Annotated in this window: 49 protein-coding genes and 3 pseudogenes (2 of these 52 cut by a window edge); 31 read left to right on the top strand and 21 right to left on the bottom strand. The window is 71.4% G+C overall.

Going from position 1 to position 57671, the window contains the following annotated elements; all coding sequences use genetic code 11:
- The 6 genes in view from ER308_RS02365 to ER308_RS02340 are tightly spaced (at most 55 nt apart) and all read left to right on the top strand, a layout consistent with a single transcriptional unit that may run on beyond the window.
- On the top strand, positions 1-357 hold the end of the coding sequence (locus ER308_RS02365; RefSeq protein WP_131153522.1) for an FAD binding domain-containing protein. Its footprint begins 510 nt before the window's first position; only the last 357 of its 867 coding nucleotides appear in the window; its start codon lies off the left edge, out of view; its stop codon occupies positions 355-357.
- The gene (locus ER308_RS02360; protein WP_131153521.1) at positions 354-866 is read left to right on the top strand and encodes a (2Fe-2S)-binding protein; all 513 of its coding nucleotides are present in this window, start codon (positions 354-356) and stop codon (positions 864-866) included. Before ER308_RS02365 ends, ER308_RS02360 begins: the two co-directional genes overlap by 4 nt.
- Positions 863-3301: a xanthine dehydrogenase family protein molybdopterin-binding subunit gene (locus ER308_RS02355; RefSeq protein WP_131153520.1), complete on the top strand. Its 2439-nt coding sequence runs from the start codon at positions 863-865 to the stop codon at positions 3299-3301. Before ER308_RS02360 ends, ER308_RS02355 begins: the two co-directional genes overlap by 4 nt.
- A gap of 55 nt (positions 3302-3356) precedes the next feature.
- Positions 3357-4220, top strand: coding sequence for an AAA family ATPase (locus ER308_RS02350; protein WP_205745851.1), 864 nt, complete (start codon positions 3357-3359; stop codon positions 4218-4220).
- 30 nt (positions 4221-4250) lie between these two features.
- Positions 4251-5405 (top strand): vWA domain-containing protein, encoded by a 1155-nt coding sequence (locus ER308_RS02345; RefSeq protein WP_131153519.1) that lies wholly within the window; start codon positions 4251-4253, stop codon positions 5403-5405.
- On the top strand, positions 5402-6280 hold the full coding sequence (locus ER308_RS02340; RefSeq protein WP_338029781.1) for a DMT family transporter: 879 nt from the start codon (positions 5402-5404) through the stop codon (positions 6278-6280). Before ER308_RS02345 ends, ER308_RS02340 begins: the two co-directional genes overlap by 4 nt.
- 48 nt (positions 6281-6328) lie before the next feature.
- Here the strand turns inward: ER308_RS02340 and ER308_RS02335 are convergent, their stop codons facing one another.
- Complete coding sequence (locus tag ER308_RS02335) at positions 6329-7198, bottom strand: 3-hydroxybutyryl-CoA dehydrogenase (RefSeq protein ID WP_131153518.1); 870 nt, start codon at positions 7196-7198, stop codon at positions 6329-6331.
- Positions 7199-7728: 530 nt separating this feature from the next.
- Here ER308_RS02335 and pglW point away from each other — a divergent pair.
- The 8 genes from pglW to ER308_RS02295 are packed head-to-tail and all read left to right on the top strand — an operon-like array spanning position 7729 to position 26400.
- Positions 7729-11955, top strand: coding sequence for a BREX system serine/threonine kinase PglW (gene pglW / locus ER308_RS02330; protein WP_165491756.1), 4227 nt, complete (start codon positions 7729-7731; stop codon positions 11953-11955).
- On the top strand, positions 11952-15566 hold the full coding sequence (gene pglX, locus ER308_RS02325) for a BREX-2 system adenine-specific DNA-methyltransferase PglX (protein ID WP_205745849.1): 3615 nt from the start codon (positions 11952-11954) through the stop codon (positions 15564-15566). The genes pglW and pglX overlap by 4 nt, the downstream gene beginning before the upstream one ends.
- Positions 15563-16009, top strand: a complete 447-nt coding sequence (locus tag ER308_RS02320; protein ID WP_165491755.1) for a HEPN domain-containing protein — start codon at positions 15563-15565, stop codon at positions 16007-16009. The genes pglX and ER308_RS02320 overlap by 4 nt, the downstream gene beginning before the upstream one ends.
- A 2-nt stretch (positions 16010-16011) precedes the next feature.
- Positions 16012-16413, top strand: coding sequence for a nucleotidyltransferase domain-containing protein (locus tag ER308_RS21290; protein ID WP_165491754.1), 402 nt, complete (start codon positions 16012-16014; stop codon positions 16411-16413).
- Entirely contained in the window at positions 16410-20192 is a 3783-nt protein-coding gene (locus ER308_RS02310; protein ID WP_131153514.1) for a BREX-2 system ATPase PglY family protein, read from the top strand. Before ER308_RS21290 ends, ER308_RS02310 begins: the two co-directional genes overlap by 4 nt.
- On the top strand, positions 20189-22942 hold the full coding sequence (gene pglZ / locus ER308_RS02305; RefSeq protein WP_165491753.1) for a BREX-2 system phosphatase PglZ: 2754 nt from the start codon (positions 20189-20191) through the stop codon (positions 22940-22942). The genes ER308_RS02310 and pglZ overlap by 4 nt, the downstream gene beginning before the upstream one ends.
- Before the next feature lie 10 nt (positions 22943-22952).
- Positions 22953-24275 carry a BREX system ATP-binding protein BrxD gene (brxD, locus tag ER308_RS02300; RefSeq protein ID WP_131153512.1) on the top strand — a complete coding sequence of 441 codons (1323 nt, stop codon included), beginning with the start codon at positions 22953-22955 and terminating at the stop codon, positions 24273-24275.
- A 10-nt stretch (positions 24276-24285) separates the two neighbouring features.
- Complete coding sequence (locus tag ER308_RS02295) at positions 24286-26400, top strand: DEAD/DEAH box helicase (RefSeq protein ID WP_131153511.1); 2115 nt, start codon at positions 24286-24288, stop codon at positions 26398-26400.
- A 59-nt stretch (positions 26401-26459) separates the two neighbouring features.
- On the opposite strand, the gene ER308_RS02290 is transcribed toward ER308_RS02295, so the two are convergent.
- Positions 26460-26798, bottom strand: a complete 339-nt coding sequence (locus tag ER308_RS02290; protein ID WP_131153510.1) for a type II toxin-antitoxin system PemK/MazF family toxin — start codon at positions 26796-26798, stop codon at positions 26460-26462.
- Complete coding sequence (locus ER308_RS02285; protein ID WP_131153509.1) at positions 26782-26979, bottom strand: hypothetical protein; 198 nt, start codon at positions 26977-26979, stop codon at positions 26782-26784. Before ER308_RS02285 ends, ER308_RS02290 begins: the two co-directional genes overlap by 17 nt.
- Positions 26980-27173: 194 nt before the next feature.
- On the opposite strand from ER308_RS02285, the pseudogene ER308_RS23025 reads away from it, so the two are divergent.
- A pseudogene (locus ER308_RS23025) lies at positions 27174-27230 on the top strand (hypothetical protein); the annotation flags it as partial.
- 20 nt (positions 27231-27250) lie between these two features.
- Here the strand turns inward: ER308_RS23025 and ER308_RS02280 are convergent.
- A pseudogene (locus tag ER308_RS02280) lies at positions 27251-27526 on the bottom strand (DDE-type integrase/transposase/recombinase); the annotation flags it as partial.
- Between the two features lie 71 nt (positions 27527-27597).
- Between ER308_RS02280 and ER308_RS23020 the strand changes: the two are divergent.
- The 3 genes and pseudogenes from ER308_RS23020 to ER308_RS02270 form a co-directional block, all read left to right on the top strand.
- Positions 27598-27813: pseudogene (locus tag ER308_RS23020) on the top strand (transposase); the annotation flags it as partial.
- 38 nt (positions 27814-27851) lie between these two features.
- Positions 27852-28136 (top strand): hypothetical protein, encoded by a 285-nt coding sequence (locus tag ER308_RS22205; protein WP_240731922.1) that lies wholly within the window; start codon positions 27852-27854, stop codon positions 28134-28136.
- A 259-nt stretch (positions 28137-28395) separates the two neighbouring features.
- A complete protein-coding gene (locus ER308_RS02270) occupies positions 28396-31392 on the top strand; it encodes an AfsR/SARP family transcriptional regulator (protein WP_165491752.1) in 2997 nt (998 codons plus the stop codon).
- A gap of 23 nt (positions 31393-31415) precedes the next feature.
- Here ER308_RS02270 and ER308_RS02265 read toward each other — a convergent pair whose 3' ends face one another.
- The 4 genes from ER308_RS02265 to ER308_RS02250 form a co-directional block, all read right to left on the bottom strand.
- On the bottom strand, positions 31416-31865 hold the full coding sequence (locus tag ER308_RS02265) for a cupin domain-containing protein (protein ID WP_131153505.1): 450 nt from the start codon (positions 31863-31865) through the stop codon (positions 31416-31418).
- Positions 31862-32929: a class I SAM-dependent methyltransferase gene (locus ER308_RS02260; protein WP_131153504.1), complete on the bottom strand. Its 1068-nt coding sequence runs from the start codon at positions 32927-32929 to the stop codon at positions 31862-31864. Before ER308_RS02260 ends, ER308_RS02265 begins: the two co-directional genes overlap by 4 nt.
- Positions 32930-33425: 496 nt before the next feature.
- Positions 33426-33632 (bottom strand): hypothetical protein, encoded by a 207-nt coding sequence (locus ER308_RS02255; RefSeq protein WP_131153503.1) that lies wholly within the window; start codon positions 33630-33632, stop codon positions 33426-33428.
- 618 nt (positions 33633-34250) lie between these two features.
- Positions 34251-37076: an AfsR/SARP family transcriptional regulator gene (locus ER308_RS02250; RefSeq protein ID WP_205745848.1), complete on the bottom strand. Its 2826-nt coding sequence runs from the start codon at positions 37074-37076 to the stop codon at positions 34251-34253.
- A 361-nt stretch (positions 37077-37437) separates the two neighbouring features.
- Here ER308_RS02250 and ER308_RS02245 point away from each other — a divergent pair, with 361 nt between their 5' ends.
- The 5 genes from ER308_RS02245 (at position 37438) to ER308_RS02225 (ending at position 40813) form a co-directional block, all read left to right on the top strand.
- Positions 37438-38145, top strand: coding sequence for a DUF4386 domain-containing protein (locus ER308_RS02245; RefSeq protein ID WP_131153501.1), 708 nt, complete (start codon positions 37438-37440; stop codon positions 38143-38145).
- Positions 38142-38879 carry a DUF4386 domain-containing protein gene (locus ER308_RS02240; RefSeq protein WP_131153500.1) on the top strand — a complete coding sequence of 246 codons (738 nt, stop codon included), beginning with the start codon at positions 38142-38144 and terminating at the stop codon, positions 38877-38879. Before ER308_RS02245 ends, ER308_RS02240 begins: the two co-directional genes overlap by 4 nt.
- Entirely contained in the window at positions 38876-39874 is a 999-nt protein-coding gene (locus tag ER308_RS02235) for an NAD(P)-dependent alcohol dehydrogenase (protein ID WP_131153499.1), read from the top strand. The genes ER308_RS02240 and ER308_RS02235 overlap by 4 nt, the downstream gene beginning before the upstream one ends.
- Positions 39875-40151: 277 nt before the next feature.
- Positions 40152-40406 (top strand): AbrB/MazE/SpoVT family DNA-binding domain-containing protein, encoded by a 255-nt coding sequence (locus ER308_RS21285; RefSeq protein WP_165491751.1) that lies wholly within the window; start codon positions 40152-40154, stop codon positions 40404-40406.
- Positions 40403-40813 (top strand): PIN domain-containing protein, encoded by a 411-nt coding sequence (locus tag ER308_RS02225; protein ID WP_131153497.1) that lies wholly within the window; start codon positions 40403-40405, stop codon positions 40811-40813. The genes ER308_RS21285 and ER308_RS02225 overlap by 4 nt, the downstream gene beginning before the upstream one ends.
- A gap of 7 nt (positions 40814-40820) precedes the next feature.
- Here the strand turns inward: ER308_RS02225 and ER308_RS02220 are convergent, their stop codons facing one another.
- From ER308_RS02220 to ER308_RS02205, 5 genes are all read right to left on the bottom strand, one after another.
- Complete coding sequence (locus ER308_RS02220) at positions 40821-41450, bottom strand: ABC transporter ATP-binding protein (RefSeq protein WP_165491750.1); 630 nt, start codon at positions 41448-41450, stop codon at positions 40821-40823.
- 57 nt (positions 41451-41507) lie between these two features.
- Positions 41508-42569 carry an alpha/beta fold hydrolase gene (locus tag ER308_RS02215; RefSeq protein ID WP_165491749.1) on the bottom strand — a complete coding sequence of 354 codons (1062 nt, stop codon included), beginning with the start codon at positions 42567-42569 and terminating at the stop codon, positions 41508-41510.
- A 154-nt stretch (positions 42570-42723) separates the two neighbouring features.
- A complete protein-coding gene (locus tag ER308_RS02210) occupies positions 42724-43143 on the bottom strand; it encodes an alpha/beta fold hydrolase (protein WP_165491748.1) in 420 nt (139 codons plus the stop codon).
- 41 nt (positions 43144-43184) lie between these two features.
- On the bottom strand, positions 43185-43937 hold the full coding sequence (locus tag ER308_RS21280) for a hypothetical protein (protein ID WP_165491747.1): 753 nt from the start codon (positions 43935-43937) through the stop codon (positions 43185-43187).
- Positions 43934-44974 carry an ABC transporter ATP-binding protein gene (locus ER308_RS02205; protein ID WP_131153493.1) on the bottom strand — a complete coding sequence of 347 codons (1041 nt, stop codon included), beginning with the start codon at positions 44972-44974 and terminating at the stop codon, positions 43934-43936. Before ER308_RS02205 ends, ER308_RS21280 begins: the two co-directional genes overlap by 4 nt.
- Here ER308_RS02205 and ER308_RS02200 point away from each other — a divergent pair.
- On the top strand, positions 44945-46402 hold the full coding sequence (locus ER308_RS02200) for a sensor histidine kinase (protein ID WP_131153492.1): 1458 nt from the start codon (positions 44945-44947) through the stop codon (positions 46400-46402). The two genes, ER308_RS02205 and ER308_RS02200, sit on opposite strands and share 30 nt — an antisense overlap.
- On the top strand, positions 46399-47001 hold the full coding sequence (locus ER308_RS02195; protein ID WP_131153491.1) for a response regulator transcription factor: 603 nt from the start codon (positions 46399-46401) through the stop codon (positions 46999-47001). Before ER308_RS02200 ends, ER308_RS02195 begins: the two co-directional genes overlap by 4 nt.
- Before the next feature lie 165 nt (positions 47002-47166).
- Here the strand turns inward: ER308_RS02195 and ER308_RS02190 are convergent, their stop codons facing one another.
- Positions 47167-47382 (bottom strand): hypothetical protein, encoded by a 216-nt coding sequence (locus tag ER308_RS02190; protein WP_131153490.1) that lies wholly within the window; start codon positions 47380-47382, stop codon positions 47167-47169.
- A gap of 225 nt (positions 47383-47607) precedes the next feature.
- Positions 47608-48198, bottom strand: a complete 591-nt coding sequence (locus ER308_RS02185) for a DinB family protein (RefSeq protein ID WP_131153489.1) — start codon at positions 48196-48198, stop codon at positions 47608-47610.
- A gap of 258 nt (positions 48199-48456) precedes the next feature.
- On the opposite strand from ER308_RS02185, the gene ER308_RS02180 reads away from it, so the two are divergent.
- The 3 genes from ER308_RS02180 (at position 48457) to ER308_RS02170 (ending at position 50118) form a co-directional block, all read left to right on the top strand.
- The gene (locus ER308_RS02180) at positions 48457-49080 is read left to right on the top strand and encodes a DUF3995 domain-containing protein (protein WP_131153488.1); all 624 of its coding nucleotides are present in this window, start codon (positions 48457-48459) and stop codon (positions 49078-49080) included.
- A gap of 121 nt (positions 49081-49201) precedes the next feature.
- Complete coding sequence (locus tag ER308_RS02175) at positions 49202-49666, top strand: DUF6069 family protein (protein ID WP_276319863.1); 465 nt, start codon at positions 49202-49204, stop codon at positions 49664-49666.
- A gap of 242 nt (positions 49667-49908) precedes the next feature.
- A complete protein-coding gene (locus tag ER308_RS02170; protein ID WP_131153486.1) occupies positions 49909-50118 on the top strand; it encodes a hypothetical protein in 210 nt (69 codons plus the stop codon).
- 94 nt (positions 50119-50212) lie between these two features.
- Here ER308_RS02170 and ER308_RS02165 read toward each other — a convergent pair whose 3' ends face one another.
- The 4 genes from ER308_RS02165 to ER308_RS02150 form a co-directional block, all read right to left on the bottom strand.
- Positions 50213-50482, bottom strand: a complete 270-nt coding sequence (locus ER308_RS02165) for a hypothetical protein (RefSeq protein WP_131153485.1) — start codon at positions 50480-50482, stop codon at positions 50213-50215.
- A gap of 139 nt (positions 50483-50621) precedes the next feature.
- A complete protein-coding gene (gene sigJ / locus ER308_RS02160) occupies positions 50622-51473 on the bottom strand; it encodes an RNA polymerase sigma factor SigJ (protein WP_131153484.1) in 852 nt (283 codons plus the stop codon).
- Complete coding sequence (locus tag ER308_RS02155) at positions 51470-52525, bottom strand: carboxymuconolactone decarboxylase family protein (RefSeq protein WP_131153483.1); 1056 nt, start codon at positions 52523-52525, stop codon at positions 51470-51472. Before ER308_RS02155 ends, sigJ begins: the two co-directional genes overlap by 4 nt.
- A 269-nt stretch (positions 52526-52794) precedes the next feature.
- Positions 52795-53163, bottom strand: coding sequence for a GNAT family N-acetyltransferase (locus tag ER308_RS02150; RefSeq protein ID WP_131153482.1), 369 nt, complete (start codon positions 53161-53163; stop codon positions 52795-52797).
- 93 nt (positions 53164-53256) lie between these two features.
- Here ER308_RS02150 and ER308_RS02145 point away from each other — a divergent pair, with 93 nt between their 5' ends.
- The 3 genes from ER308_RS02145 (at position 53257) to ER308_RS02135 (ending at position 54989) form a co-directional block, all read left to right on the top strand.
- Positions 53257-54267 carry a phosphotransferase family protein gene (locus ER308_RS02145; RefSeq protein WP_131153481.1) on the top strand — a complete coding sequence of 337 codons (1011 nt, stop codon included), beginning with the start codon at positions 53257-53259 and terminating at the stop codon, positions 54265-54267.
- A 150-nt stretch (positions 54268-54417) separates the two neighbouring features.
- Complete coding sequence (locus tag ER308_RS02140; protein ID WP_131156855.1) at positions 54418-54615, top strand: ribbon-helix-helix protein, CopG family; 198 nt, start codon at positions 54418-54420, stop codon at positions 54613-54615.
- A complete protein-coding gene (locus ER308_RS02135; RefSeq protein ID WP_131153480.1) occupies positions 54612-54989 on the top strand; it encodes a type II toxin-antitoxin system death-on-curing family toxin in 378 nt (125 codons plus the stop codon). The genes ER308_RS02140 and ER308_RS02135 overlap by 4 nt, the downstream gene beginning before the upstream one ends.
- Positions 54990-54996: 7 nt before the next feature.
- Here the strand turns inward: ER308_RS02135 and ER308_RS02130 are convergent, their stop codons facing one another.
- Positions 54997-56766, bottom strand: a complete 1770-nt coding sequence (locus ER308_RS02130; RefSeq protein WP_131153479.1) for an SWIM zinc finger family protein — start codon at positions 56764-56766, stop codon at positions 54997-54999.
- Positions 56763-57671: the 3' portion of a plasmid pRiA4b ORF-3 family protein gene (locus ER308_RS02125; protein WP_165491744.1), read on the bottom strand. 531 nt of this gene lie beyond the right edge of the window; 909 of the gene's 1440 nt are visible here — the last part of the coding sequence; the start codon falls outside the window, past its right edge; its stop codon occupies positions 56763-56765. Before ER308_RS02125 ends, ER308_RS02130 begins: the two co-directional genes overlap by 4 nt.

The raw sequence follows: 57671 nt of genomic DNA, 5'->3' as shown, positions 1-57671 counted from the left end.
GTCCCCGGGTGGGCTTCCATCAGCGCCTACCTAGAGATTGCCCGGCAGCCGCAGGGTCCGCCCATCGTGAACGTGGGGGTCGCCCTTGCCGGTGACCCCGTCGAGCGCGCGGGAGTCGCGGCCGGTGGCATCCACCAGACGCCCATCCGCCTTGATGACGTCGAGCGGTCCATCCTCGGCCGCGTCGTCGACGAGGGCTCCTGCCGCGAGGCGGCCGCCGCACTCGACGCGACCAGCCTCGAGCCTGTCAGCGACCTGCACGCCTCGGCGCAGTACCGCCTCAGCGTCGTGCGTGTCCTGATTCGACGGGCGTTGCTTGCCGAGGGAGGAACCGCCACCAGGAGGGTGCAGGCATGACGAGCATGGATACCGGGAGCGGCGCGGCTGTGGCCGTGACGGTGAACGGGCAACCGCATCAAATGCGCGTGGAACCCCGCAAGCTTCTCGCCGATTTCCTCCGGGAGGAGCTCGGGCTGACTGGTACGCACATCGGGTGCGAAGAGGGCATCTGCGGCGCCTGCACCGTCCGCGTCGACGGCCAGCTCGTGAAGAGTTGCATGATGCTGACCGTGGAGGCCCACGACTGCGAGGTCGAGACTGTCGAGGGGCTCTCCGGCGAACAGTCCATGCATCCCGTCCAGGAGGCATTCTGCGCCGAGTTCGCGCTGCAGTGCGGCTTCTGCACGCCAGGAATGGTGATGGCTGCGGTTGACCTGTTGGAACGACATCCGGACCCGGACGAGGAGACGGTGCGGCAGGGGTTGGTGGGCAACCTCTGTCGTTGCACTGGCTACCAGAACATTGTGCGCGCGGTGCAGCGGGCTGCTGACGGCAGTCAGGGGCGGACGGAAGGGCAGCAGGCATGACCGATGAGACGCACGCTTCAGTGGACCAGGCAAGGGTTGACGGCGCTGGCTCGGCATGGGTGGGGCGGGGCATTCCGCGCAAGGAGGATCGCAGACTCGTCACCGGCTACGGTCTGTTCGCGGGTGACGGCGAGGTGCCCCGACAAACGCACTGCGCGATCTTGCGCAGCCCACATGCTCATGCACGGATCCGCGGGGTGGACACCAGGCGGGCCAAGGAGCTGCCGGGAGTCGTGACGGTCCTGACGGGCGAGGATGCGCGGGCGCTGTGGAATCCGATCCCCCCGGTGATGGATCTGCTGGACATGCGGCTGCCCAGCGTCTACGGGCTGGCGGTCGACAAGGTCCACTACTGTGGCGAGCCCGTTGCCGCGGTGACCGCCGACGATCCCTACATCGCGCAGGACGCACTCGACCTCATCGAGGTCGATTACGAGGTACTTGAGCCGCTCACCACGATGGATCAAGCCCTCGGGCTCGACGGTGGGACCCCCCCGTTGCTGTATGAGGACTGGCCGGATAACCGTCAGTGCGTGTGGGAGGTCTCATACGGGGACGTCGACGAGGCTTTCGCGCAGGCCGACGACATCGTCGAGGTTGAGGTGGCCTCGCACCGCTACAGCGGCGTGCCCATGGAGGGCCGTGCGGTCGTCGCGGAGTACGATCCGCGGGCTAACCAACTCACGGTGCGCTTGTCGACTCAGTTCCCTCATCAATGCCGTACGCTGTTCGCCGCGACCTTCGACATACCCGAGCCAAACGTCAGGGTGCTTGCCAACGATGTTGGTGGCGGCTTCGGCAACAAGCTCCAGGTCGATGCCGAGATCATTCCGGTGATGATGGCAGTCGCCACGCGTCGCCCAGTGAAGTGGGTCGAGCGCCGGAGCGAGTGGATGACCAGCGGTCCCGCGTCGCGCGACTTCGACTATCACATCCAGGGGGCGTTCACGCGCGACGGGATGCTACTCGCCGTTCGCGACCATCTGCGCGGGGACATGGGCTGCGACGGTGCCGTGCGGACAGGCGGCCTCGGTGCTTTGCTCGTCGGCGGCACCTACGGCAGCGGACCGTACACCCCGAAAGCGTACTGGGCGAAGGTGGAGTGCGTCGTCACGAACAAGGCTCCGTACGGGGCGTACCGAGGCTACGGCAAGGACATCGCGAACCTCGGTATCGAACGGCTCATGGACGCGGCCGCGGAGCAGCTCGCGCTGGATCGTATCGACCTACGCAGGCGTAACCTCGTCACAGAGTACCCGTACGAGACCCCCGGTGGCCCCATCATCGAGAGCGGGAGCTTCACCGAGTGTCTCGACGAGCTGGTCAAGGCGATGGATCTCGACGAACTCGAGCGTCGGCGGAAAGAGGCTCAGGCCGGGGGCCGTTACCTGGGTCTGGGGATCGTCACCGTCTTGGAGCCCTCGTCGGCCTCCATTCCCATGTCGATGTTCAACGGGTACGAGTCGGCCTCGGTTCGCATCACCCCCGACGGTCAAGTGATGGCCTTGACCGGGATGCAGCACATCGGGCAAGGCGTCGAGACGGCGATCGCGCAGGTGACCGCGGACGTCCTCGGCTGTTCGCCCGACGACGTGCGCGTTGTGTTCGGCGACACCAACGCCGTGCCCTACGGGCTTGGATCGTTCTCCAGTCGCGGTGCGACCTACGGGGTTACAGCGGTCCACAGGGCCGCGGACGAGGTGCGCGGCAAGCTGCTGAAGGCCGCATCGAACCTGATGGAGGCCGACGTCGAGGACCTGGATCTCGGCGACGGCGCGGTGTCGGTTCGTGGGGCACCCTCGCAGCGTATGACGATCGGGGAGGTCGCGAAGGCCGTCTACCTGTTCCCCGGCCCTTACGCGGCCCTGCCCGGCGAGGACAAGCCGACCCTGGAAGGCAACTTCGTCTGGACAAACCCCCAGGTCAACTGGGTCCCCGACGAGAATGGACGGGTGCGGCTGTATCCGGCGCACGCCAGCGGAGCGGAGGGTGCCCTGGTCGAGGTCGATCCCGAGACGGGCCAGGTGGACGTGCAACGGCTATGGGTCGTCCACGACGTCGGTAAGATGATCAACCCCCGCATTGTGGAGGCCCAGGTCGTCGGGGGGATGATTCAGGGTTACGGCGGCATGATGCTGGAGCACCTCGCCTACGGCGATGACGGCAGCATGCTCGCCCCAACGTTGACCGACTATCAGTTGCCCAACTTCCTCTCCACTCCACCGGTGGAGATGCGCCACCTCGAGACGCCGTCGCCGATCACGCCGTTGGGCACCAAGGGTGTCGGCGAGGCGGGCTGCATCGGGACGCCGACGGTCTTGATGGCCGCGGTCGAGGACGCCTTGCGGCCCTGGGGTGTGCAGGTGAGCGACGGGCCTCTGAACCCGGAGCGCGTGCTCGAGATGATCCACGCGGCAAGCGAGGGTGCGGCCTGAGCCGGGGGATGCGCCGCCGCAGCGGACCGGCTCCGGCAGGTCGACGGGGCCGCGTGTGAGCCGCGGGGATCCACCACCGCGCGAGGCGATGCAAGCCCGCCTCGAGGACGCCGGATACCTGGCCGACCGGGGCCTTGTCACGGCCGCGCACCTGTCGCTCGCCCTCGGGCAGCCGCTGCTGCTCGAGGGCGAACCCGGGGTCGGCAAGACGGAGTTCGCCAAGGCCTTAGCCGCCGCCCTCGGACGGGATCTCATCCGGTTGCAGTGCTACGAGGGCATCGACGCGAGCCTGGCCCTGTACGAATGGGACTTCACGCGGCAGTTGCTGGCCGCCCGCCTCGCGATGGAGCGGGGCGAGGACCTCGAGCCCTTCGACCGACGGTTCCTTATCGAGCGCCCGCTCCTGAAGGCACTCAGCGGGGGTGCAGGGGCCCTCCTGTTGATCGACGAGATCGATCGAGCCGACGACGAGTTCGACGCCTTCCTGCTCGAGGTGCTCTCCGACTTCCAGGTTTCCATCCCCGAGGTCGGCACCGTTCGCGCCGAGACGCGCCCAGCGGTCGTCCTCACCTCCAACCGCACTCGCGAGCTGCACGACGCGTTGCGACGCCGCTGCGCGTACCACTGGATCGAGTTCCCCGCGCCCGAGCGCGAGCTGGAGATCGTATGCCGACGCGCCCCCCAGGTGCCGCTGACCCTGGCAGAGGCCGTCACGTACGCGGTGCGGCGCCTGCGGGACGCCGGGCTCGCCAAGCCTCCCGGCGTCGCCGAGACCATCGACTGGGCCCGGGTCCTCGGGCTGCTCGGGGTGACCGAGCTTGAGGCAGAGAGCGTCGAGGAGACGATCGGCTTCGTCGTGAAGGACCACGAAGATCTCGAGGCAGCCCGCGAGGCGCTCGTGGGCCTCGTATCGGACTAGCGGCGCCGGCGGGGGAAGGGCGCGTACAGGATGGCCGACGCTGAGCGCGAGGTCGCCTCCCTCGGGAGGGAGCTCGTGGACGCCCTCCTCGGGTTCGTACGACTGCTCCGAACCGCGGGTGTCCCCTGCACGCCGAGCCACGCGGAACGGTTCGTGCGCGGGGTCGCCGTGCTCGACCCCGTTGACCTCCGTGACGTCTACTGGGCTGGACGCAGTCTGCTGGTGTCACGTCGGGTCCACGTGCCCGTGTACGACCGGCTCTTCTCCTCCTACTTCCTGAGCGGGGGCGCCACCACGGACGTCGTGGACTCACGATCTCGTGAGGAGCCGGAGACCGAGCTCATCGACGCTGAGGTCACCACGCGCGACGAGGATCGGGTCGACGATCGTGAGCACGCGGTGGGCGCCGCGGCATCCGACGTCGAGCGCCTGCGCACCAAGGACTTCGCCCTGTGGAGCGCTGAGGAGCTGTCGCGGCTCGAGGAGGCGTTCGCTTCGTGGCACTTGGTCCCGCCGCAGCGGCGAACGCGCCGGATGCGGGCTGCGCCCCGCGGCCGGCGGGTCGATGTCCGTCGCTGGCTGCGAGAGGCTGCGGTGCGCCCGCACCGGGCGCATCTTAGGGCGCGTCGGCGGCGTACCGTGCGCACTAGGCGCGTGGTGTTGCTCCTCGACGTGTCCGGTTCCATGAGTTCCTATGCGCGAGCGCTGTTGCTGTTCGCGGCCTGGCTGCGGAGGCAGTGGGGGCCGGTCGAGGTTTTCTGCTTCTCGACGCGCCTGACCCGCGTGACGCCCAGTCTCGAGCACCGGGACCCCAGGAGGATCGTCTCGGACGCCGTGGGACGCGTGCCCGATTGGGGCGGGGGTACCCGTCTCGGTCCTGTGCTGCGCGACTTCACCCGCCGCTACGGTCGGCTCGGTAGCGTCCGGGGAAGCCTGGTCATTCTGGTGTCCGACGGCCTCGAGCGTGGTGACCCGGAGCTCCTAGGTCGGGAGGCCGCACGCGTGGGTCGTCTCGCGCACCAGCTCATCTGGGTAAACCCGCTCAAAGGCGATCCGCAGTTCCGCCCCGAGGCCCGTGGGATCGCTGCCGTGCTCCCGTCGGTGGACCACTTTCTCTCCGGACGTGACCTCGCGGGCCTGGAGGCGCTGCAAGACGTCCTCGGTAATCCCGAGCAGGCGGCGTGACGGGACTCGGCTGGGATCCTCGTGACCTTGCGAGCGGCGTGGGGGCGCCGGCGCTATGGGGGACCACTTACCTGGTGACGAGTGAGTTGCTCCCAGCAGGTCGGCCCCTCATGGCGGCGACGGTGCGGGCACTGCCCATTGGTGTGCTGTTCATCGCGATGCTCGGCCGCTGGCCGGCTTCCGGCCAGCGGCTCCGAACCTTGGTCGTGAGCGCGTGCAACATCTCCGTCTTCTTCCCGCTGCTGTTCGTGGCCGCCTATCGCCTGCCCGGGGGTCTCGCTGCGACTATCGTGGCCACCCAACCGCTCGTCGTCGGGGTCTTGTCGGCGATGCTTCTCGCCGAACCGTTACGAGCCCGCCAGGTGGTGGCGTCCCTCTCGGGCTTGGCAGGTGTCGCGATGCTAGTCGGGGGAGCGAGCGCCACACCCGACCCGGTCGGCGTGGTCGCAGCGGCGGGTGCAGCTCTCTCGATGGCCCTTGGCCTCGTCTTGACGCAGCGGTGGAGAGGGATCCTCTCGCTGCGATGCATGCCCGCCTGGCAGCTGTTCTTCGGGGGGATCCTGCTCATCCCACCGCTGCTGGTGCTCGACGCCGACCCGCTCGCCCTCGACGTGCCGGGAGCGTTCGGCTTGCTCCACCTCGCCGTTCTAGGCGGCGGTGTCGCCTACTGGCTATGGTTCCGAGCGCTGCGCACCCTCTCACCCAACGTCCTGTCGGTGCTGATGCTCCTCAGCCCGGTGACTGCGACGGTTCTGGGGGCAGTGCTCGCGGCACAGTTCCTGACCGTTGCGCAGCTCTTCGGTGTCACGCTCGTGCTCGCCAGTGTCGGCTGGATGACCTGGACGCAGGCTCCTACGACGCGAACGCGCGTTTGAGCTGTCGCTATCCAACGGCGAGGATCGCGGCTCCGGGTCACAGGCGGGTCAAGGTCCGGTGTCGTAGGTGTAGAACCCGCGTCCGGTCTTCTTGCCGAGCCTCCCGGCCTCTACCATCCGGCGAAGCAATGGTGGTGGCGCGCACGTCGGGTCGGCGAGTTCCCCGTGCAGCGCCTCAGCGACGGCGAGCACGGTGTCGAGGCCGACGAGGTCCGACAGTGCGATCGGGCCCATGGGGTGCGCGCAGCCGTTGACCATGCCGGTATCGACGTCCTCGGCGCTAGCAAGACCGGCCTCCACCATCCGGATCGCGTTCAGGAGGTAGGGCACGAGCAGCGCATTGACGACGAACCCGGCGCGGTCGGGGCAGGTGATCGGGGTCTTCCCGAGCACCTCGCGGGCGAGGCGATCCGTACGGACGTGGACCTCCTCGCTGGTCTGCAGCGAGGGTACGACTTCCACCAGCGGCTGCACCGGCGCGGGGTTGAAGAAGTGCAGGCCGATCACACGATCGGGATCACTGGTCGCGACCGCGATGCGCGCGATCGACAGTGATGACGTGTTGGTTGCGAGGATCGTCTCGGGGTTCACGAGGCGGTCCAACCGCTCGAAGATCTCGTGCTTGATGGCGAGGTCCTCTGGTGCCGCCTCGATGACGAGGTCGCAATCCGCGAGCGCGTCCACGTCGGTCCCAACGGTGACGCGCCCCAATGCCGCGTCACGTTCGGACGCCTCGAGCTTATTGCGCTCCACGGCTCGGTCGAGGGACCTGCGGATGCGCTCCTTCGCGCGCTGAGCGGCGGCGCCTTCGAGCTCGACGACGTTGACCGTGAGGCCCGCGCGAGCGCAGACCTCTGCGATCCCTGCGCCCATCTGACCCCCGCCGACGATGCCCGTGCGCTCCACGTCGTTGGCCATGTGGGACTCCTCGGTCCAGGGACGGTCGACGGGGGACGGGTCGCCGGCCCCGACTAGGGTCGGGACGCTAGGCGACCGAGCGGACCGTCCGCAACGCGGAGCGAGCGACCGAAGCGCCGCCAATGATCGTCCCCTGGTGCGGTGCGGTTGGTGGTCCCGCCGTTGGCCCAGCCGCCCTTCCCGCTCGAGCAGCTCACGAAGCTGCTGTGACCAGCGTCGACGGGTCGTCGTCGATGGCGGCCTGCCGACGACTCCGCGCCGGCGCCCGAGCGCTGCGTCGACAAGGAACGCTTTCGGATCGCACCGACCCTAGCGAGAAGCCGGCGGCGTCGAGCTTCGGGCTCGTCCCGCGGTGGCTGGATCACTCGCGAAGTCATGCGGGCCTCCCCGAAGCTCGAAGGCAGATCCAGGCGACGTGATCGCGCATGAGTGCGACATGTGGCAGCGTCGCCCCACTCGTCTGAGGGAAGAAGGCAGTCGCGTGGCGCATCACACCCGCGATCTACGGTGGCTACCATGCGGCCGGTGCCGTGTTTGCGGTGTATGCCTGCGGGGAGGGCGGATCCCGGGTGCTCAGCGATGCCAGGTGGACCGAGGTCACCCGGTCCGAGTATGACCACGAGCGCGTCGGCCTGGAGTTCATCCGTCGGGGTTTGGAGGACCGCGAGCCGTTTCGCGCCTGGTCGAACTTCACCTTCGTCGCCCAGGACGGCAAGCTTTACGAGGTCGATCTGCTGGTGGTCACTCCCAGCGCGGTGTATCTGGTTGAGTTGAAGCACTACACCGGCACGGTCGCCGGCGACACTGCGGAGTGGCAGGTCACCGGTCCGAGCGGTGGGCGGCCGCGCCTTGAGCGGCACCCGCGCTATCTCGCTGACCATAAGGCGAGGAAGCTCAAGAGCGTGCTTACCGCGCAGCCGGTGTTCCAGCGCGGGCACGTGCATCCCAAAGACCTCTACGTCGAGGCGGCGGTCTTTCTCTCCAGCGACCGCGCCACCGTTGAGCTCGACGACCGAGCGGCGGCGGGGGTGTATGGCCCTGATCCCCAGGAGGGGCAGAAGCGGCGACGCTCGCCGTTGCGCGGGATCCTCGAGCGGCTCACCCACGTCGACCCGCGCCACGGGCCCCACGTCGACCCGCCGATGTCGCACGCGGTCGCCCAGGCCATGAACCAGGCCGGCATCCGCCCGGTGACCACGCAGCGGCGCGTCGGCCCCTACGAGCTGGGGGAGGTCCTGGGGGAGGGCCCCACGTGGCAGGACTTCCTCGCCGAGCACGCCGACTCGTTTCGGGTGCAGCGCCGCCTGCGAGTGTTCCGCGTCCCGGATAGCGCCTCGCGGACCGAGTACACCGAGCTGGAGCGCGCGGCCCGCCGCGAGTTCGAGCTGCTCGCGGCGATCGACCATCCCGGCATCGAGCGGCCCCTGGAGTTCCAGACCGACGAGCGCGGGCCGGTGCAGGTCTTCAACTTCGACCCGGACGCGACCCGCTTGGACCACTGGCTCACCGAGCACGCCGACGACCCCGAGCTCGACGTGCTCGCCCGCGTCGAGTTGGTCCGCGAGCTCGCTGAGATCCTGCGCTACGCCCACGAGGAGGGCATCGCCCACCGGGCGCTCGCCCCGGAGCACGTCGTCGTCGCCCAGCGCGGTGACCGGCGCCAGCTGCGGGTGCGGGACTGGCAGACGGTCGGGCGCGCGCAGACCACGACGTCGACGCGCCACTCGACGGTGGCCGGCTCCGACTTCGAGGCGCTGCTGTCGCAGACCGCCGAGCGCTACCTCGCCCCCGAGCTCGCGCAGATCCCCGACGCCGACGCGCGTCTGGCCGACGTGTTCTCGCTCGGCGCGGTCGCGGTGCTGATCCTCACTGGCCAGCCGCCCGCAGCCGACCGCGAGACCCGCGACGCGCTGCTGGCCGAGCAGGGCCACCTGTCGCTCGCGGCGGTCAGCGACGACGCCGACGCGAGCCTCGACGTCGCGGTCGCCGAGGCGACCCGCAAGGCCCCGACCGAGCGGCCCGTCTCGGTCGACGAGTTCCTCGAGTGGCTTGACTTCGCGGTGGCCGACCTCACCCGCCCCGAGCAGGCCGATCCCGTGGACGCGCAGCCCGGCGACCGCATCGGCGAGTGGGCGGTGGTCCGGCGCTTCGGGGCGGGCAGCACCGGCACCGTGCTGCTCGCCGACCACGACACCGGCCGCCGCGAGGTGCTCAAGATCGCCCGCGACGCCGAGGCTGCCGACCGGCTGCGCGACGAGCACGCCGCTCTGGAGCGGCTGCGCGACGAACGCATCGTCGCGACCTACGGCCTCGTGGAGATCGCGGGCCGGCAGGTGCTGCGCCTCGAGGCGGCCGACGAGACGATCGCCGCGCGGCTGGAGCGCGACGGGCCGCTCTCACTGGATCTGCTGGAGCGGTTCGGCGCCGACCTCGTCGGCGCACTCACTCTGCTGGAGCGCCACGGCGTCGCCCACCGCGACCTGAAACCCGAGAACCTCGGCGTGCTGCCGCGCGGGGAGAATGACGAGCGCCACTTGCTGGTGTTCGACTTCTCGCTGGCTCGCAGCGACCCGTCGGACCTGCGGGCGGGCACGGTCGGCTATGTCGACCCGTTCCTCGCCGAGCGCGCCACGCCGCGCTGGGACCCCGACGCCGAGCGCTACTCCGCCGCGGTCACCCTGCACGAGATGGCGACCGGCACGCGCCCGCGCTGGGGCGACGGGACGACCGCGCCGGACCTCACCGACGAGACCGTGCCGACGGTCGCCAGCGACATGCTCGACCCGTTCGTGCGCGAGCGGCTGACCGCGTTCTTCGAGCCCGCCCTGCACCGAGACCCGGCCCAGCGGTTCGATACCGCCAGCGACATGCTCGACGCGTGGCAGCGGGCGTTCGCCGGCGCGGACGCGCCCGCGACCCGGACCGAGCACGGCGCCACCGACCTTCCCGCCGAGGAGGTTGAGTTGCAGGCGGTCACCACCGACACGCCGTTGCGCGAGCTCGGGCTCTCGGCGCGGCAGATCAGCCTGCTGGACCGCCTCGGCGCGGCGACGTGCGGCGACCTCGCGGTGATCCCCGCCGCCGAGCTCACCCGCCTTTCCGGCGCCAGCGGCGCGACCCGCCGCGAGCTCGCCCAGCTCGCCCAGCGGCTGCGCGAGCACCTCGGCGACGATGCCGAGCCGGTCGACCCCGAGGCGGCGAGCGTCGACCGTCTCGCGGCGATCGCGGTGCCCCGCAAGCCCGCCAGCGAGGAGCGCCGCGCGGTCGTCAGCGCCCTGCTCGGCGACGACGCCGACGGGCAGGCGTGGCCGACGGTGCGCCACGTCGCCGAGGCGCTTGAGCTTCCCGCCGAGGAGGTCATCGAGCATCTCAACGCGGTGCGGATGAACTGGCGCCGCAAGCCCGAGATCACCCAGGTGCGCGCCGACCTCGTCGGCTTCCTCGACGAGCGGGGCGGGATCGCCTCGGCCGACGAGCTGGCGGCGGTGCTGCTGGAGCGCCGAGGTTCGCAGGCGATGGGCGTCTACCGCCAGCAGAAGTCCCGCGCCGCGGTGCGCGCCGCGGTGGAGGCCGAGCAGAGCCTCGACCGCCCGCGGCTTCGCGCCCAGCGCTTGGGTTCGCGCCTGGTGGTCGCGCTCGACCACGAGACCGCCGGCGACGAGGGCCCGCGGCAGTGGGACGCGGGGCTGCTGATCGACTACGCCGCCGACCTCGGCCCGGTCGCCGACCGGCTCGCGGGCCAGCGCCCGCTCGCGTCCTACGCCGATGCGGTGGCGGAGCTGCGCGCGGTCGAGGCCCCGGAGGGCTGCCCGGCGCTGTCGGATGCCCGCGTGGTCCGCACCGCGACCGCGGCGTCCGAGGCCGCCGCGGTGTCTGCGCGCCTGGAGCTGTACCCGCGGGGCATGGCGGCCGAGCAGGCGCTGACCGAGGCGCGGGGCGCGCTCATCGACCGGCGCGGGTTGACCGTGGCTGAGGTGCAGCGCCGGGTCCGCGCGCGGTTCTCCGAGGCGCAGCCGTTGCCCGGGCGCCCGCAGCTCGACCAGCTGCTCGAGCAGGCGGAGGTCGGCCTGGTCTGGCACGAGGGCGAGGACGGCCGCGAGGGCCACTACCGCGTGCCTGAGCGCGGCGGGGCGCTGTCGACGCGCACCGGCTCGTCGACGACGGCCTCGTTCGACGACGGCGAGGAACGCGACGAGGCGGTGCGCACCCTCGACCACCGCCTGGACCAGCTCACCCGCCACGGCGGCTTCCTCGCCCTCACCGTCGAGGCGGGACGCCTGCGCGAGGCCACCGACGCGATGCGCGCTCGCCTCGGCGCGACGGTGGTCGACGTGGACGCCGAGCTGGTCGCTGCGATGCGCGCCGAGGCGGGGCGCGCGAACGCGGACTGGGACACGCTGGTCGCCGCGGACGCCGCCGCGCCGGACTCGCGCGCCTGGTCGCTGCTGCAACGCCTGGTCGGCCGTGCGGTGCCCCGCATCGAGGAACGCCTGCGCACCACCGACGAGGGGGTGGTCGCGGTCAGCCTCGGGCTGCTCGCCCGCTACGAGCGCCTCGACGTGCTCGAACGCCTCCGCGAGCAGGTCACCCGCGAGCCGACCGCCGACGCGGTGCGGGCGCTCCTGGTGCTCGTGCCCGGGCAGGACCCGCACGCGCGTCCGAGCGTGGACGGGCACGCGATCCCCGTGGTGACCGCCAACCAGCACGCCCACGTGCCCCGCGCGTGGCTCGCCGAGCACTCCGAGGTGGCGACGTGATCGACCGCGAACAGCTCATGGACGCCCTCGCGCCGCTGGTGACCCGGCTGGTCGACGACCTGCGCGGGCGCACCGACACCGTCGACGAGGTCGCGGCAGAGGTGCGCGGCTGGCACGCCCAGGCCCAGTCGGCGGGGCGCACCGACCGGGCCTACGAGGACTGGCGCGAGGACTGGCTGCACCAGGTCGCGGTCGCCTGGGTGCTCGGCTGTGTCTTCGTGCGCTTCTGCGAGGACAACGAGCTGGTCGAGGTGCCGCTCATCTCTGGGCCCGGCCGCCGCCGCGCGATCGCCGGCGACCACCGCGCGGAGTTCTTCGCCCAGCACCGCACCGCTGGCAATCGGGCGTGGCTGCTGGAGGTGTTCGGCCGCTACGCCGAGCTACCCGGCACCCGCGAGCTGTTCGCCGACACCAACCCGCTGTGGCTGCTGGGTCCGAGCGACGACGGCGCCCGGATGCTGCTCGACGAGTTCTGGCGCGTCGACGCAGCGTCCGGCGAGCTGGTTCACGACTTCACCGACGCCGAGTTGGACACCCGCTTCCTCGGCGACTGCTACCAGGAGCTCTCCGAGCACGCGAAGAAGCAGTTCGCGCTCTTGCAGACTCCAGAGTTCGTCGAGGAGTTCATCCTCGAGCGCACGCTCGACCCGGCGATCCGAGAGTTCGGCATCGAGCAGGCGGCCATGATCGACCCGACCTGCGGGTCCGGTCACTTCCTGCTCGGCGCCTTCGAGCGACTCCTGGAAGCGTGGCGACGCCACGAGCCGGCAACCCCGGTGCGCACCCTCGCCGAGCGGGCGCTGCAGCAGGTCAACGGCGTCGACGTCAACCCCTTCGCGGTGTCGGTGGCGCGCTTCCGGCTGCTCGTCGCCGCGCTGAAGGCCGCCGGTATCCGCAAGCTCCAGGACGCGCCGAACTTCCACCTCCGCGTGGCGACGGGCGACTCGCTTATCCACGGCACCCGCCCGGACGAGATGTTCGCAACGTCCGCCCAAACCACAGCGCTTGCGCAGCACCGCTACCCGTTCGAAGACGGCGACTTCGCCGACGAGCTTCTCACGGCCAACCAGTACCAAGCCGTCGTTGGCAACCCGCCCTACATCACCGTCAAGGATCCCGCGCTCAACCGGGCCTACCGAGAGCGGTACGACTCCTGCCGTGGGAAGTACGCCGCTTCCGTCCCGTTCACCGAACGATTCTTCGACCTCGCGACACGCGGCAACGGCCATGCTGGCTACGTCGGGACGATCACCGCGAACTCGTTCATGAAGCGCGAGTTCGGCAAGGACTTGATTGAGAAGCACCTCCCCCGCTACGACCTCACCCACGTGATCGACACCTCGGGTGCGTACATCCCCGGCCACGGTACGCCTACCGTGATTCTCCTCGGTCGAGATCAACAACCGGCGACCAGTACGGTGCGCGCGGTGCTAGGCATTCGAGGTGAACCCGGACGGCCCGACAGTCCGGCTCGTGGTGAAGTGTGGTCATCAATCGTCAACCTCGTCTCTCGGCCAGGGTCAGAGAACGATTATGTATCCGTTGTGGATCTTGAGCGTGAAAAGTTTGCACGGCACCCTTGGAGTCTTCGGGGTGGAGCGGCCCCGGAGTCGATGGCTCAAATCGAAGGAGTGGCGGGAAGTCGACTCCTGAGCGGGATCGAATCGATAGGTTTCGGTGCGATCACCGGAGAGGACGGCCTCTTCGGGGAATGGCCCCCCTCCGCTCCGCTTCGTAAAGGACTGCCTACGGAGCATATTCGTGGCTTCGTCACCGGGGATGTGGTACGCGATTGGAGCATCGGCGATGATATGGTGGCCTTGTTCCCCTACGATGGGTCGCTATATGTCGACGTGCCGGATGCGCATCTCCGCCTAGCTTGGCCTGTGCGCACTACACTCCGCGCCGGTCTGATGTTTGGTAAGACCAAGGAGCTCCGGGGACTCCATTGGGCTGAGTACACCTACGCTTCGGCAGACCGGTTATTGGCAGGACTGTCGTTCACGTTTGCGTTTGTGGCGACGCACAACCACTTCGTGCTTGATCGGGGTGGGAAGGTGTTCAAGCAGTCGGCGCCGGTGATCAAGCTGCCCGAGGACGCGACCGAGGACGAGCACCTGGAGCTGGTGGGGCTGCTGAACAGCTCGGCGGCGTGCTTCTGGATGAAGCAGGTCTTCCAGCCCAAAGGGGGTAGCGGGCTAGGGCGCGGTATTCAGGACGAGCCCTGGGAGGGGCGGTACGAGTTCGATGGTACGAAGCTGAAAGCGTTCCCGATCCCCGCCGAGACGCCGCTGCCGCGAGCCCGTCGGCTGGATGAGCTGGCGACGGAGCTGTCGGCCTCGTTGCCGGACGCGATCGCTGAGGAGGAGACGCCCCGTCCCGAGCGGCTCGACGCCGCCGCAGAGCAGGTCGACGAGCTCCGTGCGCGGATGGGGGCACTCCAAGAGGAGCTCGATTGGGAGTGCTATCAGCACTATGGCCTGCTCGAAGAGGACCTCACGCTGCCCGAGGAGCAGCTGCCGGCGCTCAACCGAGGGGAGCGCGCGTTCGAGATCGTGCTCGCGCGCCGGCAGGTGCGCGGCGAGGCGACGACGTCGTGGTTCGAGCGGCACGGCTCCACGCCGATCAGCGAGCTGCCTGCGCACTGGCCCGAGGCGTACCGCCTGTTGGTGGAGCGCCGCATCGAGCTGATCGAGGACGACCGCAAGCTCAACCTGCTTGAGCGGCCCGAGTACAAGCGGCGGTGGAACTGGGACGACTGGGGCGACCTCGAGCAGGACGCGCTGCGCGAGTGGCTGCTCGACCGGCTCGAAGCCCGCCACCTGTGGGCGTGGCCGAGCGTGCGGTCCACCGCGGCGCTCGCTGACCTGGTGCGCGGCGACGAGGACTTCGCGGTCGTGGCGCAGCGCTACGCGGGGCGCAGCGACGTCGACCTCACCAAGCTGGTGACCCGGCTCGTGGAGGACGACGCGGTGCCCTACCTCGCCGCGTACCGGTTCACCGACTCGGGTCTGCGCAAGCGGGCGGTGTGGGAGCGCGTGTGGGCGTTGCAGCGCGAGGAGGACGAGCTCGACCGGCGCGCGAGGCTGCCCGAGGACGATCCCGACCACCTCTCCAGCGAGCAGGCGGAGAAGGAGAAGGCCAAGCTCGAGATCCCGGTGCCTCCGAAGTACGCCAAGGGCGACTTCCGCTCGGCCACGTCCTGGTCGTTGCGGGGCAAGCTCGATGTGCCCAAGGAGCGGTTCATCGCTTACCCGGGTACGCAGGTCGGCGCGGACACTACGCCGGTGATCGGTTGGGCGGGGTGGGATCACCTGCAGCAGGCGCAGGCGCTGGCTGAGCACTACAACGCCGCGCGCGACAGCGGCGCCGAGCACGATCAGCTCGTGCCGCTGCTGGCGGGCCTGCACGAGCTCGTGCCGTGGCTGCGACAGTGGCACAACGAGTACGTGCCCGCCTACGGCCAGCGTCTCGACGACTTCTTCGCGAGCTTCGTCGACGACGAGGCGCGCGGCCTGGGGATCACCACCGACGAGCTGGCCGCCTGGCGACCGCCCCAGTCCACCCGCGGGCGTCGCCGAGGCTCCGGCCAGCGCGAGACGAGCCGATGAGCGAGCTCGACGACGCCGAGTTCCACCGGTGGCAGCGCCACGCCCACCGGGCGCTCGACACCGCTCGGCTGGCTGCTAACGGCGAGCGCTACGAGTGGGCCTGCTTCCTGGCCGAGCAGGCGGCGCAGCTATCGGTCAAGGGCCTGCTGCACGGCATCGGGGAGGAGGCTTGGGGCCACGATCTGACGGTGCTGGAGCATCGCGCTGCGAGCTTGCTGTCGCCGCATTGGCCCGACGCCCCCGACGCGGCCGACGCCGCCGCTCGGCTGACGCGCCACTACATCCCCACCCGCTATCCCGACGCCCACCCCGGCGCTCACGTGGATGCGCACTACCGTCGCAGCGACGCCGACGCGGCCATCGCCGACGCCGAGCGGCTGATCGACAACGCCGCGCGAGCCTGGGCCGCGCTTGGGGGAACCGTCGGGGGAGAGGAGGTGTGAGCGTGGCCCATCCCGTGGTTCGTCGCCGACGAGAGGAACGGTCCGCGCAGCTGGCGCGCGCCGAGCAGTGGGCGAGCGCGCTGGCCAGCCGGCTGTCGGTGCACGCCGTCGTCGTGGTGGGCTCGTACGCGCGTGGGGACTTCAACAAGTGGAGCGACGTGGACGTGCTCGTTGTCGCCGACGACCTGCCCGCCGACGGGCGGCGCCGGCTTGAGCTGCTGCACGCGGGGGCGCCGCCCGGGCTGCAGCCGGTGGGGTGGAGCCCCGGGGAATGGGGCGAGCGCCTGGCCCGCGGCGACCCGATGGCGCGCGAGGCCGCACGCGACGGCGTGGTCGTCCACGGGCGCCTGCCACAGGGGCCCGCGACGGCCCTCGACCCAGACGGTGCGGGAGACCTCTCATGAGTCAGCCGCTGCTGCGCGAACTGATCGACCTGCCCGAGCGGGTCAGCAAGTCCGACTACGTGATCGGCCTCGCCGACGGGGTCGCCGATCCCGAGCGGACGCTGCGCGAGTACGTGGTCACCGACCAGCTCGCCGAGTGCTTCGACGACGCGCTCGGGCTCGTCGCCTCCGCGGTCGAGGGGCACGCGTCCAAGGGCGCGTATCTGCACGGCTCGTTCGGCTCGGGCAAGAGCCACTTCATGGCCGTGCTGCACCTCATCCTCCAAGGCGAGCCGGCCGCGCGCGGCAAGCCCGAGCTGGCTGAGCCGATCGCCCGCCACGCGCCCAAGCTGGACGGGCGCCGGTTCATGCTCGTGCCGTACCACATGGTCGGCGCCGAGTCGATGGAGCAGGCGATCCTCGGCGGCTACGTCGACCACGTTCGCGCCCACCACCCCGGCGCGAAGCTGCCCGCGGTCTACGTTTCAGACGGGCTGCTCGCCGACGCCAAGCGCCTGCGCGGGCAGATGGGCGACGACGCGTTCTTTGGGCTGCTCGGCGAGGGTGGGGGCGACGAGGGCTTCGGCGACCTCGCGGGAGGCTGGGACCCTGCCTCGTTCGACGCGGCGATGGCCGCGCCGCCCGACAGCGAGCAGCGCCAAGCGCTGGTCAGCGACGTCATCGACCAGCTGTTCAGCGGCACCATCGAGAATCGTCAGGCCACCGCGAGCGGGTTCGTGCCGTTCGAGCAGGGCCTGTCGGCGATCAGCCGTCACGCCGCCGGGCTCGGCTACGACGGGCTGATCCTGTTCCTCGACGAGCTGATCCTCTGGTTCGCCAGCCGCATGGCCGACGAGAGCTTCGTCAACAGCGAGGGCCCGAAGGTCGCCAAGCTCGTCGAGGCCCAGCGCGCCGACCGGCCCGCGCCGATCGTCAGCTTCATCGCCCGCCAGCGGGACCTGCGCGACTTCGTCGGCCAGGGCGTGCCCGGCGCCGAGCGCATCAACTTCGGGCAGATCCTCGAGTGGTGGGAGGGCCGCTTCGACGTCATCGAGCTGGCCGACCGCAACCTCGCCACCATCATCGAGAAGCGGCTGCTGCGGCCCAAGAGCGAGGCGGCCGCCCGCCAGCTCGACGAGGCCTTCGAAGCGACCGCCGCCGCGAGCGGGCGCGCGTTCGACACGCTGCTCACCAGCGACGGCGACAAGGAGATGTTCCGCCGGCTGTACCCGTTCAACCCTGCGCTGGTGGAGACCCTGGTCGCGGTCTCGGGCTACCTGCAGCGCGAGCGGACCGCGCTGCGGCTGATCGGCGAGCTGCTCGCCGACAAGCGCGACCATCTCACCGTCGGCGACCTCGTGCCGCTCGGCGACCTCTACGACGTGATCGCCGACGCCGAGGAGCCGTTCAGCGACGAGCTCAAGCGCCACTTCAACCGCGCCCGCGACCTCTACGCCCACAAGCTCAAGCCCAAGATCGCCGCCGAGCACGACGGCGTCGACGAGGAGCAGCTGGAGCGCCTGCCCGACGACCACCCTGCCCGCACCGACGACCGGCTGGCCAAGACGCTGCTGCTCGCCGCGCTCGTGCCCGAGGTCGAGCCGCTGCGGGGGCTGACCGTGCGGCGCCTGGCTGACCTCAACCACGGCACGATCAAGTCCCCGATCGCCGGCGCCGAGCGCGCGACCGTGCTCAACAAGGTGAAGGGGTGGGCGGCCGAGATCGGCGAGCTGCGTGTCGACGGCGACGAGCAGGACCCCCACGTGGGGCTGCGGCTGACCGGCGTGGACACCGAGGCGATCCTCGACCAGGTCGCCGAGGTGGACAACCTCGGCCAGCGGCGCGCGAAGGTGCGCGAGCTGCTCAGCGAGTCGCTGGGGGTCGAGGAAGGCGGCGGGCTCACCGCCTCGACGGTGACGCTGGTGTGGCGCGGGTCGAAGCGCACCATCGACGTGCGGTTCGCCAACATCCGCGACCACGCCGACATCCCCACCAGCGAGCTGGTCGCCGACGACCGCCCGCGGATGGTCATCGACTACCCCTTCGACGAGCCGGGCCACGGGCCCGCCGACGACCGCGCGCGGCTGCAACAGCTCGGCGAGCAGCTCGACCCGACGCCGACGGCGTGCTGGATCCCGCTGTTTCTCACCGAGCAGGCGATGGAGCAGCTCGGCCGGCTCGTGGTGATGGAGCACGTGCTCACCGGCGACCGATTCGAGGGCGCCACCCGCCACCTCGCCCCCCAGGACCGCGTGCAGGCCCGCGAGCTCATCGACAACCAGGCGCGGACGCTGCGTCAACGCCTCGTCGACGTGCTGCGCCAGGCCTACGGCATCGACACCCCCGACGAATCGATGGTGCGCACCGACCTGCGCCCCCACGAGCAGTTCCCCAGCCTCGACCCGTCGCTGGCGATCCGCCCGCCGACCGCAGCGACGCTCTCGGCGGCGTTCACCGAGGTGCTCGACCAGCTGCTGGCCTCCCAGTTCCCTGCCCACCCCAACTTCGGCGAGGAGGTGCGCATCGGCGACCTGCGCACCGCGCTGGAGCACATCACCCGCGCGGTGCAGAACGAGGACGGGCGGGTGGACGTGCCCAAAAGCGACCGACGGGCGGTCAACAAGGTGCTCGCGCCGCTGAAGCTCGCCGACGTCGGGGAGGCGCACCTCATGCTGCGCCGCGACTGGCGCGATCACTTCTACGCCAAGCAGCGCGAGCATCCCGGCGAGGCCGTCACCGTCGAGCGGCTGCGCCAATGGATCGACGAGCCCCAGCCGATGGGACTCGAGGAGCGCGTCACCAACCTCGTGATCAGCGCCTACGCGCTGATGGCGAACAAGGCGATGAGCTTGCGCGGCGCGCCGGTCGGACCGATCGTCGAGCGGCTCGACCCCAGCGTGGAGCTGCGCGACGTCGAGCTGCCCGACGAGGACGTCTACGCCGAGGCCGCCCGGCGGGTCGGCGGGCTGTTCGGCGTCGTCGCCAGCCCGGTGCGCAGCGCCGCCTCGGTCGCCGAACTCGCCGGGCCGGTGCGTGAGCACGCCAAGCGCGACCGGGAGCCCGCGCGCGAGCTCGTCCGGGTCCTGGAGGCGCACCGCGACCGGCTCGCGCTGGGCGACGAGGCGGATCGGTTGCGCACCGCGCAGGCGGCAGCCGCGCTGCTCGACACGGTCGCCACCGCCGATGACCGCGACGTCGTCGAGGCCATCGCGGCCGTCGAGGTGCCAACCTCGCTGGAGGCGATGGCGCGTTCGACGAGCACCGCCGCCGACGTCCGACGGGCGCTGCAGGAGACCAACTGGGCGCTGCTTGAGCAGACCCGCCGTCTCGACGGCGAGTGGGCTAGCCACGCCGCCGGGATCATCGAGCGTGTGCAGCGCGCGGCTACGGCCGAGGAGGTCGCCGACTCGTTGACCGACACGTTGCGCACCGCCGAGCACGAAGCCACCGACCTGCTCAGCCGTGCCTTGCAGCGCCGTGAACCGGACGACAAGTCCGGCGGTGGGCCCGAGGGGCCGATCCCGGGGACGGATACGCCGCCCGAGTCAACCGGTCGCCAGCAGGGCTCGGAGGGACCCGGCACCTATCAGGCCGGAGACACGATCGCGCCGCCCGAGCCCGATGAGCCCCAGACCACGAGCGGCGCCGCCCCCGAGGTCGGCATCGAGGGGGCCTTCGTCGAGCCCTCCGGGCAGGTCCGCGTGCATCGCGCCGAGGTGCAGCGCCTCGTCGAGGCGCTGCGCGAGCACGCCGACGAGTTGGAGTCGCTCACCGTCGAGTGGGAGAAGCGGTCGCGGTGAGCCAGCGCCCCGTCGACGAGTCGCAGGTCCGCGCGATCGCCGCGCAGATCGGCGAGCGCGACCGGCGCATGGTGGCGGTCGCCGGCGCACCGACGTGGGAGGGCCCCGAACGGCTCGAGACCGACGCGGGCACCGTTCGGGTGCTGGCCGCCCCGTCGACCCTCGCGGTGCGCGCGGCACTGGTTGCGCACCGCGCCGCGGGCGACCACGAGCTGCTCGTCGTGGTCACCGACCGCGACGAGCGCGAGCTCGGCGAGGAGGTCGTCGCCGAGCTGTGGGACCACCGCGTGGTCCGCCCCTACGGCTGGGAGGCCTGCAAGCGCCTGTTCCGCGCGGAGATGCTCGACGGGCAGCTCGCCGACGACCGCTGGCTCGTCGACCTGCTCGTCGACCACGCGCCCCCGCGCGGCTACCCGCCGGTCGCCAAGGGCGTCCTCGACGCCGACACCGCGTGGCGGGCCTTCTGCCGCCACGGGCTCGGCCTGCGCGTCGACCGGCCCAGCACGCTAGATCTGCTGCGCTGGGCCGAGGCCGGCGAGGGGACCAAGACCCTTGGCCGCCTGAGCGACGACGACCGGGCGCGCGTCATCGACCGGCTCGTGCGCGAGACCGACCCCGGCGCCCTGCCCATCCTGCGGCTGGCCGCCGACGGCCGCGGACCACGCGCGGTCGGCCTGGGGCTGCTGGCGGGCGTGCTGTGGTCCCCGGAAGCCGTGGGCGAGGCGGCGGCGACTGCCCGCGGACGGTTCACCGAGCGCCAAGAGGTGCTCCAAGGACCCGACCCCGAGCGCAGGGCGCGCGGCTGGGCCCGTGCGGCGGAGGCGCTTGCGCGCGAGCGGCTTGCCGACGCGGACCCCAACGTGCCCGCACTGCTTGCCGACGTCGAGCACCAGCTCGACCAGCTCGGCGCGAGCGCGCTCGTCGGCGTCTCCGACCTGCTGCCCGGCGCGTTGGCGGCGCGGCTCGCAACGGTCGGCACCGCGATCACCGAGACGCTCGACGGGCACGGCACCGTCGAGGCGGCGCTAAGGGCGCTGGGCCGCGTCCAGGCGCACGTCCGCGCCGACGAGGACCCCCAGGCCGCGCGCGCGACCCACGCGGTGCGCCTCGCCGCGCGCGCCCAGGGACCGGCCACCTCGAGTGAGGCTGCGGACCTCGCCGACGCCGCCCGCCGCTGGATCGACGACGGCGCGTGGGTCGACGAGGCCCGCGCTGCGATCGCCGAGGGCGCCACGGTGCCTGAGCTCGCGAGTGCGCTGTCGGCGCTGCTCGCGCGCATCGACGCCGAGCGCGAGCCCGAGGACCGAGCGTTCGCCGCGCAGCTGGCCGACTGGAGCCGGGTCGAGCCACTCGGCGCCCAAGGCCTGCTGCCGATCGAGCGGGTCCTCGACGACGTCGTCGCCCCGCTGGCCGCACAACGGCCCACGCTCGTGCTCGTCGTCGACGGGCTCGACCATCCCACCGCCCACCGCCTGCTCGGCGACATCGAACGGGAAGGGTGGGCCGCGCAGGAGCCCGCCGACGCCCCGTGGCCAGCGGTCGTCTCGGCCCTGCCGAGCATCACCTACGCCAGCCGGGCGAGCCTGCTGTCGGGACGGCTCGTGGCCGGCGAGCAGAACGTCGAGCGCGACAACTTCGCCGCGCACGCCGCGTTGCGGAAGGCCGGCGGCGAACCGCGCCTGTTCCACAAACGCGACCTCAAGCCCGAGGAGGGCCGCCTCGGCGAGGAGGTCCGCGACGCCATCACCGACGTCTCCCGACGCGTCGTCGGGGTGGTGGTCAACGGCGTCGACGACCACCTCGACAAGGGCGGCCAGCTTCAACTCGTCGAAGGCCTGCACGGGGTACGGCCGTTGGCCTGGCTGCTGCAGGCCGCCGCCGAGGCCGGCCGCGTGGTCGTGGTGACCAGCGACCACGGCCACATCCGCGCGCGCCGGACGAAGACCCGGGTCACTGACGGCGGCGGCGAACGGTGGCGGCCGGCCACCAGCGAGCCGAACGACGACGAGGTGGCGGTCGCTGGTCCACGCGTGCTGCGCGGCGAAGGCGAGGTCGTGCTGCCGGCCACCGACGCGATCCGCTACACGCCGGCCGACAAGCTCGGCTACCACGGCGGCGCGACGCCCCAGGAAGTGCTCTGCCCCCTCGCGGTGTTCGCGCCAGCCAGCGCCGAGCTCGACGGCTACGCCCACGTCGCGGTCACCCAGCCGCCGTGGTGGTGGGACGTGCGACCGGATGCGGCGGCCCGTTCGGAGCCTGACGTTGAGGCCGCGGCACCGGCCGCCCCAGCGCCCGCCGCGCCGGCACCGCCGTCGACCGACCCCGACGGAGGGTTGCGGCTGTTCGACGACGAGGAGACGGCCTCGGCGGAGCCACAGGAGACCTCGGGTGAGGCCGAGGCGGCGGGTGCGGCGGCGCGGGGTGGGGTAGCCGGGCAGCCCGCCTGGGTGACCGAACTGCTCGCGAGCCCGCTGCTGGCCGAGCAACGCGCCCGCGCCGGCCGCGCCGCGCTCAGCGACGACGATCTCGCCGCCTTCCTGGCCGTGCTCGCGCGTCACGGCGACGTCGCCACCGCCGGTGTGCTGCAACGCGAGACCGGCGTGAAGGGCGTGCGCCTGCGCAGCAAGCTCCAGGCGCTCCGCCGCACCCTCAGCGTCGACGCCTACGACGTCGTCCGCGTCGACACCGACGGCACGGTGCGGCTGAACCGCCAGTTGCTGGCCGAGCAGTTCCAGCTCGAGCAGGCATAGGAGCGACCCGGTGAGCCGCGTCAGCCCGCAACGACGCCTCGAGATCGTCGATGCGTTGCGCCGCGGCACGGTGCCTGAGCGCGGCCTCGACGTGCTGGCGGTCGGCCTCGACCGGTTCGGGCCCGCCCTCGACGCCGAACTCGACCAGGTGGCGAAGGGCCAAGCCGGGTTCAAGGCGGTGCGCGGGGAGTACGGGTCCGGCAAGACGTTCCTCGCGCGCTGGCTGGGGGAGCGGGCGCGCAGCCGCGGGTTCGCCACCAGCGAGGTGCAGGTCTCCGAGGGCGAGACGCCGCTGCACCACCTGCAGACGGTGTACCGGCGGCTCGTCGAGCGCCTCGCCACCCCCGACGTGCACGGCGGCGCGTTGCGCTCGGTGGTGGACGGGTGGTTCTTCACCCTCGAGGAAGACGTCCTCGCCGACGAGTCGGTCGACGAGGACGACGAGGAAGCGCTGCTCGCCGCCACCGACGCGCTCGCCGAACGCCGCCTCGAGGCCGTCACGCGCCAGGCGCCCTCGTTCGGCGCGGTGCTGCGGGCCTACCGGCGCGCGGTGGCCGCCGACGACGCCGCGACCGCCGAGGGGCTCCTTGCGTGGCTCGGCGGGCAGCCGCACGTGGCTGCCTCGGTCAAGCGCCAGGCCGGGATCAAGGGCGACCTCGACCACGATGGGGCGCTGGCGTTCCTCGCCGGCTTGCTGACGTTGTTGCGCGACGCTGGCCAGCCCGGCCTCGTGCTGGTGCTCGACGAGGTCGAGACGCTGCAGCGGGTCCGCAGCGACGTGCGCGAGCGCGCGTTGAACGCCCTGCGCCAGCTCATCGACGAGATCGACGCTGGTCGCTTCCCAGGGCTGTACCTCGTGATCACCGGCACCCCCGCCTTCTACGACGGTCCGCAGGGGATGCAGCGCCTCGCGCCGCTCGCGCAGCGCCTGCACACCGACTTCACCGCCGAAGCGCGGTTCGACAACCCCCGCGCGCCGCAGCTGCGCTTGCAGGGCTTCTCGGTGGCGTCGCTACAAGAGATCGGCCAGCGCGTTCGGGACCTCTACGCGCAAGGCGCCGACGCGCCGTCGCGGATCCACGAACGGGTCGACGACGACTACGTCAAGCTGCTGGCCGAGCAAGTGACCGGGGAGCTCGGCCAGCAGGTCGGAATCGCGCCACGGGTGTACTTGAAGAAGCTCGTCGAGGCGGTGCTCGACCGCGTCGACCAGTTCGACGACTTCCACCCGCGCCGGGACTACCCCCTGACGATCACCGACGCCGAACTGACCGAGGTCGAGCGCAACGCCCGCCGCGCCGACTCGGTCGACGAGATCGATCTGGACGTATGAGTCCATCGCGATGACCGACTCACTCGACCGTGGGAACCTGGAGCCGGCCGTCGCGCACCATGTCGCGAACACGCTGGGATGGCCGTCGCTGCGGCCGCTGCAGCGTGAGGCGATCGCGCCTCTGCGGACCGGGTCGCACGCGCTGCTGCTCGCCCCGACCGCGGGTGGCAAGACCGAGGCGGCGGTGTTCCCGCTTCTGTCCCAGATGCTCGATGAGGACTGGCGCGGTCTGTCGGTCCTGTACGTGTGTCCGTTGCGTGCGTTGCTCAACGACCTGCACCAGCGCCTCGAACGGTTCGCCGGACTGCTCGGTCGACGTGTCGGGTTGTGGCACGGCGATGTCGGCCAGTCGGCCCGGCGGGCGATCCGCGACGATCCGCCCGACGTGCTGCTGACCACCCCGGAGTCGCTCGAGGCGATGCTCGTGTCGACCAAGACCGACGAGGAGGACGTGTTCCGCCACGTCCGCGCGGTCGTTGTCGATGAGGTCCACGCGTTCGCGGGCGACGACCGGGGGTGGCACCTGCTCGCCGTGCTCACCCGGATCGAGCGGCTGACCCCCTATGCGGTGCAGCGGATCGGCTTGTCGGCGACGGTCGGCAACCCCGACGAGCTGCTGGGCTGGCTCACCCGAGGTGGCGCTGAGGCACCTCGGCAGGTCATCAACCCGGAGCCGGTCGGGCCAGCCGTGACGCCCGAACTCGTCGTCGACTACGTCGGCACGCTCGAGAACGCGGCGCTGGTGATCTCGCGACTGCACCGCGGGGAGAAGCGGTTGGTGTTCGCCGACAGCCGCGCCCGCGTGGAGCAGCTCGGCCACGAACTTCGACGACTCGGGGTGCAGACGTTCCTGTCGCACGGCTCGCTGGGACGGGATGAGCGCCGCCGCGCGGAGGCCGCGTTCGCCGAGGAGTCTGACTGCGTGATCGTGGCGACCAGCACGCTGGAGCTCGGGATCGACATCGGCGACCTCGATCGGGTGATCCAGATCGACGCCCCCTCCACGGTGGCAGGCTTCCTGCAGCGCCTGGGTCGCAGCGGCCGCCGCACCGGGGCCCAGCGCAACATGCTGTTCCTCGCCACCGACGAGGCCTCCCTGCTGCAGGCGGTCGCCCTGCTGCGGCTGTTTGAGCGTGGCTTCGTCGAACCCCTCGAGCCGCCTGCCCTGCCATTGCACCTCGTGGCGCAGCAGGCACTCGCGATCGTGCTGCAAGAGCAGGGGGTCGGTCGGCACACGCTCCTCGTCCGGCTCGGCGCGCCGTTCGTCTTCGGCGACGAGGTGCGCGCCCATGCCGACGAGGTGCTCGACCACCTCATCGCCGACGAGTGGCTGCACGACGACGGGGGACTGCTGGGGATCGGTCCTGCAGGCGAGGACGCGTTCGGGCGCCGCCACTTCCTGGAGCTGCTCTCGGTGTTCAGTTCCGCGCCCGAGTTCGCGGTGTTGTGGGGGCAGAAGGAGCTCGGCTCCGTTCCCGACAGCACCCTGCTGCTGGCCGAACAGCAACGCCGCGTCATTCTTCTCGCCGGGCAGTCATGGTTCGTGCGCCACATCGACTGGGACCGTCGCACGGTCACCGTCGAACCGAGCGAGCAGCGAGGCATCGCGGGGTGGTTTGGTGGCGCCCGGCCCCTGCATGCCGAGCTTTGCCGCAGCATCCGCGAAGTGCTCTGCGGGGACACCCCGGAGCACGTCCATCTGAGCGACCGGGCTCAGGCCCAATTGGCTGCGGCGAAGGAGGAGTTCTCGTGGCTGCGACCCGGGGAGACCGCGCTCGCGGCCGGCGACGACGGCGTGACGCGCTGGTGGACGTTCGCGGGGCTGATCGCGAACCTCTGGCTCGCTGAAGCCTTGGCCGGACTACGCGAGTCAACCGGCGCGCGCCACAACCTCCGCCTGCGCCTGGCCAGCGATGTCTCAGCTGCCGAGCTCCGGAACGTGCTCGCCCAGGTCGACCTCTCCAAGATCTCGATCGGTGAGCAGCTGAACCGTGCCGGTCTGCAGACGATCAAGTTCGCCGAATGCCTCCCTGACCATCTCGCCATGCAGGTGCTCGAAGCCCGGTTCGACGCGCGCGCGAAGGCGCGCCGCGCGACCGAAGAGGTCATTCACGAACTTCGTTGAGCCAGGTCCGCCCGCGACGAGGATGGGGTCAGCGGTCCGGGCGCAGGGGGATTCTCTTCCTACAGGTCGAGCAACGTGGCGATCGTGTCGCGGACCTGCGCGAGGGTCACCGGGCCGACGTTGCCGAGCGCGCGGTCGATCCGCTGGGAAGCGACAGCTCGCAGGTGCTGGCACTGGGCTGCCGAATCGACATCCAGCCCGTTGGTGGGATCAGCTGGCACGGTGACTTCCGTCGCGTACCCGCGCACGGTGCTGCTCACCGGGACGACCTGGACGACGCTGGGCCTGTGCAGGAGGACGCGATCAGCGGTGACGATCACCGCAGGGCGTCGGAGACCGGCTTCGGCGCCCGCTGGAACGCCGAGATCGACCTCGACGACGTCACCGGAGGTCGGCATCCAGCCACTCGCGCTCGACGTCGGTTAACGGTTCGGTGAGTTGCTGACCCATCCGCTCTTGCCGCAACAGCCGCACCCCCCGAGCGACGGCCTCAGAAACGGTGATGCCGCGTTCTTGGGCGAGACGGCGTACTTCTTCATGGGTCGCGCGATCGATCCGCACGGTCGTGGTGTCGCTCATACGAGGATCGTACCCCGTGTAGACGGATCCGTCTACACACACTGTGGCTCGACCCTACCCGGCTTGGGCCGTGTTAGCGCGGTCGGCTTTGGGATGTAGGAGCGCATGGGTGCTTGCCTTGTGGACGGTCGGGTCCGTCCTCTGGGGGTTGACGTAGCCTGGAGGGAGCAGCGGCGCGGTCGAGGGAGGGCGGTATGCCGGTCGATCATGACGCGTTGATCGTGCGTGACCCGAATGTCTGCCATGGCCAAGCGACCATCAAGGGGACGCGGGTGGCGAAGAAGCTTTCGACGGCGGCGTTGTCCCAGCAGCGTCCGGCACGCCCGGCCGAGGGCCGCAGCCCGTGGGCGTGCAGGCGGGCCTGGTAGGCACCGGCGAGATATTGCGATCCGAGGTCGGAGTGGTGGATCGCGCCGGGGGCGGGGTCGCGGCGGGCCAGGGTCATGTCGAGTGCATCGAGGGCGAGCTCGGTGCGCAGGTGATCTGCCATGGACCAGCCGACCACGGCGCGGCTGGCGGCATCCATGACCACCGCGAGGTACAGCCACTGATGCTCCCCCGATTTCGTGGACACCCCGGCGCTTGGGACGATGAATCCTGGGCAAGGAGGTTTCCGCGATGGGCTATCGACCCCCGTACAGCGATGAGTTCAAGCAGCGCGCGGTGCGGCTGGTCACCGAGATGGGCATGACCCCGGCGCAGGCGGCGCAGGACTTGGGTTGTTCGGCGCAGGCGATCCGCGACTGGCGCAAGCAGGCCGCGATCGATGCGGGCGAGCGCGACGGGATCACCAGTGACGAGCGCGAGCGGCTGCAGACCGAGAACGCCGAGCTGAAGCGGCGCAACGAGCAGCTCGAGCAGGATACGTCCCGGTGCTCCTGCAGGACTTGCAGGAGCTCATGGCCTACGAGGGCCCCCAGCCGGCCGACCCATCGGCGCTCGCAAAGGTCACCGCGCCGGTCCTGCTCCTGCGGGGCCAGAAAACCTTGCACGGCACCTTCTTCGCCGACTCGGAGCAGCACGTCGCCCAGCACGTTGCCGACCCGCACGTCCGCGAACCGCTGCCGGGGCTTGGGCACTCTGCCCCGGTGCTCGCACCCGGGCCCGTCGCCAAGGAACTGGTCTCCTTCTTCGAATCGGTCCGGCAATCGGCCTGACCGGGCACGTAGCTCCGCCGGGGGGTCACCGACGTCGGTGACTGAGGTCAGCGCGTCGGCCTCTCCTTCGCCGGGTGGGGGCTGCATGATCATCGTGTCGCCAACGGTGCAGTCGGGGCCGCAGTGAGCGCGGTCGCGGCGTCGGCGGTCCGCCCCGCGTGAGAGCGGTGTGCTGTCCCCTGCCCGCGCCGTCGCCGATGGGGCCGAAGGCGTTGCTAGCCTGCAAGGCCTTCGTACGGGCTGGTGTGGAGTGACAGCGGTGAATGGCTCCGCGGCTGTGGGCAGTGGGGACGGGGTCGAGTTCGGGCTCCTGGGACCGTTGCGTGTGCGGGTGGGTGGCGCGGAGGTGGCCGTGGGGTCGGTGCGTCAGCGGGCGTTGCTGGCCGCGCTACTGGTGGCCGGCGAGTCGGTGGTCTCGGCCGACCGGCTCGTGGAGTCGGTATGGGACAGACAGGCGCCGCAGGATCCCGATCAGGCGTTGCAGACGCACGTGTCTCGTCTGCGCAGGGTGCTCGAGCGAGCGGCCGGTGAGGGCGCGCGTGATCTGCTGGTGACCCGGCCGCCTGGGTATGCGCTACTGGTGGCGGTGGACCAGGTCGATGCCCGTCGGTTCGAGCGCCTGGCTGACCAGGCCCGTGCCGCCGACAGCCCCGCGGAGGTGGTGGAGCTGGCGGACCGGGCGCTGGGGTTGTGGCGGGGCTCGCCGTTGGCGGAGTTCGATCGGGAGTTCGCGCGCGTCGAGGCAGCACGGCTGGAGGAGCGCCGGCTCGGTCTGCTCGAGGCGCGGGCCGAGGGGCTGCTGGCGCTGGGCAGGCCGGGGGAGGTCGTCGCCGAGCTGGAGTCGCTGGTCGACGCGCATCCCGTTCGGGAGCAGCTGCACGCGTGGCTCATGCTCGCGTTGTATCGCTGCGGCCGCCAGGCGGAGGCGTTGGGGGTCCACCGTCGGCTGCGCGACCGGCTGGTGGAGCAGCTGGGGGTGGAGCCCTCGCCGGCGCTGCGACGCTTGGAGCAGGACATCCTGCAACAGCACGACGCCCTCGCCGGCCCGGCACCATCCGCGGTGTCGCCGCACACCGGTCTCGCGGACCGGGGTGCTTCGCGGTTGCCGGTGGAGGTCACGAGCTTCGTCGCCCGGGAAGGCGACGTGGAACGGGTTGGGGCTGCGCTGGGCAGGGCGCCGCTGGTGACCCTGATCGGGCCCGGGGGAGTGGGCAAGACGCGGCTGGCGTTGCGGGCCGCGCACGAGGTCGCCATGCGCTTCGATGACGCGGCGCGGCTGTGTGACCTGGCGGCGGTCGAGGACGCCGGTGCGGTGCCTGCCGCGGTCGCGGGGGCGCTCGGGATACAACCCCACGGCTCGCAGGACCTGGATGCTGCGGTAGTCGCACACCTGCGCGGCCTGGAGTTGCTGTTGCTGCTCGACAACTGCGAGCACGTCCTCGACGGCGCCAGCCGGCTGGTCGACCGCATCGTGCGGGCATGCCCGCATGTCCGGGTGCTGGCTACGAGCCGGCAGCCGCTCGGTGTCGTCGGCGAGCAGGTGTGGCCGGTCGCGCCGCTCGAGACGGCGGCAGCCGGCGACCCGTCACAAGCGCCTGCGGTCGAGCTGTTTCTGCGTCGGGCGGAAGCCGCCGAGCCAGGGGCGGTCTTCGACGACGACGTAGAGGTTGTGGCCGAGATCTGTCGCCGGCTGGACGGGTTGCCGTTGGCGATCGAGCTGGCCGCGGCCCGCATACGCTCCATGACGCCGGTGGACATCACGGCGCGCCTGGATCGTCGCTTCGAGCTGCTTGCCAGCGACACGCCGACCGCCGATGCGCGCCATCGGAGCCTGCAAGCCGTCGTCGACGTGTCCTACGCGCTGCTGTCGCAGGCGGCGCGGCGGCTGTTCGACCGGCTCGCGGTGTTCGTGGGCGGGTTCACCTTGGACGCCGCGGAGCAGGTGTGCGCCGATGACGTGCTCCCTGTCGACGAGGTGGCGGCCCGGCTGGGCGAGCTCGTGGACCACTCGCTCGTGGTGGTCGAGCGCCGGCGTGAACGCGCGCGCTACCGGCTGTTGGAGACGCTGCGCGCCTACGCGGAGGCGCGGCTCGTTGCGCAGGCAGCGTTGGCAACGTGGAAGCAGCGGCACGCCGCCTACTGCTCGGGGCTGGCCGAGCAGGCTGCAGCCGGCGTCGTCGGATCCGACGAAGCCAGGTGGGTGGTGCTGTGCGACGCCGAGCTTGCCAACCTGCGAGCAGCGCACCGGTGGGCGCTCACCGCCGGACACGTCGACGTGGCGCTGCGTTTGCCGGCCCTGCTGCACCACTACGCCTACTTCCGGTTGCGCGACGAGGTGTTCCGCTGGGCCGAGGAGGCGGCCGCGCGGCCGGAGGCGTCAGACCGTGCGGACTATGCCCCTGCCCTGGCAGCGGCGGCAGCCGGCTGCGTGCACCGCGGTGAGCTCGACCGCGCCAGCGGCTACCGCGACGAGGCGCAGCTGGCGGCGTCGACCGCCGCTGAGCTCGCGCGGTTGCGCGTCCTCGAGCTCGAAGCCGACATGACGCTCTACCGCGGGCTGCTCGACGACGTCGACCGTCTCGCACAGGAGGTGGTCACCGCCGCGCAGGCGCTTGACCGCCCATTCGAGGAGGCGATCGGGCACCTCCACGCCGTGCTCGCAGCCGCCTACGGCGGGCGGACCGACGACGCGATGGCTCGGTTCGCCCACGGCTGGGCGGTGGCCGAGGCCACCGGCAGCCCGACCATGCACGCCTCGTATCGCATGCTCGAGGGCGAGCTGTGGCTCGACGCCGACCCCGAGCGGGCCGCAGCGGCGCTCGCCGAGGCGGTCGACGTTGCCGGGTCGGTCGGCAACTGCTTCGTCGAGGGTGTCGCGCGGGTGTCCCTGGCCTCGTTGCACGCCAGGCGCGGCGAGGCTCCCCACGCGCTGGCCAGCTTCGCCGACAGCGTCGCCCACTGGCGCCGGTCCGGAGACTGGGTGCACCAGTGGACCACGCTGCGCAACCTCGTCGTGCTCCTCGTCCGCTTGGGTGTCCACGAGCCGGCCGCCGTGCTCCACGGCGCGATCGCCAGCGCCAGCAGCGGCGCGTCGGCCTTCGGCGCAGATGCCGAGCGGATGGCGGCCGCCGACGCGGCCGCGCGGGAGTCGCTGGGACCCCAGCGGCACGCGACCGCAGCCGCCCGCGGTCACGCCATGGACGACCACGAGACGGTCGCCTACGCGCTGGCCGTCATCGAGCGGCTGGGGGGCTGACGGCGCCGGCCAGGACCCCTGAGTCAGACGATCCACCGTGCGCCGTATGCGGCAGCGATCCGCACGAGGTCGTCGGGGCCCACCTGCCCGTCCCGGTCCGCTTGACAGAGGTCGCGAAAGAACCCCTCGAACCCGGCAGGGGAGAACATGGAGAGCACCCGGCCAGAGCGGGGAACGACGCGCCGCTGCGCGTGGGGGACCCCTCGGGGGCCGAACACGAGGTCGCCGGGTCCGGCCTCGATCTCCCGGTCGCCGACGGTGAACACGTGCTCGCTCTCGAGGACGTAGAAGGCCTCGTCGTGGTGATCGTGGATGTGCAGCGGCGCGTCGACCGCGTCGATCTCCTCCACGATCGAGAACGCGCCACCGGTTGACGCAGCCGACGCCCGGATGACGAACGTCATGCCGGCGTAGCGCAGGCGTTCGCCGCCCCCGGCGTCGACCTTGTGGGCCAGCTCGGCGCGCGGGCTCATGGCCGAGCCTCGAACACGAGATGCACCGGCGTCTCGGCAGCACGGCGGAACCGCGAAAACCCCGCCTGCTCGAACACACAGCGGCTTTCGGCCTCGCCCGCCTGGGCGCCGAGTGCCATGCCGCCAGGCTGCGACAGGGCGCCCGGCGTGCACACCAACGTGGACATGCCGTAGCCGACCCTGCCGAGCGGGTTGAGGTTGTCCTCGACGCGGTCTGCGGCGTAGGGCTCGACGAGCAGCACCGTCCCGTCACCGGCCAGCCCCTGCCGCGTGTGCGCGGCCGCCGCCACGGGGTCGCCCGTGTCGTGAAGCGCGTCGAAGAAGCACACAAGGTCGTAGCCCTCACCCGGGAAGTCGGTCGCCGAGGCGACCTTGAACTCCACTCGGTCGCCGACACCGGCCTCGACGGCGCGCTTGCGAGCGACCTCGACGGACGCCTCGTGGTAGTCGAACCCGACGAGCTCCGCGTTCGGGTAGGCCTGCGCGAGCAGGATCGTGGTCACCCCGTGCCCGCAACCCACATCAGCCACCCGTGCCCCGGCCTCGAGCCTGGCCTCGACCCCGTCCAGAGCCGGGATCCACACCGGCACGAGGTTGGCGCGGTACTGGGGCGCGAAGAAGCACTCGGTCGCCGCGAACAACAGCGGGTCCTGCTCGTGCCACCCCACGCCCTCACCGGTCTGGAAGGCGCGCTCCACCCGGCCGTGGACCGCCCAGGTCGCCGCCATCGTGTCGAACGCACCGGCCATGTAGGCCGGGCTGTCCTCGTCGGCCAGCACCAACGCGTGCTCGGCCGGCAGCGCATAGCGAGCGGCGGCGGGGTCGTAGGTGACGTAGCCGCCGGCGGCCTGGTTCGCGAGCCACTCTCGCACGTAGCGCTCGACCGTCCCGGTGCGCTCGGCGAGCTCAGCGGGGGTCACCGGCCCGGCCCCGGCCATCGCCCGATACAGGCCGAGCCGGTGGCCGATGCGAGCCAACGCGCCGGACACCCCTGCGCCCAGATCGCCGATCACCTGACCGATGAACTGCGCAACTCGATCTTCATCGAAGCCGTTGGTGGACATAGCCGTTCCCTTTCCCTTGTGCCGATCCGACGGGAACGACCGTCGCAGGGCGCCCTGTCACCTCAGTGGCATCCCACTGTCACCGTCTGGCACCCACCAACACCGGCGGCTGCCGCTGCATACAGCGGTGCAAGAGCTTCGCAAGGACGGGCATGCCACCGGAGTAGTGGCCCTACCGCCGATATCGCGTAGCGGCAGAACCGCCGCAGGACCGTATCGGGACATCCGCCGTAGGTCCGCATCGGGAGGCCGCCTCTGATCCGAGCTCGATAGCTTCGTCGATAATGTGCTGCGGCTGATTCCGCACGTTGAGAGGTCGCCGCGCCCGTATGTCCGTGGCGGCTGCGGGGCGACAAGCGGGCAAGCCGGCGGTGGCAGCGGGCTCGCAGAAGCGAGCGGGAGATGGAGGGCCCTATCACGCTCCATGGCACGACGATTCTCGTGCCGTGTCCGTTGCCCCGGAGTCCGAAAATGGGGGCATGACGGGGGAGAGGCGTTAAGCGGTGCGGACTACTTCACCAGCGAGGCCACGAACCGCCTCGTGGAGTTCGTCGACGTTGCCGGTGAGATCGATCGCGGCGACGTGGATGGTCGCGTTGAGGTGGCGCAGGGTGTATGCGCGAGAGGTCTCGTTCTCGGCAGCGTACACGAGCCAGCAGCGGGGCAGCTCGTGTGCAACGCAGTAGGCCAGCGCCTGGTACATGTCGCCGCTGGGGCCGGTGAGTCCGGCGAGCGACTTGTACTTCGCGTCGAGCGCTGCGCGAATCGCCCCGTCGCGTCGTCCGCCACTGGGGAGATCTCACGTCCGCCCGTGGGGAGATCCAAATGTCCGTTGATGCGGCAGCGGACGTGGGGTCGACGGCAGCCACGGGTGACGGCACCGTCGCGACCGGCGTCGCCTGGGCACCACCGCACGGTCTGCACCGCGTCGAGGTGTCGGTCGACGGGTCGCCCTGGCTGGCCACAGAGCTCGCTACCGAGCTCGCGCCGGCGAGCTTGCGACGCTGGCGAGCGCGGATCGACCGGACCTCTCGGGGCGGTTTGCTGCGTGCGCGTGCGGTGCCACGGGTCGGTGCGCCCCAGGGCGGCCGGGCTTCACGTCCCTTCCCCTCCGGGACCGACGCCTACCACGCACGTCGGTTGCCGTAAGGGGGGTGGCGGGGACGCGCTGCACGGCACGATCGTGTCGGCACCAGCGGTTCCCCGGCCGCGGGGTGATGTCGCGCGGTTCAGATCCAGCCTGCTTCACAGGCCCGGTGGGCGGCATGGCGGCTGGGGCGTCGAACCCAGACGAGCAGGTTGTCGACGGTGCGGTGGGACGTCAGACGACCGGGGAGTCCCGCGCCAGCTCGTCGAGCGTGTCGCGCATGACGAGCAGCGCGTTGTGGGCGTCGAGGTTGCGGTCCTGGCCTGGGGCGAGGGCGGGGTCGGCGTCGATCGTTCGGACGGCGTCGGCGATGAGGGTCTCGCGGGCCAGCGCACCGAAGTCGCCCGTGGTGTCGAGGTAGGCCAGCACGCGCGCTGCTTCGGCACGGCGGTCGAGCGCGACCATCATGGTGATGAACTCGACGGAGACCATCCGGGTGACGTCGGTGTAGTCGGTGTCGAGCAGCTCCTCGACGTGTTCTCGCAGCATCCTCACGGCCAGCGGTCGGTGCCCCTGGTCGAACACCGCCCGCGCCTCCATCGGCTGGCTCACCCGATAGGTCCCGGAGGGGGTGTCGATGCGCGCCGACTGGGTGAAGATCCGGGTGGCGTCGGAGTGGCGACCCGCGAACTGCGCCGCGTAGCCGCGCAGGCCCAGCGCGAAGTACAGGAATGTCGGTGGGCCGTGCGCCCGGTAGCGCTCCGCCATCTCTGAAGCTAACGCATCGAGCTCGGCGAACCGTCCCCGTGTCATCAGCCCGGCTCCGACGCCGGCGATCTCCACCAGGTCGGCCGCGTGGTCCTCGCCGTGTGCGCGCAGCCAGGCGACGGCCTCCAGAGACGATTCGTGTCCGTATGGGCTGTCGTCGTACATGTAGGTGTGGGTGAACCGGAGCACGGGGTGGTTGGTGTGCCCGTGGCGGGTCACGACCCGCTCGTAGGCTTCGTGGTCGTCGGCCTGTGCGCGGCGGTCGGCTGCCCACAGCAACCAGAACACGACGGCGGCCTCGTCGTCTGGCGGTGTGAGGTCGAGGATCCGCTCGGCCCAGTCGCCGATCTCGGCCTGCCGGCGCAGGTTCACCTCCGGGGCGACCGGGCGGACCAGAGCGTCGGCCAGCTGAACGTCACCGGTTGTGCACGCCCAGTCGAAGGCAGCTCGTAGGTTGGACCACAACTCTGCCAGCTGGGCGACGCCCTCGACCTCGCCGTGGCCGGTGAGCAGCTGCTGGATGCGGACGACCTCCCCGCGACACCATCGTGCGTGCCGTGCGGCGACCTGGTCCACCGCGCCGTGCGCGGCGAGCCGCTCGGATGCGAACTGCCGAAGGGTTTCCAGCAACCGGAACCTGCGGCCGAAGGGGCCCGCTTCGACCGTGACCATCGACCGTTCCACCAGGTCGCTGACGAGGCGGTCAGCATCGACGGTGTCCAGCTCCGGGGCGGCCACCGCCTCGGCCGCGGCCAGGTCGAAGGGTCCGGCGAACACTGCCAGCCGATCGAACGTGACCTGCTGCGCCGGTGACAGCAGGTCGTAGGACCACTGCACCGTGGCCTGAAGCGTCCGGTGCCGCTCGGCTACTGGCCGGCCGCTGCCCAGCAGGCGCAGGTGGTCGTCGAGCCGGAACCGCAGCTGGGCAGGGGTCAGGGTCCGCGAGAGCGCGGCCGCCAGCTCGACCGCCAGTGGCAGGCCGTCGAGTTGTCGGCAGACCTGTTCGATTTCGGCGCGAGCGACGTGGAGGTCGAACGTCGCCCCGACCGCCCGCGCTCGGTCGGCGAACAGCTCGACCGCCGCCCCGGCGGGGTCGAGTGGGCCCACCGTGATCAGCTGCTCACCGGCGATGGCAAGGCCCTCGCGGGACGTGGCCAGCACCCGCGTGTCCGCACCGTCCTCGGCGATCGCACGCGCCAGCGCGGCCGCACCGTCGACCACGTGCTCGCAGTTATCCAGCACCAGCATCGTGTGGTGCGCGCCCAGCGCCGCGACGACCGATTCGGTCAGGGTCCGTCCCGCACCTCCGGTGACGCCCAGCGTCTCGGCCACCGCACGGGCCACCTCCCCCGAGCTGGCAATCTCGGCCAGCTCGACCAGCCAGACCCGCCGGCCGTTCGCCTCGGACCGGTGTGCGGCCGCCGCCGCGAGCGCGGTCTTACCAATCCCGCCGGGCCCGACCAGTGTCAGCACCTGCGACGCCTGCAGGGCGTCGGCGATCGCGTCCAACTCGGCGTCGCGGCCCACCAACCGTCCCGGCCGGTGGGGCAGGTTCCCGCGCCGTTGCGACGGGGACACCGGCGGTGGCTGGCCGCCTCGCAGCCCGGCGTCGTGGTCGAGGACCTGTGCCTCGACCTCGCGGAGCCGCGGTCCCGGTTCGACCCCGAGCTCGTCGACGAGGTGCTCGCGGGCACGTTGGAACGCCGCCAGGGCGTCCGCCTGCCGGCCCGCCCGGTACAGCGCCGTCATCAGCAGGGCCCACAGCTCCTCGCGGAACGGGTGGTCGGCGGTCAGCTCGGTCAGCGTGGCGATCGCCCTGGCCGGCTCGGCCCTCACGCGTCGGCCGAGGTCGTACTCGACGGCCCCCAGCCACTGCTCGACCAGCGCGTCCACGGCGGGCTGCAGCCTCGGGGCGTCCAGGCCCGCCAGTGGCATGCCGGTCCATGTCGCCAGCGCCGCATCGACCTCGCCGGCACCGACGTGGTGCCGGAAGCGGGCCACGTCGACCGCCCCGGGATCGAGGTCGAGGCGGTAGGCCGCCCCGGTGCGGACGATCGCGTCGGTGCCCAGGGCCTTGCGCAGCCGGGCGGCATAGCCCTGCAGGGTCTTGTCCGCCGTGCGGGGCGGGTCCTGGCCCCATACGACGTCGATCAGCCGGGGCACCGGTACCGCGTCGCCGACCGACAGCGCGAGCGTCGCCAGCACCGCCTGGCACTTGGCTGGTCCGACGTCCAGCGGCTCGCCGATGTCGGTGGTTGCCCGGACCCCGCTGAGCAGCTCGACCTGCACCACCGCGAATGCTCCTGCCACAGCGTCGAGGTCGCCCGCTGCCGTTCGACACCTCGATCGTTCGACCATCGTCGCAGAGTCGCACCCATCGGCGCACCACCTCGGCTCCACTCGTCTCCCACCGAGGCTCCACTCGCACGTGTCACCTTCCGGTCGTGGCCATCGACAGCGCGGCAGACCGCCACGCATCGACGACCACCCGCTCATGGCTCGCGGACCCCATCGGCCGTCTCCGCCGGTCTGGCGAGCAGCCCGACACCCGTGGAGGTGCACCATGAAGAAGGCAACCGTACGAGTACCCGCGCCGCACCTCACTGAGGATGCACTATCGCCCGACGGGGCATCCACCGGCGCAATCTGGTCGATGCGCAGCGCCAGCCTCACCGCCGGGGCCGGACTGCTGCTGATGGCAGCGCTGTCAGGCTTCGGCCTCATCATCGTCGTGGAAGGGCTTGTGACACCGGGCGATGCCACACAGACCACCATCGACATCCTGGCGTCCGAGGGGCTGTTCCGCGCCGGCATCGTCAGCGTCTTCGGCGTGATCGCACTCGACGTCGTCGTCGCCGGCGCGCTCTACCGGGTGTTCCGCCCGGTGAGCCGACACCTGTCGGCGCTCGCGGCAGGGTTCCGGCTGGCTTACTCCGCGGTCTTCCTCGCTGCGGTCGGCCACCTCGTCGCCGCGCTGCGCCTGTTGGGCAGCCAGGGGCCTCTCCCAACCTTCAGCACCGAGCAGGTCCACGCCCTGGCCATGTCGCGGATCGGCACGTTCGACGCCGTCTGGGACGCCGGCATGGTGCTGTTCGGCCTGCACCTGCTCATCGTCGGCCACCTGGTCTACCGGTCCGGCTTCCTGCCGCGGCTGCTGGGGCTCCTGCTCACCGTCGCCGGGGTCGGCTACGTCTTCGACAGCGTCGCCACCGTGCTCTCCGGCGGGTCCGTACCCGAGGTCGGAACCTACACGTGGATCGGTGAGCTGCTCCTGGCGGTCTGGCTCGTCGTCCGTAGCCGACAGATCGCCTCGAACGAGAACCCGGTCCGCGACAACTGCCCGACGGGAGGCCACCAATGACCACCATGACCACTCCGACCGTCAATGAGACCACCCCGACCCCCGGCTCGACCAGGCGCACCGCGGTCCTGGTAGGTGTGCTGTTCCTGGCGGCCACGGGCACGTTCCTGGTCGCCGACGAACTCATCACCGGCGTGCTGGATCTGCCCGACTTCCTGACGAGCGCACCTGCACATGCCACCGCGCTGAGCGCCGGTGCGCTGCTGGCCTTCGTCGACGGGCTCGCCGTCGTCGGCATCGCCCTGCTGCTGTACCCGCTGCTCGAGCGCTACAGCCAACCCCTGGCCCTGGGCTACGTCGGCTTCCGGATCGCCGAGCTCGCCGCCATCCTGCTGTACCTGGCCACCCCCTTGCTGGTGTCCCAGATCGGTGGCGGGCTTGCCGACGGCACCGTCGACGCCGCCGCCGGCCAGCATCTCGGCGCGGTCTTCCAGGCGCAGTACGACGTGGCAATCGTCATGATCTACCTGTTCACCAGCGTGGCGGGAACGGTCCTGGCCGTCGCACTGCACCGATCTCGACTGATCCCACGTCCGTTGGCAGTCCTCGGCCTAGCCGGCTACCCGGTGCTGCTGGTGGGAACCGTCCTGCACGTCTTCGACCTGGCCGATGTCACCCAGGGGGCCGGGCTGCTCGCGGTCGCCCCCGGTGGGCTCTTCGAGCTGATCCTGCCGATCTGGCTCATCGTCAGCGGCTTCAGCCGGCCTCTGCGGCTCGGGAAGGGGACCGCATGAAGGCGATCGTGCAGGACACCTACGGCTCGGCGAACGTGCTCGAGCTGCGTGACATCGCTCGGCCCCGGGCCGCGGACGACGAGGTCCTCGTGCGCGTGCACGCGGCCGGCGTCGACCGAGGCGTGTGGCACCTGATGACCGGCCTGGCGTACCCGATACGTCTGGCCGGCTACGGGCTACGCGCACCGAAGACGCCGGTTCCCGGTATGGACCTCGCCGGCGTCGTGGAGACGGTCGGCTCGGACGTGACCCGGTTCCGGGCCGGCGACGAGGTATTCGGCGTCGGGAAGGGCGCCTACGCCGAGTACGCCCGCGCGCCCGAGGACAAGCTCGCGCCCGTGCCCGCCAACCTCACCTTCGAACAGGCCGGGGCGGTCGCTATCTCCGGCTCGACCGCCCTGCAGGCGGTCCGCGACCACGGGAAGGTCCGTCCCGGTCACCACGTACTCATCGTCGGCGCATCCGGCGGGGTGGGCACCTACGCGGTGCAGATCGCCAAGGCCTCCGGTGCGCACGTCACCGGCGTGTGCAGCACAGCCAAGACCGCGATGGTCGCCGACATCGGCGCCGACTGCGTCAGCGACTACACGCGAGAGGACTTCGCCGACGGCAACCACCGGTACGACGTCATCCTCGACATCGGCGGTAACACGTCACTGTCACGCCTGCGGCGGGCACTGACCGACACGGGCAGGCTCGTCATCGTCGGCGGCGAGGACGGCGGCCGCTGGCTGGGCGGTATGGACCGCGTACTGCGAGCACAGCTGCTGTCACCGTTCGTCCGCCAGACACTGGGCACGTTCATGAACCGCGAGAACCACGAGGACCTGCTTGCGCTCACCCAACTGATCGAGGCCGGCAAGCTCACCCCGCTGATCGACCGGACGTTCCCGCTCAGCGAAGCCCCGAGGGCGCTCCAGCACCTCGAGGACGGCCACGCCCGCGGCAAGATCGTCATCACCGGCCACGGAACGACTATTGCGGGCCATCGCTGAGCAGCAGCACAGACGCGGCATGCCGAGTCCCCGATGGCACGCGCACCGACAGTTCCTGACCGAATCGCAAAAGCCACCTCGGCCGACACGGGGCCTCGCCGGCCGGATCGGGCTGGCGGGGCGCGACAGACGACGAGGGGCTTGGGCAGTGGCACCAGTCGCTCAAAACGTATCCCGGGTCGATCCAGACAGGGACCGAGCCCCACCGTGGGGGCGAGCCACTGCCATCAAGATGGCACCATGGCACCATATCGATGGTGTCCACGTTGGGAGTATGATGTCCATCACCGTCAAGGTGGATCCACAAGGCCGCGTCGTTATCCCTCAGACCGAACGTGAACGTCTCGGCCTATCCGACGGCGGCGCCCTCGAGCTCGTCTCCACACCCGAAGGCGTCCTGCTGGAACGTCGCCGCCGTGCCACTGTCACCGTGGATGAGAGCGGACTCCCGCTGGTCACGGTCGACGAACTCGAAACCGTGAGCAACGCCACCACGGTCGAGGCCATCCACGCCCAGCGAGATCGCGAGTGATCGACACCTCGGTCATGGTCGCGGGCTTGGTCCGCAACCACGAGTTCCACTCCGTCGCCCGCCCCCATGTGGTCCAGTCTGCTCGCAGTCAGGTGCCGGGGATCGTGGTCGCCGAGACCTGGGCGGCCCTGCGTCGTGCTCCTTGGAACTTGGACGCGGCCACGGTCGCGGAGACCCTTGGCCCCTGGAACTCAGAAGGGCGTGTCGCAGCCACAGCAGCCTCGGCCTACGCCGAAGTGTTGCGGACAGGCCGTTCGCTGCACCTCGGCGGCAACGTCCACGACCTCCTCATCGCCATGACCTGCCGGGACCACGGGCTGCCCCTCGCCACGCTCGACCGGCGTCAGGCAACCCTGGCGAGCGGACTCACCGGCCTCGAGACCGTCTTGCTGCCGCCCGAGGGGTAGTCGCCGCTCATCGGTAGCTGTTGCGGACGTCTTGGACGAGCTCGCCGTCGCGGACCTCGAGGATGCGGTCGGTCATCTCCGCGACCGCGCGGTCGTGGGTGACGATGAGGAAGGCGGTGCCCAGCTCACCGTTGAGGTCGCGGAACAGCTGGTGGACCGTGTCGGTGTTGGCGGTGTCGAGGTTGCCGGTCGGTTCGTCGGCGAGGATCAGCGGTGGCCGGTGCATGAGCGCTCGGCTGATGGCCACCCGCTGTTTCTGCCCGCCGGAGAGCTGGTTGGCGTTCTTGTCCTCCAGCCGCGGCAGACCGAGGAGTTCGAGCAGCTCGCGCACGCGCTCGCGGTCCTGTGCGCCGATCCGCCGGCCGGTGATGCGCAGCGGCATGGTGAGGTTCTCCGCCACACTGAACTCGGGCAGCAGGTGGTGGAACAGGAAGACGAACCCGATTGACTGGCCACGCAGACGTGCGCGGAGCCGACGGTCGAGGCTGGTGGTGTCCTGACCGGCGAGCGCCATCCGTCCGGCTGTCGGGGTGTCGAGTAGGCCGAGCAGATTGAGCAGGGTGGACGGGCGTCGAACGCGTCTGGAGCGGACCGTTCCCGTCCGCGAGCAGTAGCTGCGGTTGATGTCCGGAGCCACCGCCCGACTTCGAACAGCCGGTTCAGGTCGTGAGCCCTGCCGGTATCGGCGCAACAGCTATGCGTCGGCGGCGGCCTCTTCCAGGACCTGGCGGACCGCGTCGGTCACCAGGTCTGGTCGTTCGACGTGGATGAAGTGCCCGCTGCCGTCGGCGACGACTCGGCGTGCGTTGGTCGAGACGGTCGCGAGGTCCTCTTGCATGGTCTGGCGGGCCGCTTCGACGTCTCCCTCGAGACCCTCGGGGACGGCGGCCTCGGCGCCCAGGGCCTTGCCGGCGGGGAGCACGACCACGGGAATGTCGCCGAGGGACTGCCGGCTGCGGCGGAGATGATCGAGGCTGTCGCGTAGCGCGATCATCTCGTCGGCGGCGCTCACGACGGTGGAGGCGTCCATGAACTTGACGGCGCGCCGGGCGTCGGCGACCTCGGCGGGCAGCTTCGACGCGACGGGGTCGGGGTAGGCCGAGGCGAACAGCGCGGGGATGCCGCTGGCGTTGACGGCGGCGATGACGCGCCGCTGCCGTCGCATCGCCTCGGCCATGGCGTCTGCCTTGGCGGTGAACGCGGCCGGGAAGGTCTCGAACTGGTCCTCGTGAGTGGCGTCGAGCAGCACGAGACCGGCGACCTCGTCGGGGTAGGTGTGGGCGTAGGCACGGACGATGGGCCCGCCGAGCGAGTGCCCGACCAGGACGTAGGGCGTGGGGGCGCCGGCTTCGTGCAGGACGGCGCGCAGCTCGTCGACCAGGACGGGGAGGTCTCTGGGGCCCGGTCCGGGCTCGCTCCAGCCCATGCCCGCCCGGTCGTAGGCCAGCGTGGCCGACTGCGCCGCGATCTCCGGCTGGACGTAGTGCCAGTCCAGCGCCATGCCGCCCTGGCCGTTCTCGAACACGACGGTGGGGCCCCCGGCGCCGGCCTGCAGCACGTGCAGCTCGTGTCCGCCGACGTCGACCAGGCCGCCGGGCGCGGGGTGGGCCCGCTGCAGGCGGGCCTGCTGCACCCGGCCGGCCAGCGTGGCGGCGGACAGGAGCCCGAGCAGGCCGAGCATGCCGTTGCGGATCCACCGCAGCAGGTTGCGGGTCGCTCGGCCCCATCGTGGCCGACGAGCGGTGGCACTGTTCATCTGAGTTCCTTTCGGTCGTGCCGAGGTTCTCATAGCGCCCACGGCGCGCCGGTGCGAAGGGACGGAACGGGACCGCCGCGGCCGCGCATCCCCTGCCAGACTCGCGGCACGGAGGCCGCTGGCGGGAGATGTCGACCGAACTCTCGTGAGAGTGTCACCGGGGTTGTGCGGCGATGGCGGCGTCGAAGTCCCCCACGGCGCTGTGGCATGCCGGATCGTCAGCGCAGACGGCGCTGACGCGGTCGAGGGCCCGCGCAAAGCCGGCCGGGATCCCGTCGACCCAGTTCTCCCTCGGATCGATCGGCGGGCTCAACGTCACCGACCGGATCGTCTCCGGCGACCGCTCCGCCGCCAGCAGCGCCACCTGGGTCCCATACGAGCCACCCTGCAGGTTGAGCCGGTCGTAGCCCAGCGCCCGGCGGACGACGTCGACGTCGCGAGCATTGGCCAGGTGGTGGAACGCGTCGAGATCGACGCCATCGCCGGCCAGCCGGTCACGACACTCCCCGAGTGCGCCCTCGATGTCGGCGGCGGGGTCCTGGGCCTCCAGCGCGGGCAGCTCGGGGCACTCCAAGGCCGGGTCGCTGCATACGGTCTCCTTCGTGTGGCTCGGCGTTACGCACGGGGGTTCCAGCGGAAGTTGCGGACCGCGACCACCAACGACACGGCGACCAGGCCGACCAGCACAGCCAGGCTCGGCGCCGAGGCGGAGAGCGCCGCGGTGAACCCACCGGCGTCGGCGGGACCGTCCCATCCCAGGCGGACCAGCTCGGTCAGCGCCCCGCCCCCGGTGGCCCGCATTCGCCAGCTGATGTCGGCCAGCGGGGTGAGGCTGGTCCAGATGCCGCCGCCGATCAGCGCGGCCAGCACGGGCAGCAGCGTGATCTCGGCGGTTCCGACGCTGCGGGTGAACGCGGCGGCCGCGACCGCGACCACGCTGCCCAGCGAGACCGAGAGCGCCACGGCGAGGACCAGCAGCTCCGGCCGGGCCGGGATGGTGTCGAAGGCGTAGCCGGTGGCGGCGAACAGGATCGCGGCCCCGCTCGCGGCCAGCAGGCACACGGGTGCAAGGGTGCCGGCCAGCACGCTGGTTGCCCGTGTGCCGGCGATTTGCCAGCGCTCGAGCAAGTGTTGCTGGCGGCGGGCGACGAGGGTCGTGGTGGCGGTGGAGGCGAGGGTCATGCCGGCCAGGAGCACCAGCATCAGGGAGGTGATTCCGCCGACGACACCGCTGGGGACGTCGGTGGGCGGGGGGTTGGTGATCAGGTACCCACCGGCGGCTACCGGGACCAGGATGCCGGTGACGACAGCGACGCGGTTGCGGGCGAGCATGACCAGCTCGGCGCGGGCAAGGGCGATGACGTTCATATCGTGGCCTCCTCGCGGGTGGTGCCGGCGACGTCGTGGAAGACTTCGGCCAGCGTCGGCTCGGAGGCGTGCAGGTGTCGCAGCGCCACCGCGTGGGTTTGTGACCAGCCCAGGAGTGTCGCCAGGTCGTCGGCCAGATCGCGGGTGCGGATCTCGATGTGGTGCCCGTCGCGCTGCGGGGTGACAGTGGCATGGCCGGTGAGGGGCTGGGGCAGCGAGGGAGCGCCAGGGTCGAGGTCGCAGCGGATGCGGGCGTCGCGGGCGGCCAGCACCTCGTCGAGGGCTCCGGCGACGGCGATGCGGCCGTCGTGCAGGATCGCCAACCGGTCGGCGAGCGCCTCGGCCTCCTCCAGGTAGTGGGTGGTCAACACAGCCGTCGTGCCGGTTCGGAGCAGGTCGCGGAGCAGTTCCCAGGTGCCGGCCCGGGACTCGGGATCGAGGCCGGCGGTCGGTTCGTCGAGGAAGAGGAGCTCGGGGTCGGCCGACAAGGCGGTCGCAAGGTCGAGCCGGCGGCGTTCCCCGCCCGAGAGCCGGCCGATGCGCACGTCGCGGCGGTGCATGAGGTCGACGCGGGCGAGCTGCTCGTCGACGGGGCGGTGGGCCAGCTTCCCTGCGCCGGTCATCTTGTGCCACAGGGCGAGGAACTCTGCGGGGGTGAGCTCGTCGGGCAGCGCGGATTCCTGCAGCACGACCCCGATGCGGGCGGCCAGGCGGCGGCGCTGGCGGCGCGGGTCCATGCCCAACACTCGGACCCCGCCGCCGTCGGGTGCGCGGCGGCCCTCGAGCGCTTCCAGGGTGGTGGTCTTGCCGGCACCGTTGGTGCCCAACACGGCCAGCAGCTCGCCGCGGTAGGCGGTGAGGTCGATGCCGCGCACCGCCTCGTAGTCGCCGTAGGCGCAGCGCAGTCCCGTCGCCGTTACGGCCACGTCGTCGGCGGTCGGTCGGGCCCCTGGGGAGGTCGGGGGAGCGGATGGGGCGGTCGTGGCTCCGCTCGCACCCTGCCGGGTGTGGCGGTCACCGGTGCTGGTCGTGTTCATGGGGGCACCGTGCTCGTCGGAGACGGGCTGTTGGTAGTGCCGGACCTCACCGGTTCGTGTGCGCTGTTCACGTCGATACGTGACAGATGTCACCCGCGCACCGCTTGGCGCTGGGGCATCATGAAGCGCATGGAACCGAGCCCCGAAACGACAGCTCCCGACGGCGGACCGCACCGCGATCGGGCGTCGATGGCGGGGCCGGCAGCCGACACTGGTACCGACCTGGACCGCATGCGTCGGCAGACCCGCTGGTCGAGCCTCGGCATCGTCTACGCCCTCGGGATGATCGGGATCGCGGCAGCGCTGGCCACCAGGCCGCTCGGTGTGGGCCTCGGTGTCGCGGTCGCGGCTGCCGTCGCGGGGTCGCTCGCCGCCGGCCGTCTCATCGATCGGCGCATCGCTGCGGCGGCTGCGACCGCGAGCCCGGACGAGCATGCGGGCGACGCGCCGCTCGTGGCCGTTGCCGTCGTCGCGGGCCTGGTCTACGCGGTGCTCGCGCAGGTCGCTGACGCTGCACCGTTGCCTGCCGTGGCGGACGAGCCGGAAGGGTCGTGGTTCGCCGTGCCTGCGGTGGCCAACATCGCGGTCGTCGTGACGGTCGCTGGCCGACGGTGGGTCCTCGCCGGGCTGCTGGGCGGGCTGGTCGCCACGGTGGTCGCGGCCGCGGCCCGCTTCCTGATCGTCGGCAACCTCGAGTGGGTCTGGTTGGTCCTCGAAGGTGGGCTCGTCGCCGGCGTGGCGGTGGCGTCGAGGGCCGAGCTGCGCCACTGGGAGCTCGTCGTGCGCCTCGAGAGGGCCAGACAGCTAGAAGGCGCGCTGGCGGTGGCGGAGGAGCGGCTACGGTTCGCCGCCGACCTGCACGACATCCAGGGACACCATCTGCAAGTCATCGCGCTCAAATGCGAGCTCGCCGGCCGGGTGGCCGCCTCGGACCCGGCCGCGGCTGCCGGGCACATGGCGGAGGCCGAAGACCTCGCTCGCCAAGCCCTGGCCGACACCCGCGGGATCGTGCAGGGCTACCGCACGGCGTCGCTCGGTACGGAACTGACCAACGCCACCCGCGTGCTGGCCGCTGCAGGCATCGATGGCCGTCTCAGCAGGGACGCGCAGGTCGCCGCCGACGAGGTCGAAGACCCCGGCCGGCACCTGCTCGGCCTCGTCGTGCGCGAAGCGACCACCAATGTGCTGCGCCACAGCCGCGCCGACCAGGCCCGCCTCGCCCTGACCCTCGAGGGCGCCACCGCACGCCTGGACGTGCGCAACAACGGTGCGAACGCCACGGGCAAGGCCACGAGCCCCGACGGGACGGGTCTGGCCACGCTCGCCGAGCGCCTGCGCGCGGCCGGGGGTGCGCTCGAATGGGAGCACGACGACGACTGGTTCGGCCTGACCGCCTGGATCCCCGTCGGACACGAGCAGCTCTCATGATCAAGCTCCTGCTCGCCGACGACGAAGACCTCGTTCGCGGCGCTCTCGCCTCCCTCCTCGACCTCGAGGACGACATGACCGTGGTCGCCCAGGCGGCGACCACTACCGATGCGGTCATCCACGCCCGTGAGCACCGACCCGACATCGCCGTGCTCGACCTCCAGATGCCTCCCGCCGACGGTTTGCGTGCCGCAGAGGAGATCCGTGCCGAGCTGTCCACCCACATCGTGCTCGTCACCCGCCACGCACGGCCCGGCGTGCTGCGCCGCGCGCTGTCTGCCGGGGTGAGCGGATTCGTGCCGAAGACCACCCCCGCCACGCGACTCGCCGAGATCCTCCGCGGCGTCGCCGACGGCCAGCGCTACGTCGATCCCGACATCGCCGCGTCCGCGCTCACCGAGAGCGCCTGCCCCCTGACCGCGCGCGAGCTCGACGTCCTTCGCGCCGGTCGCGCGGGCGAGGAGGTCCAAGCCATCGCCGAGGCGGTCCACCTCGCGCCGGGCACCGTGCGCAACTACCTGTCCTCGGCGATGGCCAAGCTCCAAGTCTCCACCCGGCACGCGGCCATCCATCGCGCCTGGGAAGAGGGATGGATCTAACCGCCGGGATCGGTGAGCACCCTCCAGCGGCCCAGCGGCGTTCGTGCCCGCCAACTGCCACTCCGAGACTGATCGCTTGCTTCGGTCGGGGCTTGCTTGCCAGATCTATCGGGTCATCTGGACGCGGCGACGTAAACCGCTTCCGGCGCATCATCCTCGGTGCTGCTACTCGCCTGCGTTCTGCTCGGGCGGAGGCGGCTTCGCGGGCCGCAAGTACAACACGCCTACCGCGAGGACGACGAAGAGGCCGCCAAGTATCCCTATCGCCCACACGAGATACGGCTCGTGTGGCTCGAACAGGGAAGGGATCAACAAGATGATCGCCGCTCCCGTCAAGGTCATGCCTATGAACAGGGCCAGGAAGGTCTTGGACGCATTCATTGCGTCGACTCGTCTGAAGCAGCGCGCGGCAGCGGTGCCCATTACACCCTGGCAGTGGCGCAGGCAGCGATGACGCGTCGCGCGGGCGGGCAGCGACCGCAGGATACCCGTCTCGCAAAACGCTCGAGTACATGACACCAGCAGAGAAGTTCGGGGATATTGGAGCGCTGTCGCGCGGGCGCGTCTACGTCACGGGGCAACGTGGTGCCCGGCACCGCGCAGTCGTTAGCCGAGCCCTTCGAATTGCCGTGCCACCTGCTTCAGCCGCTCGTGGTGGGACATCCACCACGCGTGGTCGACGTCTGGGAGATTGTCGACACCCAGCCTGTGCCCGACGGCACCGTCGATCAGTTCCCGAACGATGTCGGCGTGTCCGGCGTGCCGGTGGCTCTCGGTGGTCACATGGACGAGGATTGTGTGCAGCGTGGCTCGCGCCCGGTCCTCCGGCCACCAGGAAACGAACCCAACCGTGCTCAAATCGACCGCGTCGATGGTGGCGTCAGCGTGGGTCCAGACCCGCCGATAGAGGGCGACGATGTCGTCTCGGGACTCCTCGACCGTCGCCCACATGTCCGTGTTCGGCTCCTCGTCGTCCATCCAGGGCAGCGACTCTGTGAACGGGCGATCGAAGACCGCGCCGAAGTAACCCGCCTCGACCCCTGCCAGGTGCTTGACGAGCCCAAGTAGGTTCGTGCCTGTTCGCACTAGCGGGCGGCGAACGTCGTATTCCGATACGCCGTTGAGCTTCCACAGCAGCGCGTCACGGGCCACCTGGAGGTAGCGGTGCAAGTCGGCCTTGGGATCCGGGTTGGGCATAGCACCTCCACGATGCGGACGAGTTCAAACGCGCAACGTCAGCCGCTATCATCGCCGCTCGGGAGGGTGCTGTCGCAAGGCCCGGCATCCACTACTGACGGTGAGCACCCTTACCTGCTCTCGGGCCCGCCTGGCTGTTCGGTCCAACCTCGCAGCCTCTGGCGAGGGATGTTAGACCGCAGTCGGCCTCCGCCATCGAGGTCTCCCTCATCAGACGGGGACCCGGGGCTCGGTGCGAGTAGCAGGAAGGGGCACCCGATGGGTCGAGGCCTTCGCGAGCAGCAGCGCCGAGCCCTCCCGGCCATCGACCGTTGGGCGGGCTATGCGGCGGCGTTCTGGGCCGCCGCGTTCGGGATTCGCAGTCTCTACTGGGCGCTCGGAGGAACCGTGGGCCTCGGGACGATCTCGGAAGGGCTCCAGGCTGCCGCCGCTGCCCGCGATCCAGGGGTCTTGGCAGCCCTGTGGTGGGTAACGGTCATGCTCGCGGTCGGCACGGTCCTCGGGCTCGCGCTCGTGCGTGCTTGGGGCGCTGTCTTCCCACGCGTGCTCCCGGGGGTCGGCGGCCAGGCGGTGCCCCCGGCGTTCCTGTTGCTCCCCTCCTGCGGCGCGGGCGCGCTCCTCGCCGCGCACGGTGGCCAGTACCTCAGCTTTCTGGTCACCGTCGATCCGCTCGAGGGCGAGGCCTGGTGGTACGGGGTCGTCTGGGGACCGTGGTTCGCGCTCGGTGGGATCCTGTTCCTCTTGGCGAGCTGGTCGTACTTGAGGCGGCGGGGTGGGGGCACCCTTGCCGTTGTCGCGAGTTTCCTCGGGGTGGCCGGCGGGCTGCTCGCCGCATTCGCGCCGCAGATCATCGGCCTGTTGGTCGGCGCGTTCGTCGGATGAGCGCTGCTGCTCGGGGCGGTGTCACATTCGGACCGGCTGCGACGTCGTATGGGGAGAAGGGGGACCGCAAGACCTTGCGGCGCTCGGTCGCACGCACCGGCCTCTCCCGGAGGAGAAGACCATGGAGACAGCTTCAACGATCACCTCATCACCAACGAGTAGCGGTCCCCGGAACCCCGCGGTCGTCAGAGCTACGACCGTCGGCGCTGCGGCGGCGATCGTGGTCAACGTGTCGCTGTGGGCGATCGGAGGTGCAGCGGACGCCAGCTTCGTCGTGGACCCAGCCATCGGCGAGCCGGACCTGGAGGTGGGCGTTGTCAAGGTGCTCCTGACGACCCTTCTCCCGTTCGCCGCCGGTGCGGCGCTGCTGGCGCTGGCTGCTCGGCGGTCGCGCCGGTGGGTAACCATGCTGGCGACCGTAGGGGGCGTGGTCGCCGTGGCATCGGCCGCCGGTCCGCTGGCGGGTGGCCACGACACCGCGACCGGCGTGCTGCTGGCGACGATGCACGTGACGACCGGTGCCGCCTTTGTGGTAGCCGCAACAAAGGTCACGGTGGTACATAGGCAACGGGCCGTGCATGAGTGACTGCGCACGGCAGGGCGGGTGAGGTGCTCGGTCAACGGCCGCACGATCCGGGACGCCAGAGGCAGGGACGATGCGTGCGGTGGCTGCGGTGGGCGACGCTGGCGGCCGGTGGGCTGGTCGCCAGCTACGGCGTGCTGATGTCGGCGGTGCGAGCACCGGCACGGCGGGTCGCGGCGACGGCTCCGTAAGCGTCTGCGGCCGAGCCGACCTTCGTGTTGTCGGGACCCGCTCCACAGGCGCTGGTGTTCGTCGCGTCGGCGGCCCTGCTCATGACGGGGATCGTGCGGGGCAGGTGGCTGGCTGCATGGATGGGATGGGCGACCACCGCCGGCTTCGCGCTGCTCACAGGGTTCAGCGTGGGGGCGCTGGTACTGCCGGTTGTCGCGCTTCTGCTGCCGGCGCTGTTGCTGGCCGGCGCCCGGGGCCGGAGCGCGCGGACGGATCCGGCGTGACGGCCCGCAAGGGATTCCGGCCGGCCAGAGGTCTGTCGAGGATCTTCGTGGGCGGTGCGGGGCAGGGTCCACGCGGCGCCTTCCGGGAAGGGGTTCACCGGTGGTCAGGATTCTCGGTCGCGCACTCGGCGGCTATGGCGGATTCGTCAAGGTCCGCAAGATCCCCGCCAAGCGGACGATCCGCGAACGGCTCACTGGCGCACTGCAGGGCAAGGCGGTGGGCGCGCGCGAACCGTCGCCCGATCACCGGTGCAGGCGCGGCGCTGTCTTCAGCGGGCCAGGCGGCGCCGGTGGCGGCCTCGAGCGCGACCGTGGCGGCCAGCGCTTCGCCGAGGGGGTGGTCGGGCATGGCAGGCTCCAGCACGGTCGATCCACCTCGGGCACGTCGGCTCTTCCGGTTGAGCCGAGGCTGCTCGCGTGCGGGGGCGTGCCCTCGGTGGGGCCGTCGAGGGTCGACGGGATCGCCAACCGTCAGCCGAGCCGGAGTGAGGTCGTCGGGGGGCTCAGGAAGGGTGTACGTGGGTGAGCTTGTCGGGGTTTCGGATGACGTGGATGCGGGTGACCCGCTCGCCGTCGATGTCGATGCTGATCACCGTGGGGCCCTCGGCGGTGGTCATGATCGCGCCGGGCGCGGCGTTGACGAGGACGGGCCGGTACTCGGCGTCGGGTTGACGTGCGGCGATGCCGGCGACGAACCGGGCGACGGGGTCGGCGCCGGTGACGGTGCGGCGGGCCGCGCTGGCCTTGCCGCCGCCGTCGCTGACGAGCTCGGCGTCGGGGTGCAGGACGGCGAGGAGGCCGTCGAGGTCGCCGTGGCGGGCGGCCGCGAGGAACCGGGCAGCGACCTCGTCGGCGTGGGCGGGGTTGGCCGATTGGCGGGGTCGGCGGGCTTGGACGTGGCGTCGAGCGCGGGCCACGACCTGGCGGCAGGCAGTCTCGCTGCGGTCGAGGATGCCGGCGAGCTCGTCGTAGGGGTAGCCGAACGCGTCGCGGAGCACCAGCGCGGCGCGCTCGGCGGGGGAGAGGGACTCGAGGGCGACGAGGAAGGCGATGCGCACCGAGTCGGCGAGCTCGGCATCGTCGTCGTCGGCGTCGCCGGTGGCCAGCAGCGGTTCGGGCAGCCACGGGCCGACGTAGGCCTCGCGGTGGCGGCGGGCGGCGCGCAGCGTGTCGAGGCAGCGGTTGGTGGTCATCCGGGCGAGGTAGGCGGCCGGTCGTGCCACCTCTGGGTGGTCGACGGGCTGCCAGGCGAGCCAGACGTCCTGGAGGACGTCCTCGGCGTCGGCGACGCTGCCGAGCATCCGGTAGGCGATCGCGAACAGCCGGTCGCGCTCGGCCTCGAACACGCCCGTCATGTCGGGCTCCGCTCGGGCAGTGGGCAGGAGGCTGCGGCGGCGAACCCTTGCGGGGGCACACCGAGCGCCCGGTTGGTCCGGGCGCGGGCGTTCTCGTGGCCCACCGCGGTGGCGAGCTCGACGGTCGCGTCGGCGCCGAAGCGGGTGACGAGCGCGTCAACGAGGTCGCCGGGCACCTCTGCAGGGGTGGCCGTCATCGCGTCGGCCAGGGACAGCGCGAGCCGTTGGTCGTCGTCGTACCGGTCGCTGTCACGCCAGCGGGGCAGGTCGCGGATCTGCTCGCGGGTGACCCCAGCGTCGACGGCGGCCGCAGTGCCGATGTCGACGCAGAACGCGCACTCGACCAGCGTCGCGGCGTGCAGCTGCGCGACCGCGCCCACGCTGGCCGGGGCGAGCCGGGTCCGCTGATGCGCCGCGTCGCCGGCCATCCGCGCCAACGCGACCCTGGGCACCCGGGCGGTGACCCGCCAGGCCTCGGGGATCGCCCCGAGCCGCCGGCGGGCCGCGATGAAGCCCAGCCGCAGCAGCGGGTTGCGGGGCGATCCTCCGATCCCGGAGATCCGACCGCCCGAGAAACCCGACCTCGACGGCGCAGGCACTGGGCCGGCGCCGGGACGGGAGTCCGGGCGGGCAGAAGCGCGCGCGGGGGGGCTACGTACCGCCATGACGAGGAGCAGGACTACCGCGAGTCCGACTCCGCCGGCCAACGGTAGCCACGTCAGCGCCTGCTCGACCGGGCCCAGCGGCAACGGCGGATGCGCGACGTGATAGGCCAGGTGCGGCACCGCGTGCACGAGATAACCGGCCAGGGCGACCGCCCGCACAGCCCGCGACGCGACCCACACGGCCACGGCGAGGACGAGGCCGGTCGCGGCGAACCCCGCCCCGGCGTCGACCACGAGATGATGGTTGAACGGCCCGTCGGCGGCCACCCACGCCGACCCGACCCCAGGAAACGACTCGTAGAAGTGCCGCGGCGCCGCCAGCGCCCACATCCCCGGCACCAGCTGGCCCACCGCAAGCACGGCCAACCCTGCGCGCACCCACCGCATCACACACCTCCCGTCGAAAGCGACCTTTACCCATCTCGACGACGCAGGCGCCGCTCCTGTGACACAGCACGGCGAAGCCCTGGCGATCTACCGAACGCGGTGCTCGCCGGGGCAGGGGGTCGGGTCTCGCCCTCGCGCCACGTCACCGCCGCGCTGCTGAGCTCGGGCAGAACAAGGCCTTCGTGTGCGCGCGCTACTCCGTCGTCGGTCCGCCCGGGCACGTCGCCACCGGTACTGGCCAGCCCTGACCGTCGAGGCGCCCGGTGGCCTCACGCGAGCCGGAAGCTGAGCTGGCGGCCGAAGACCTGGTAGCCAACGCGTGCGGCCGTGGCGAGTGAGGCCTCGTTCGCCGTGGCGCTGCGCCATTGCGGGCATCGGCCAGCCGCGATCGCGCGCCGGGTTGCTGCGGCGGCCAGCGGGCCGGCGTGTCCACGTCCCCGGAAGGTGGGAGCCACGATGATCCCGACGTGGGCGATGTCGGCGGGCCAGTCGACGTGGCCCGCGGCCCCCACCAGCTGCCCGTCTCCCGCCCGCCTCGCGGACCACTGTCCGGTCGCGGGTTTCAGGGCCTGCGGCGAGTCCGCGAGGTGGCGCCACAGCCCTCGAGCGGCCGACGGCTCCTCGCCGGGCAACCCCATGGCACGCTCCCATCCCTGGCGAGTTGCCAGGCCAGCCCGACGACGCGCGAACGAGTAGCGTTGCTCCACATCGCGAGAAGGGCTCCACCGTTGATGGTCCCATCGACCGCCGCCGAGGTCGACGCGGCCTGGGCGCGTCGGAGCCTCGGACTGTCCGATGCGCAGCACGATGACGGTCGTGCCGAGCCTATCGGCAAGGGCTTCGGGCTGGCCAGCGAGCTGCTCCGCGTCCACCTTGGTGGCGACGCCGAGCCGGCGTCGGTCGTGGTCAAGCTGTGGGACCTGGACGGGGCCGCGAGTGGCCGCGAACTCCACGTGCTGCACCGGCTCGGCCGGCTCGGGCCGCGCCATCCTGCCTGTCTGGCGGGGGCCGTCGACCAGGGCAAGGCACGTGCCGTTCTGGTGCTGGAGGACCTCGTCGACGTCGACCAGGGGGACGGCCTCCAGCAGCTCTCACCCGAGCCCGCCGCCCGCGTGGCACGGTTGCTCGCCGATCTGCATGCCCGCTGGTGGCGCTTATCCCGGCTCGTCGCAGCCGCCGACTGGTTGCCCCCGACACCTTGGCTCGGCCTCGACCGCGGCTGGCTCCGTCGACGTCGTAGCGTGTTCCTGGACCGGTTCGGTTCGGACCTCGCGCCCCCCACCCACGGGATGCTCGACAAGCTCGAGCACACCTACCCGGCCGCTGCCGAGCAGCTGACCAATTCGGCGCCCACGTTGCTCCACGACGACGTCCATCTCGACAACGTCGTGTTCGACCGCTCCACAAACGAGCCGATCCTGCTCGACTGGGCGCGCGCCAGCCGCGGCCCGGCCGCCCTCGATCTGGTCGAGGTGCTGCTCGATGTCGCCGAACCGGCCGCCGCCAGTCCGGCTCTGGCCGCCTACCTGTCCCGTCTGCGGGAGCTCGGCGTACCGCGAGCCGACCTCGACGAGCTCCACAGTGACCTCAGCGCCGCTGCCATCGTGTCCTTCGCTCGGGCGAGTTGCGGGGTCGCTAACTGGCGGCCGACCATAGAGCGGGAACTGCGCCTGCTCACGTCCGGGATCGAGCGACTCCCACTTCGATCCCGGGCTCGGCTGCGCGACCTCTCCCTCGACTGAGCCGGTCGGAGACGCGGCCATGCAGCTCTCACTCACAGCAGTCCGATCCGCCCAGGGCCGCGGAGTAGCTGACAGCGGAGTCATACGCCAACTCGCGGCGGCGGGAGCGCGACCCTCTGGTATCAGTAGTGATACCATTGTTGCATGCCGATGACCTTGCGGCTCGACGAGCAGGAGGCCGAAGCGCTCCGGCGCCGCGCGGCGCGGGAGGGCCGTTCGATGCAGGAGGTAGCGCGCCAGGCGCTGCGTGAGTACATCGAACGGACGAGCAGGCGCGAATTGCTGGACGAGGTGCTCGACGAGCAACTGCCCCGCTACGCGGAGGCGCTCGAGCGTCTCGGACGTTGATCCTCCTCGACGTCGACGACCTCCTCCACATCGCGCAGCGAGTTCTGCCCGAGGTGGAGGTACGGGATGCTGGCTTGCTTGACGCTGCCGTGGCCCGTCCCAGGGCCAGCGCCTTCGGCGAAGACGCCTATCCCACCCTGCACGAGAAGGCGGCAGCGCTGTTGCACTCCTCGGTGCGCAACCATGCGCTCGTTGACGGCAACAAGCGGCTAGGCCTCGCGAGCGTCATCGCCTTGTACGGCATGAACGGCGTCCGGCTCACCTTCACCAACGACGAGGCGTACGACCTCGTCATCGCCGTCGCCGCAGGTGAGCTGGATGACGTGCGCACCATCGCCGAGCGCCTCGCGGCCCGTTGCGAACCAAGGGCGTAGGCCGATCTCAGGCGGTGAGCCCGGCACGGTCGAGGGTCTTGATGAGGTTGGGGCGGCGCTTGTACTCCTCGCGGATCCGCGTGACGAGGGCAGCGAACTCGTCGGCCCGACCCGCCCGCTGGTGCAGCGGCGCGAGGGCGCCGAGCAGCTCGGCGACGTGGGTGTAGGCGCGCTGGTCAGCAGGGCGAAGGGCGGCCTCCAGCTCGCGGGCGTAGACGTCGATCGCGTCGTCGGGGGCGTGCGCGGCGCGGAGGTCAGCCAGGCGTCGCCACTGCGCGTCGGTGGCCCCGTGCTCGCGCGCGGTGGTCCAAGCGGCTTCGACGTCGCCGTCGGCGAGGTGCAGCTCGACGAGCAGGGAGCCCGGCGCGTCGGCCCAACCCGTACGCCCCCGCAGCGGGCTCGGGGGACGTTGGCTGCGGTCCTCGTGCGCCTGGGTGGCCAGCTCGTGGGCGATGCGGTAGGCCTCCTCGCGCTCGGCCTCCCAGCGCCCGAGCGGCTCGGCGACCGCGCGCAGCCGCTGGTAGCGGGTCGCGCTCGGGCGCCCCGCGAACTGGGCGCGCTCGAGCTCGAGCGCGGCGTCGAGCCGCCCGAGCCGCTGATAGGCCTCCGCGAGCGCATCGGTCAGACGCGTGTCGGCCTCCGGGCCGAAGGCGGCGAGGGCGCGCTCGCCCCAATCGACGGCGAGGTCGTCACGGCCGGCCTCGGCGCACGTCGCCATGATGCGGACCCAGTCGAAGGGTCGCGCGAGCGTCTTGCCGCGGATCTCCAGCAGGGCGTCGAGGTCGTCGCCGGCGAGCTGCTCCATCAGCTGCTCGAGGCGCAGCCGGCGCCCGTATCGGTCGCGGTCGTCGTCGCCGGACCCGTAGGCGGGCAGGGCGTCCCATGCCGCGCGGATGCGCGCGCAGAGCCCGTCCCAGCCGTGGGCGCCGAGGGCGTCGCGGTACTCGCCGAGACGGTCGGCGAGCGTCTCGAGCTCGCTGGACAGCGCCAGCGCGAGGAGGCGCTCGGCGACGGCGACACGGTCGACCGAGGCATCGCGCAGCGCCGCCTGGTGCAGGTCCACGAGGCGCTCGGCGAGGTCGTCCAGCTGGCCGCCGGAGTCGTCGACGCGGCCGATCGCTCGCTCCACCTCGGCCAGTCCGCGCTCGGCGAGGTCGACGACCGCGTCGGCGAACCCCGCGTCCGCCAGCTCGGCGATGCTGTCGATCGCCGCGTGCGCGTCGGCGGTCCACTCGTACATGTCCCGCCAATGCACGAAGCCGCCAGGGTCGAACGCCTCGGCGAGCGCGGCCTCGAACGGAGCGAGATCGACCGGCCCTCCTCGGTCGGCGGCGACGCGCACCGCGAGCCGGCGGTGCACCTCCGGATGGTCGCGGGCAGCGTCGAGTAGGAGCGCGACGACCTCGTCGTGGGCTCGCGTCGCGAGCCAGGCGCGCAGGGCGTCCTCCTCAAGGGCAGCCTCGGTGGCTGCCTCGCGCGCCGAGCCCCGTGGCGAAGCGGCCTGCCCGATTGCGGCCAACCCGGCGGCGACCTCGTGCTTGCACACGTCGCCGTCGGAGGCGTACGGACACGTGCACGACCAGGGGACCTCAGCGCCCGCGCGCGTCAGCTCGACCTGGTAGGGCTCGGTGCCGTGCACCGTCGCGTGGATGCGCTCGTCATCGACGGTGGCGAGTTCGACGAGTCCGCGCTCGGCGTAGTCCTCGCCCCGGGCGAACACCTCGGGGCCGGCCTCGACCTCGAGCACGACCTCGGACAGCCATGCGCGGGCGCTCACGAGGTCTCCCCGGTGTCGGTGCTATGCGGCGTCGTCGCGAGCGTGGCGTGGGCGAACGGTCGCGCGCGGCTGGTGGGGGTGAGGTCACCGGGGGAGGCGCGGTCGCGTTCGAGGGCGCCGATGCGTTGGAGCACCCCCATGGTGGGGCGCTGCACGGCGCGGATCGTCCACATGTCGAGCGGTGTGCCGTCGGTGTGGCGCCAACCCTCGGCGATCAGCGCCTCGGTGACCAGCGCGTCGGCGTCGTCGGTGTCGTCGACGCCGGCGGCGAGGGCAAGCAGGAGCACGGTGCCCGCGCGGTGCTCGGCGGTCCCGCGCCGTGCGGGCGGCATGCGCTCGGCGAGCAGCTGGTAGAGGGCGACGGAGTCCGATGCGGCGGCGCCACCGCGCTTGGTCCGCAGCAGCCGCCCGCGGTACTTGCGCAACAGACCGAGCTGCTGGGCCGATTCGCGCAGGTCGAGCACGGGGATGGTGAGGTCCTCGCGGTTGCCGGCGCCGATCCACTCCTCCCACAGGTCGAGGTCGTGCATGGCGGCCTCGACGTGGGCGGGCGGGAGGTAGCCGGCCTTGGTGAGCTTGATGCCGTCCTCGCCGACGCGCTCGAGCAGCCACTGGTAGGGCCGCATCATGTCGGCCGCTGCGTCGGGGTTGATGGTGACCGGCGCGTCGATCGCGGCCTCAGCCAGCAAGCGCAGCAGTCGGCGCCGGACCGGGTGGCCGCCGACGCCGGCGAGCAGGTCGGCGACCGCGACGGGCACCTCGCGCGGCCGCGGCGGCGAGCCCAGATCGAGGTCGGCGAGGCGGGCGTTGACGGTGTCGGCGTCGAAAGGTGTCAGCCGGATGCGCGCGGGGTCGTCCTCGGCGCTGAACCAGCGGCGGAACTCGGCGAGCAGCTCGGCGTGGTC

It is taken from the genome of Egibacter rhizosphaerae (genome assembly GCF_004322855.1).
GTDB lineage: Bacteria > Actinomycetota > Nitriliruptoria > Euzebyales > Egibacteraceae > Egibacter > Egibacter rhizosphaerae.
This window is presented reverse-complemented; position numbering and strand designations above follow the sequence as displayed.

Bases quoted from the DNA above. Each gene is read 5' to 3' on its own strand.
- ER308_RS02155 (WP_131153483.1), bottom strand. From the start codon at position 52,525: ATGCGGTGGGTGCGCGCAGGGTTGGCCGTGCTTGCGGTGGGCCAGCTG.
- ER308_RS02150 (WP_131153482.1), bottom strand. From the start codon at position 53,163: ATGGGGTTGCCCGGCGAGGAGCCGTCGGCCGCTCGAGGGCTGTGGCGC.
- sigJ (WP_131153484.1), bottom strand. From the start codon at position 51,473: ATGACGGGCGTGTTCGAGGCCGAGCGCGACCGGCTGTTCGCGATCGCC.
- ER308_RS02190 (WP_131153490.1), bottom strand. From the start codon at position 47,382: ATGAATGCGTCCAAGACCTTCCTGGCCCTGTTCATAGGCATGACCTTG.
- ER308_RS02245 (WP_131153501.1), top strand. From the start codon at position 37,438: ATGCGCAGCGCCAGCCTCACCGCCGGGGCCGGACTGCTGCTGATGGCA.
- ER308_RS02215 (WP_165491749.1), bottom strand. From the start codon at position 42,569: ATGAACAGTGCCACCGCTCGTCGGCCACGATGGGGCCGAGCGACCCGC.
- ER308_RS02205 (WP_131153493.1), bottom strand. From the start codon at position 44,974: ATGAACACGACCAGCACCGGTGACCGCCACACCCGGCAGGGTGCGAGC.
- ER308_RS02175 (WP_276319863.1), top strand. From the start codon at position 49,202: ATGGAGACAGCTTCAACGATCACCTCATCACCAACGAGTAGCGGTCCC.
- ER308_RS02355 (WP_131153520.1), top strand. From the start codon at position 863: ATGACCGATGAGACGCACGCTTCAGTGGACCAGGCAAGGGTTGACGGC.
- ER308_RS02310 (WP_131153514.1), top strand. From the start codon at position 16,410: ATGAGTCAGCCGCTGCTGCGCGAACTGATCGACCTGCCCGAGCGGGTC.
- ER308_RS02345 (WP_131153519.1), top strand. From the start codon at position 4,251: ATGGCCGACGCTGAGCGCGAGGTCGCCTCCCTCGGGAGGGAGCTCGTG.
- ER308_RS21280 (WP_165491747.1), bottom strand. From the start codon at position 43,937: ATGAACGTCATCGCCCTTGCCCGCGCCGAGCTGGTCATGCTCGCCCGC.
- ER308_RS02145 (WP_131153481.1), top strand. From the start codon at position 53,257: ATGGTCCCATCGACCGCCGCCGAGGTCGACGCGGCCTGGGCGCGTCGG.
- ER308_RS02360 (WP_131153521.1), top strand. From the start codon at position 354: ATGACGAGCATGGATACCGGGAGCGGCGCGGCTGTGGCCGTGACGGTG.
- ER308_RS02285 (WP_131153509.1), bottom strand. From the start codon at position 26,979: ATGAGCGACACCACGACCGTGCGGATCGATCGCGCGACCCATGAAGAA.
- ER308_RS02140 (WP_131156855.1), top strand. From the start codon at position 54,418: ATGACCTTGCGGCTCGACGAGCAGGAGGCCGAAGCGCTCCGGCGCCGC.
- ER308_RS02195 (WP_131153491.1), top strand. From the start codon at position 46,399: ATGATCAAGCTCCTGCTCGCCGACGACGAAGACCTCGTTCGCGGCGCT.
- ER308_RS21285 (WP_165491751.1), top strand. From the start codon at position 40,152: ATGTCCATCACCGTCAAGGTGGATCCACAAGGCCGCGTCGTTATCCCT.
- ER308_RS02255 (WP_131153503.1), bottom strand. From the start codon at position 33,632: ATGTACCAGGCGCTGGCCTACTGCGTTGCACACGAGCTGCCCCGCTGC.
- ER308_RS02290 (WP_131153510.1), bottom strand. From the start codon at position 26,798: ATGCCGACCTCCGGTGACGTCGTCGAGGTCGATCTCGGCGTTCCAGCG.
- ER308_RS02235 (WP_131153499.1), top strand. From the start codon at position 38,876: ATGAAGGCGATCGTGCAGGACACCTACGGCTCGGCGAACGTGCTCGAG.
- ER308_RS02335 (WP_131153518.1), bottom strand. From the start codon at position 7,198: ATGGCCAACGACGTGGAGCGCACGGGCATCGTCGGCGGGGGTCAGATG.
- ER308_RS02320 (WP_165491755.1), top strand. From the start codon at position 15,563: ATGAGCGAGCTCGACGACGCCGAGTTCCACCGGTGGCAGCGCCACGCC.
- ER308_RS02240 (WP_131153500.1), top strand. From the start codon at position 38,142: ATGACCACCATGACCACTCCGACCGTCAATGAGACCACCCCGACCCCC.
- ER308_RS02185 (WP_131153489.1), bottom strand. From the start codon at position 48,198: ATGCCCAACCCGGATCCCAAGGCCGACTTGCACCGCTACCTCCAGGTG.
- ER308_RS02260 (WP_131153504.1), bottom strand. From the start codon at position 32,929: ATGTCCACCAACGGCTTCGATGAAGATCGAGTTGCGCAGTTCATCGGT.
- ER308_RS02180 (WP_131153488.1), top strand. From the start codon at position 48,457: ATGGGTCGAGGCCTTCGCGAGCAGCAGCGCCGAGCCCTCCCGGCCATC.
- ER308_RS02295 (WP_131153511.1), top strand. From the start codon at position 24,286: ATGACCGACTCACTCGACCGTGGGAACCTGGAGCCGGCCGTCGCGCAC.
- ER308_RS02265 (WP_131153505.1), bottom strand. From the start codon at position 31,865: ATGAGCCCGCGCGCCGAGCTGGCCCACAAGGTCGACGCCGGGGGCGGC.